At 32.2% G+C, this 57,671-nt stretch carries 57 protein-coding genes, 2 tRNA genes and 1 pseudogene (1 of these 60 running past the window's edge); 29 read left to right on the top strand and 31 right to left on the bottom strand.

The window, feature by feature from the left end; translation table 11 throughout:
* The 3 genes from P8H50_RS01760 to P8H50_RS01750 all read right to left on the bottom strand — a co-directional run.
* Nucleotides 1-739 carry the 5' portion of an ABC transporter ATP-binding protein gene (locus P8H50_RS01760; protein WP_300204973.1) on the bottom strand. 188 nt of this gene lie to the left of the window's left edge, so 739 of the gene's 927 nt are visible here — the first part of the coding sequence; the start codon lies at nucleotides 737-739; its stop codon lies beyond the left edge, outside the window.
* A gap of 393 nt (nucleotides 740-1,132) precedes the next feature.
* Nucleotides 1,133-2,251, bottom strand: coding sequence for a molecular chaperone DnaJ (gene dnaJ / locus P8H50_RS01755; RefSeq protein WP_300204972.1), 1,119 nt, complete (start codon nucleotides 2,249-2,251; stop codon nucleotides 1,133-1,135).
* Nucleotides 2,252-2,312: 61 nt separating this feature from the next.
* A complete protein-coding gene (locus P8H50_RS01750) occupies nucleotides 2,313-2,855 on the bottom strand; it encodes a nucleotide exchange factor GrpE (RefSeq protein ID WP_300204970.1) in 543 nt (180 codons plus the stop codon).
* A 213-nt stretch (nucleotides 2,856-3,068) separates the two neighbouring features.
* Here P8H50_RS01750 and P8H50_RS01745 point away from each other — a divergent pair, with 213 nt between their 5' ends.
* Nucleotides 3,069-3,710, top strand: coding sequence for a YceI family protein (locus P8H50_RS01745; RefSeq protein ID WP_300204968.1), 642 nt, complete (start codon nucleotides 3,069-3,071; stop codon nucleotides 3,708-3,710).
* A 155-nt stretch (nucleotides 3,711-3,865) separates the two neighbouring features.
* On the opposite strand, the gene P8H50_RS01740 is transcribed toward P8H50_RS01745, so the two are convergent.
* The 4 genes from P8H50_RS01740 to P8H50_RS01725 form a co-directional block, all read right to left on the bottom strand.
* Nucleotides 3,866-4,768, bottom strand: a complete 903-nt coding sequence (locus P8H50_RS01740) for a TIGR01777 family oxidoreductase (protein WP_300204966.1) — start codon at nucleotides 4,766-4,768, stop codon at nucleotides 3,866-3,868.
* A gap of 143 nt (nucleotides 4,769-4,911) precedes the next feature.
* Nucleotides 4,912-5,586: a tRNA (5-methylaminomethyl-2-thiouridine)(34)-methyltransferase MnmD gene (gene mnmD, locus P8H50_RS01735; protein WP_300204964.1), complete on the bottom strand. Its 675-nt coding sequence runs from the start codon at nucleotides 5,584-5,586 to the stop codon at nucleotides 4,912-4,914.
* Between the two features lie 6 nt (nucleotides 5,587-5,592).
* Nucleotides 5,593-6,036, bottom strand: coding sequence for a hypothetical protein (locus P8H50_RS01730; RefSeq protein WP_300204962.1), 444 nt, complete (start codon nucleotides 6,034-6,036; stop codon nucleotides 5,593-5,595).
* A 4-nt stretch (nucleotides 6,037-6,040) separates the two neighbouring features.
* Nucleotides 6,041-6,547 carry a DUF4920 domain-containing protein gene (locus P8H50_RS01725; protein WP_300204960.1) on the bottom strand — a complete coding sequence of 169 codons (507 nt, stop codon included), beginning with the start codon at nucleotides 6,545-6,547 and terminating at the stop codon, nucleotides 6,041-6,043.
* 119 nt (nucleotides 6,548-6,666) lie between these two features.
* On the opposite strand from P8H50_RS01725, the gene P8H50_RS01720 reads away from it, so the two are divergent.
* Complete coding sequence (locus tag P8H50_RS01720; protein WP_300204957.1) at nucleotides 6,667-7,734, top strand: branched-chain amino acid aminotransferase; 1,068 nt, start codon at nucleotides 6,667-6,669, stop codon at nucleotides 7,732-7,734.
* Between the two features lie 109 nt (nucleotides 7,735-7,843).
* On the opposite strand, the gene P8H50_RS01715 is transcribed toward P8H50_RS01720, so the two are convergent.
* Complete coding sequence (locus tag P8H50_RS01715; protein ID WP_300204955.1) at nucleotides 7,844-8,230, bottom strand: nucleoside triphosphate pyrophosphohydrolase family protein; 387 nt, start codon at nucleotides 8,228-8,230, stop codon at nucleotides 7,844-7,846.
* Between the two features lie 125 nt (nucleotides 8,231-8,355).
* Here P8H50_RS01715 and P8H50_RS01710 point away from each other — a divergent pair, with 125 nt between their 5' ends.
* The 5 genes from P8H50_RS01710 to P8H50_RS01690 all read left to right on the top strand — a co-directional run bounded on the left by P8H50_RS01710 (nucleotide 8,356) and on the right by P8H50_RS01690 (nucleotide 12,846).
* The gene (locus P8H50_RS01710; RefSeq protein WP_300204953.1) at nucleotides 8,356-8,541 is read left to right on the top strand and encodes a hypothetical protein; all 186 of its coding nucleotides are present in this window, start codon (nucleotides 8,356-8,358) and stop codon (nucleotides 8,539-8,541) included.
* A 78-nt stretch (nucleotides 8,542-8,619) separates the two neighbouring features.
* Nucleotides 8,620-9,642 (top strand): SRPBCC family protein, encoded by a 1,023-nt coding sequence (locus P8H50_RS01705; protein ID WP_300204952.1) that lies wholly within the window; start codon nucleotides 8,620-8,622, stop codon nucleotides 9,640-9,642.
* Between the two features lie 2 nt (nucleotides 9,643-9,644).
* Nucleotides 9,645-10,010, top strand: coding sequence for a fluoride efflux transporter CrcB (gene crcB, locus P8H50_RS01700; RefSeq protein ID WP_300204950.1), 366 nt, complete (start codon nucleotides 9,645-9,647; stop codon nucleotides 10,008-10,010).
* Between the two features lie 81 nt (nucleotides 10,011-10,091).
* Nucleotides 10,092-11,147 (top strand): hypothetical protein, encoded by a 1,056-nt coding sequence (locus P8H50_RS01695; RefSeq protein WP_300204948.1) that lies wholly within the window; start codon nucleotides 10,092-10,094, stop codon nucleotides 11,145-11,147.
* A gap of 13 nt (nucleotides 11,148-11,160) precedes the next feature.
* The gene (locus P8H50_RS01690) at nucleotides 11,161-12,846 is read left to right on the top strand and encodes a T9SS type A sorting domain-containing protein (RefSeq protein WP_300204946.1); all 1,686 of its coding nucleotides are present in this window, start codon (nucleotides 11,161-11,163) and stop codon (nucleotides 12,844-12,846) included.
* Between the two features lie 53 nt (nucleotides 12,847-12,899).
* Here the strand turns inward: P8H50_RS01690 and P8H50_RS01685 are convergent, their stop codons facing one another.
* The gene (locus P8H50_RS01685) at nucleotides 12,900-13,505 is read right to left on the bottom strand and encodes a DUF1684 domain-containing protein (protein WP_300204943.1); all 606 of its coding nucleotides are present in this window, start codon (nucleotides 13,503-13,505) and stop codon (nucleotides 12,900-12,902) included.
* A gap of 301 nt (nucleotides 13,506-13,806) precedes the next feature.
* On the opposite strand from P8H50_RS01685, the gene P8H50_RS01680 reads away from it, so the two are divergent.
* Together P8H50_RS01680 and P8H50_RS01675 are read left to right on the top strand one after the other, a co-directional pair.
* Nucleotides 13,807-15,012, top strand: coding sequence for an MFS transporter (locus P8H50_RS01680; RefSeq protein ID WP_300204941.1), 1,206 nt, complete (start codon nucleotides 13,807-13,809; stop codon nucleotides 15,010-15,012).
* Nucleotides 15,013-15,030: 18 nt separating this feature from the next.
* Nucleotides 15,031-15,639 carry a hypothetical protein gene (locus P8H50_RS01675; protein ID WP_300204939.1) on the top strand — a complete coding sequence of 203 codons (609 nt, stop codon included), beginning with the start codon at nucleotides 15,031-15,033 and terminating at the stop codon, nucleotides 15,637-15,639.
* Here P8H50_RS01675 and P8H50_RS01670 read toward each other — a convergent pair.
* From P8H50_RS01670 to P8H50_RS01660, 3 genes are all read right to left on the bottom strand, one after another.
* Complete coding sequence (locus tag P8H50_RS01670) at nucleotides 15,636-16,106, bottom strand: RES family NAD+ phosphorylase (RefSeq protein WP_300204937.1); 471 nt, start codon at nucleotides 16,104-16,106, stop codon at nucleotides 15,636-15,638. The two genes, P8H50_RS01675 and P8H50_RS01670, sit on opposite strands and share 4 nt — an antisense overlap.
* A 3-nt stretch (nucleotides 16,107-16,109) precedes the next feature.
* Complete coding sequence (locus tag P8H50_RS01665; protein WP_300204935.1) at nucleotides 16,110-16,613, bottom strand: antitoxin Xre-like helix-turn-helix domain-containing protein; 504 nt, start codon at nucleotides 16,611-16,613, stop codon at nucleotides 16,110-16,112.
* 176 nt (nucleotides 16,614-16,789) lie between these two features.
* The gene (locus tag P8H50_RS01660) at nucleotides 16,790-20,203 is read right to left on the bottom strand and encodes a methylmalonyl-CoA mutase family protein (RefSeq protein WP_300204933.1); all 3,414 of its coding nucleotides are present in this window, start codon (nucleotides 20,201-20,203) and stop codon (nucleotides 16,790-16,792) included.
* 284 nt (nucleotides 20,204-20,487) lie between these two features.
* On the opposite strand from P8H50_RS01660, the gene P8H50_RS01655 reads away from it, so the two are divergent.
* Together P8H50_RS01655 and P8H50_RS01650 are read left to right on the top strand one after the other, a co-directional pair.
* Nucleotides 20,488-21,138: a DUF4197 domain-containing protein gene (locus P8H50_RS01655; protein WP_300204931.1), complete on the top strand. Its 651-nt coding sequence runs from the start codon at nucleotides 20,488-20,490 to the stop codon at nucleotides 21,136-21,138.
* Between the two features lie 173 nt (nucleotides 21,139-21,311).
* A complete protein-coding gene (locus P8H50_RS01650) occupies nucleotides 21,312-21,509 on the top strand; it encodes a Lacal_2735 family protein (RefSeq protein ID WP_300204929.1) in 198 nt (65 codons plus the stop codon).
* Here the strand turns inward: P8H50_RS01650 and P8H50_RS01645 are convergent.
* The 5 genes from P8H50_RS01645 to P8H50_RS01625 all read right to left on the bottom strand — a co-directional run bounded on the left by P8H50_RS01645 (nucleotide 21,492) and on the right by P8H50_RS01625 (nucleotide 28,144).
* Nucleotides 21,492-22,283: an ABC transporter substrate-binding protein gene (locus P8H50_RS01645; RefSeq protein WP_300204927.1), complete on the bottom strand. Its 792-nt coding sequence runs from the start codon at nucleotides 22,281-22,283 to the stop codon at nucleotides 21,492-21,494. The two genes, P8H50_RS01650 and P8H50_RS01645, sit on opposite strands and share 18 nt — an antisense overlap.
* Before the next feature lie 37 nt (nucleotides 22,284-22,320).
* Nucleotides 22,321-23,136 (bottom strand): orotidine-5'-phosphate decarboxylase, encoded by an 816-nt coding sequence (gene pyrF, locus P8H50_RS01640; RefSeq protein WP_300204925.1) that lies wholly within the window; start codon nucleotides 23,134-23,136, stop codon nucleotides 22,321-22,323.
* 88 nt (nucleotides 23,137-23,224) lie between these two features.
* The gene (prfA, locus tag P8H50_RS01635; RefSeq protein ID WP_300204924.1) at nucleotides 23,225-24,301 is read right to left on the bottom strand and encodes a peptide chain release factor 1; all 1,077 of its coding nucleotides are present in this window, start codon (nucleotides 24,299-24,301) and stop codon (nucleotides 23,225-23,227) included.
* Nucleotides 24,302-24,699: 398 nt separating this feature from the next.
* Nucleotides 24,700-25,878 carry an AIR synthase related protein gene (locus tag P8H50_RS01630; protein WP_300204922.1) on the bottom strand — a complete coding sequence of 393 codons (1,179 nt, stop codon included), beginning with the start codon at nucleotides 25,876-25,878 and terminating at the stop codon, nucleotides 24,700-24,702.
* A 79-nt stretch (nucleotides 25,879-25,957) separates the two neighbouring features.
* Nucleotides 25,958-28,144: a glutamine synthetase III gene (locus tag P8H50_RS01625; protein WP_300204920.1), complete on the bottom strand. Its 2,187-nt coding sequence runs from the start codon at nucleotides 28,142-28,144 to the stop codon at nucleotides 25,958-25,960.
* Between the two features lie 188 nt (nucleotides 28,145-28,332).
* Here P8H50_RS01625 and P8H50_RS01620 point away from each other — a divergent pair, with 188 nt between their 5' ends.
* Complete coding sequence (locus P8H50_RS01620) at nucleotides 28,333-29,352, top strand: glutamine synthetase beta-grasp domain-containing protein (protein ID WP_300204918.1); 1,020 nt, start codon at nucleotides 28,333-28,335, stop codon at nucleotides 29,350-29,352.
* A gap of 71 nt (nucleotides 29,353-29,423) precedes the next feature.
* Here the strand turns inward: P8H50_RS01620 and P8H50_RS01615 are convergent, their stop codons facing one another.
* The gene (locus P8H50_RS01615) at nucleotides 29,424-30,941 is read right to left on the bottom strand and encodes an outer membrane protein transport protein (RefSeq protein ID WP_300204916.1); all 1,518 of its coding nucleotides are present in this window, start codon (nucleotides 30,939-30,941) and stop codon (nucleotides 29,424-29,426) included.
* Nucleotides 30,942-30,973: 32 nt separating this feature from the next.
* Complete coding sequence (locus P8H50_RS01610) at nucleotides 30,974-31,834, bottom strand: hypothetical protein (protein WP_300204914.1); 861 nt, start codon at nucleotides 31,832-31,834, stop codon at nucleotides 30,974-30,976.
* Between the two features lie 101 nt (nucleotides 31,835-31,935).
* On the opposite strand from P8H50_RS01610, the pseudogene proS reads away from it, so the two are divergent.
* The 4 genes and pseudogenes from proS (at nucleotide 31,936) to P8H50_RS01590 (ending at nucleotide 34,476) form a co-directional block, all read left to right on the top strand.
* A pseudogene (gene proS / locus P8H50_RS01605) lies at nucleotides 31,936-33,414 on the top strand (proline--tRNA ligase).
* Nucleotides 33,415-33,563: 149 nt separating this feature from the next.
* Nucleotides 33,564-33,635: transfer RNA gene (locus P8H50_RS01600), tRNA-Glu, on the top strand.
* A gap of 28 nt (nucleotides 33,636-33,663) precedes the next feature.
* Nucleotides 33,664-33,915 carry a 30S ribosomal protein S20 gene (rpsT, locus tag P8H50_RS01595; RefSeq protein ID WP_300204912.1) on the top strand — a complete coding sequence of 84 codons (252 nt, stop codon included), beginning with the start codon at nucleotides 33,664-33,666 and terminating at the stop codon, nucleotides 33,913-33,915.
* Nucleotides 33,916-34,107: 192 nt separating this feature from the next.
* Entirely contained in the window at nucleotides 34,108-34,476 is a 369-nt protein-coding gene (locus P8H50_RS01590; RefSeq protein WP_300204910.1) for a hypothetical protein, read from the top strand.
* 80 nt (nucleotides 34,477-34,556) lie between these two features.
* Here P8H50_RS01590 and rho read toward each other — a convergent pair whose 3' ends face one another.
* On the bottom strand, nucleotides 34,557-36,233 hold the full coding sequence (rho, locus tag P8H50_RS01585) for a transcription termination factor Rho (RefSeq protein WP_300204908.1): 1,677 nt from the start codon (nucleotides 36,231-36,233) through the stop codon (nucleotides 34,557-34,559).
* A gap of 204 nt (nucleotides 36,234-36,437) precedes the next feature.
* Between rho and P8H50_RS01580 the strand changes: the two genes are divergently transcribed.
* Both P8H50_RS01580 and P8H50_RS01575 read left to right on the top strand, forming a co-directional pair.
* Nucleotides 36,438-36,848 (top strand): DUF4293 domain-containing protein, encoded by a 411-nt coding sequence (locus P8H50_RS01580; RefSeq protein WP_300204906.1) that lies wholly within the window; start codon nucleotides 36,438-36,440, stop codon nucleotides 36,846-36,848.
* A 152-nt stretch (nucleotides 36,849-37,000) separates the two neighbouring features.
* Nucleotides 37,001-37,414 carry a hypothetical protein gene (locus tag P8H50_RS01575; protein ID WP_300204904.1) on the top strand — a complete coding sequence of 138 codons (414 nt, stop codon included), beginning with the start codon at nucleotides 37,001-37,003 and terminating at the stop codon, nucleotides 37,412-37,414.
* 65 nt (nucleotides 37,415-37,479) lie between these two features.
* Here P8H50_RS01575 and P8H50_RS01570 read toward each other — a convergent pair whose 3' ends face one another.
* Nucleotides 37,480-37,971: a metallophosphoesterase family protein gene (locus P8H50_RS01570; RefSeq protein ID WP_300204902.1), complete on the bottom strand. Its 492-nt coding sequence runs from the start codon at nucleotides 37,969-37,971 to the stop codon at nucleotides 37,480-37,482.
* A gap of 104 nt (nucleotides 37,972-38,075) precedes the next feature.
* Between P8H50_RS01570 and truA the strand changes: the two genes are divergently transcribed.
* Nucleotides 38,076-38,828, top strand: a complete 753-nt coding sequence (truA, locus tag P8H50_RS01565) for a tRNA pseudouridine(38-40) synthase TruA (protein WP_300204899.1) — start codon at nucleotides 38,076-38,078, stop codon at nucleotides 38,826-38,828.
* Nucleotides 38,821-40,587, top strand: coding sequence for an ABC transporter ATP-binding protein (locus tag P8H50_RS01560; protein ID WP_300204897.1), 1,767 nt, complete (start codon nucleotides 38,821-38,823; stop codon nucleotides 40,585-40,587). The genes truA and P8H50_RS01560 overlap by 8 nt, the downstream gene beginning before the upstream one ends.
* A gap of 28 nt (nucleotides 40,588-40,615) precedes the next feature.
* On the opposite strand, the gene P8H50_RS01555 is transcribed toward P8H50_RS01560, so the two are convergent.
* Genes P8H50_RS01555 through folP form a run of 4 tightly spaced genes read right to left on the bottom strand, consistent with a single transcriptional unit; the run spans nucleotide 40,616 to nucleotide 43,691 of the window.
* Nucleotides 40,616-41,344, bottom strand: coding sequence for a DUF3667 domain-containing protein (locus P8H50_RS01555; RefSeq protein ID WP_300204894.1), 729 nt, complete (start codon nucleotides 41,342-41,344; stop codon nucleotides 40,616-40,618).
* Between the two features lie 27 nt (nucleotides 41,345-41,371).
* Nucleotides 41,372-42,163, bottom strand: a complete 792-nt coding sequence (gene cdaA / locus P8H50_RS01550; protein WP_300204892.1) for a diadenylate cyclase CdaA — start codon at nucleotides 42,161-42,163, stop codon at nucleotides 41,372-41,374.
* Nucleotides 42,164-42,197: 34 nt separating this feature from the next.
* Entirely contained in the window at nucleotides 42,198-42,869 is a 672-nt protein-coding gene (locus P8H50_RS01545; RefSeq protein ID WP_300204889.1) for a hypothetical protein, read from the bottom strand.
* On the bottom strand, nucleotides 42,870-43,691 hold the full coding sequence (gene folP, locus P8H50_RS01540; protein WP_300204886.1) for a dihydropteroate synthase: 822 nt from the start codon (nucleotides 43,689-43,691) through the stop codon (nucleotides 42,870-42,872). It abuts the gene before it with no gap.
* Between the two features lie 105 nt (nucleotides 43,692-43,796).
* Between folP and P8H50_RS01535 the strand changes: the two genes are divergently transcribed.
* The 7 genes from P8H50_RS01535 to P8H50_RS01505 all read left to right on the top strand — a co-directional run bounded on the left by P8H50_RS01535 (nucleotide 43,797) and on the right by P8H50_RS01505 (nucleotide 49,313).
* On the top strand, nucleotides 43,797-44,345 hold the full coding sequence (locus P8H50_RS01535; protein ID WP_300204884.1) for a DUF1599 domain-containing protein: 549 nt from the start codon (nucleotides 43,797-43,799) through the stop codon (nucleotides 44,343-44,345).
* A gap of 4 nt (nucleotides 44,346-44,349) precedes the next feature.
* Entirely contained in the window at nucleotides 44,350-45,657 is a 1,308-nt protein-coding gene (locus P8H50_RS01530) for a BT_3928 family protein (RefSeq protein ID WP_300204882.1), read from the top strand.
* Nucleotide 45,658: 1 nt separating this feature from the next.
* Nucleotides 45,659-46,735 (top strand): ABC transporter permease, encoded by a 1,077-nt coding sequence (locus tag P8H50_RS01525; RefSeq protein WP_300205004.1) that lies wholly within the window; start codon nucleotides 45,659-45,661, stop codon nucleotides 46,733-46,735.
* A gap of 9 nt (nucleotides 46,736-46,744) precedes the next feature.
* The gene (locus tag P8H50_RS01520) at nucleotides 46,745-47,239 is read left to right on the top strand and encodes a TlpA disulfide reductase family protein (protein WP_300204880.1); all 495 of its coding nucleotides are present in this window, start codon (nucleotides 46,745-46,747) and stop codon (nucleotides 47,237-47,239) included.
* Between the two features lie 48 nt (nucleotides 47,240-47,287).
* On the top strand, nucleotides 47,288-48,037 hold the full coding sequence (gene tpiA / locus P8H50_RS01515) for a triose-phosphate isomerase (RefSeq protein ID WP_300204878.1): 750 nt from the start codon (nucleotides 47,288-47,290) through the stop codon (nucleotides 48,035-48,037).
* A gap of 140 nt (nucleotides 48,038-48,177) precedes the next feature.
* A complete protein-coding gene (gene prmA, locus P8H50_RS01510) occupies nucleotides 48,178-49,014 on the top strand; it encodes a 50S ribosomal protein L11 methyltransferase (RefSeq protein WP_300204876.1) in 837 nt (278 codons plus the stop codon).
* Between the two features lie 23 nt (nucleotides 49,015-49,037).
* Nucleotides 49,038-49,313 carry an ATP-dependent Clp protease adaptor ClpS gene (locus tag P8H50_RS01505; protein ID WP_300204874.1) on the top strand — a complete coding sequence of 92 codons (276 nt, stop codon included), beginning with the start codon at nucleotides 49,038-49,040 and terminating at the stop codon, nucleotides 49,311-49,313.
* Between the two features lie 67 nt (nucleotides 49,314-49,380).
* On the opposite strand, the gene P8H50_RS01500 is transcribed toward P8H50_RS01505, so the two are convergent.
* Together P8H50_RS01500 and P8H50_RS01495 are read right to left on the bottom strand one after the other, a co-directional pair.
* A tRNA-Arg gene (locus P8H50_RS01500) sits at nucleotides 49,381-49,454 on the bottom strand.
* A 67-nt stretch (nucleotides 49,455-49,521) separates the two neighbouring features.
* The gene (locus tag P8H50_RS01495; RefSeq protein WP_300204871.1) at nucleotides 49,522-49,674 is read right to left on the bottom strand and encodes an SsrA-binding protein; all 153 of its coding nucleotides are present in this window, start codon (nucleotides 49,672-49,674) and stop codon (nucleotides 49,522-49,524) included.
* 573 nt (nucleotides 49,675-50,247) lie between these two features.
* Here P8H50_RS01495 and P8H50_RS01490 point away from each other — a divergent pair.
* Both P8H50_RS01490 and P8H50_RS01485 read left to right on the top strand, forming a co-directional pair.
* Complete coding sequence (locus P8H50_RS01490; protein ID WP_300204868.1) at nucleotides 50,248-52,230, top strand: endonuclease; 1,983 nt, start codon at nucleotides 50,248-50,250, stop codon at nucleotides 52,228-52,230.
* Nucleotides 52,231-52,243: 13 nt separating this feature from the next.
* Nucleotides 52,244-53,182 carry a calcium/sodium antiporter gene (locus P8H50_RS01485; RefSeq protein WP_300204865.1) on the top strand — a complete coding sequence of 313 codons (939 nt, stop codon included), beginning with the start codon at nucleotides 52,244-52,246 and terminating at the stop codon, nucleotides 53,180-53,182.
* Between the two features lie 177 nt (nucleotides 53,183-53,359).
* On the opposite strand, the gene P8H50_RS01480 is transcribed toward P8H50_RS01485, so the two are convergent.
* From P8H50_RS01480 to P8H50_RS01465, 4 genes are all read right to left on the bottom strand, one after another.
* Entirely contained in the window at nucleotides 53,360-55,444 is a 2,085-nt protein-coding gene (locus P8H50_RS01480; RefSeq protein ID WP_300204863.1) for a T9SS type A sorting domain-containing protein, read from the bottom strand.
* Nucleotides 55,360-55,689, bottom strand: coding sequence for a hypothetical protein (locus P8H50_RS01475; protein ID WP_300204860.1), 330 nt, complete (start codon nucleotides 55,687-55,689; stop codon nucleotides 55,360-55,362). The genes P8H50_RS01480 and P8H50_RS01475 overlap by 85 nt, the downstream gene beginning before the upstream one ends.
* A gap of 66 nt (nucleotides 55,690-55,755) precedes the next feature.
* Entirely contained in the window at nucleotides 55,756-57,012 is a 1,257-nt protein-coding gene (locus P8H50_RS01470) for a fibronectin type III domain-containing protein (protein ID WP_300204858.1), read from the bottom strand.
* A 241-nt stretch (nucleotides 57,013-57,253) separates the two neighbouring features.
* Nucleotides 57,254-57,671 (bottom strand): T9SS type B sorting domain-containing protein (locus P8H50_RS01465; protein ID WP_300204855.1); only part of this gene is annotated, 418 nt, incomplete at its 5' end.

Here is a 57,671-nt window from a genome sequence, read left to right as displayed (position 1 = left end):
TTTCTGAGAGTAAACGTTCTAACATTGGAATATTATCTGTATTCATTCCTACTTCGAAAGTATTAGTTTTATATTGCCTTTTAATAGCATTTAAGTTACCATCTAAAATCTTGTTCGATTTATTAATTAATGCAATATGATCGCAAAGTTCCTCTACAGATTCCATTCTATGGGTCGAAAAAATAACAGTTGCTCCTTCTTCTCGAAGTCTTAAAATTTCGTTCTTTATAATGTCTGCATTTATTGGGTCGAAACCAGAAAAAGGCTCATCGAAAATCAATAATTTTGGTTCATGTAAAACGGTTACTACAAATTGAATTTTTTGTGCCATTCCTTTGGACAGCTCTTGTATTTTTTTGTTCCACCAATCTCCAATTTCTAACCTTTCGAACCACATTAATAAACGTTTTTTAGCTTCAGCTTTATCTAAACCTTTTAATTGAGCTAGGTACAATGCTTGTTCACCAACTTTCATGGTTTTATATAAACCACGTTCTTCTGGTAAGTAGCCAATATTTTGAATATGTTGTCTTTGTAAAGGTTCACCATCTAAAAACACCTTACCAGTATCTGGCATTGTTATTTGATTGATAATACGTATTAAAGTAGTTTTACCTGCTCCATTAGGCCCAAGAAGTCCAAATATGCTTCCTTTTTCTACAGCAATAGAAACGTTGTTAAGCGCTGTAAAATCTCCAAATGTTTTAGAAACTGATTGTGCTTCTAATAGTTTACTCATAGATGAATCTGTTAGTTGTGTAAATATAGAAAATGTTAGTATGTAAGCGCTGCTGTTTAGATTTAATTTAACGCTGTTTAGGTGAAATAATGCCTATTAAAGTTAAAAGGAGATTTCAACCGTTAATGGATTAAAAATTACTTTTTCATTCTTGTTTGTGTTTTGAACTTATAAAAACAAAACCTTATTAAAAACAAAACCCACCCTTTACGCAAATAAAGGATGGGAAAAAATTGCTATGAAAAAGAAAAATTACCATTGGCGCAAACCAATGATAAATCAAATATACTATTTTTTGTTTAACTATTGCTTTTTTGATTAAATAAGTTAGTTTTTTAACATAAAAAAAATCTGAAAGTGTGTTTCAGATTTTTATTTTAAGCTCTACTAGTGTTAAGAAAACATGTCTTTTACCTTCTCAAAAAAAGACTTGTCGCTATGTTCTGGCTTGGGAGAAAAATGTTCGTCATCTTTCATTTTTTCAAAAAACTCTTTTTGTTCTTTGCTTAATGTTTTTGGTGTCCATACATTAACATGTACCAATAAATCGCCTTTACCATAACCATTAATGCTAGGAATACCTTTTCCGCGTAAGCGTAAAATTTTACCAGACTGTAAACCTGCTTCTATTTTAATACGTACTTTTCCGGTAACTGTATCTATTTCTTTAGAAGCGCCTAATATGGCATCTGGCAAACTTACATACAAATCGTAATGCAAATTATCACCTTCACGTTGTAAAGTTGGATGATTTTGCTCTTCTATAGCAACAAGTAAGTCTCCCGCAATTCCATTTCCTGGTGCATCATTTCCTTTACCAGAAACCTTAAGTTGCATACCATCTACAACTCCTGCTGGTATTTTTACAGCAATAGCTTCTTCTCTTACTATTAATCCTTGGCTATCTGCTCCTGCTGGTTTTTTATCTATAGTTTGTCCTGCTCCAGAGCACGTAGGACATGGACTTGCCGTTTGCATTCTACCCAATATGGTATTTGTAACTCTAGTTACTTGACCAGAACCATTACATGTGCTACAACTTTTATAGGTTGTTCCTTCTGCTTGAACTTTACGTTTTACTTTAATTTTTTTCTCAACACCATTAGCAATTTCTTCTAGTGTTAATTTTACACGAATACGTAAATTACTACCTTTTACACGACGTTGTTGTTGCTGTCCTCCAAATCCAGAGAAACCACCTCCACCAAAACCGCCTCCAAAGATATCTCCAAATTGGCTGAATATATCGTCCATATTCATTCCACCACCACCAAAGCCACCACCTCCTTCGAAGGCTTGGTGTCCAAATTGGTCATAACGTGCTTTTTTATTTTCGTCGCTTAATATTTCGTAGGCTTCTGCTGCTTCTTTAAATTTAGCTTCTGCATTAGCATCGTCTGGATTTTTATCTGGATGAAACTCAATTGCTTTTTTTCTGTAAGCTTTTTTTATTTCGGCAGTAGTAGCATTTTTGCTAACACCAAGTATGTCGTAATAATCTTTTTTTGCCATATTATTTATTTAGTTTTAAGCTATCAACTCTTGCCTTTTAGCTTGCAAAGCTGTATTTAATTTATTGTCCAATAACTACCTTAGGAAAACGAATTACTGTATCGCCTAGCGTATATCCTTTTTCTACAACATCAATAATTTTTCCTTTTAGGTCTTTACTTGGAGCAGGAACTTGAGTTATAGCTTGATGAATCTCAGAATCGAATACGTCTCCTTTTTTAACTTCTACAGCTGCTAAACCTTTTTGACTTAAGGTAGTAAGTAATTTTTGATATATTAAAACAACACCTTTTCTAAGTTCTTCGGCTTCTTTATCATCTTCAATATGCATTAATGCACGCTCAAAATCGTCTAAAATAGGTAACATTGACACCATGACATCTTTACTCGCTGTTTTAAATAACTCGATGCGTTCTTTAGACGTTCTTTTTTTATAATTTTCGAATTCGGCAAACAATCTTAAAAACTTATCTTTTTCTTGTCCTAATTCTTGTCTAAGACTGTCTTCAACAGATAATGCTTCAACTTCAGCATTTTCTTCGACTGTTGCAGCATCTACTAGTTCTTCTGCTATATCTTCTTTTGTATCTTTTGTTTTGCTCATTTGTGTACTTTTTTAATACCTAATTCAATTGGCAAAAGTACTGCCATTATTATAAAAATGTCAAAATGTCATTATCTTTTTTTTTAATTTTTGCTGCAATACCTTTAAAAGAAAATCTAATGAAATAGTTTTATTAAATTTTTAAGAAAAGTTTAAGTATTTTCCATGTAATATTTATTTACATTTGCTGCTCAAACCAATAAAATAATTAAAATGAAAAAACAAGTATTAAATATCTTTACAGTATTAGCTTTAGGTTTAGCTGTAGTTGGTTGTAAAAACGAAAAACAAGCGGAAACTTCTGAAGCAAAAGAAGTTGCAGAAGTAGCTGTTGAGGCAAAGTACAAAGCTATTGCTGAAGAATCTATGATCATGTGGGAAGCTAACAAAATTGTTGGTGGACACTCTGGAACAATCAACCTATCTAATGGTGTGATTGAGACAAAAGGAAATGCATTAGTTGGTGGAAATTTTATTTTTGATATTGCTACGCTAGCAAATACAGATATTGAAGATGCTGAACAAAAAGCAAAATTAGAAGGCCATTTAAAGGCTGATGACTTTTTTGATGTTGAAAAATTCCCAAATGCTTCTTTCGAAATTACTAGTGTTGAAGGAGATAACGTAAGTGGAAACTTGATGATGAAAGGCATTAAAAAGAATATTACTATTCCTGTGAAAGTTGGTATGAATGAAGATATGATGACTATTACTAGTGATGTTTTTACAATTGATAGAACAGAATGGGATATTAAATACAACTCTGGAAAATTTGTTGATCCTGCAAAATTAGGAGACTACATGATTAAAGATGATGTAGAGTTAAAAATCTCTGTAACTGCTAAGAAAGCCTAGTTAGATTTTTCTATATAATTTTATAAAGCCATATCGAAAGATGTGGCTTTTTTGGTTTTGGGGATATTTTACTTTGTAAAAAAAAGCTAGTTTCGTTTACAAAAGATATTCAACAGTGAAGCGTTTTCATATCTCAGAACTTAAAAGAAACTAACCTACACCAACTCCTCCAAAGCTGCATCCAAATTAACATACTTAAACTCAAAACCAGAATCTTCAATTTTTTTAGAGCTTACGCGTTGGCTTTCAAAAAGTATAATATGCATTTCGCCTAAAACTAATTGCATTGCAAACTTTGGAATATTTGGTAAAAATAAAGGTCTTTTCATTTTTTTTGCTATAACTTTAGTTATTGTATTATTTGTTGCTGGATTTGGAGCAACACCATTATAAATACCTTCTAAATTATGTTGTAAAACATGCATAAAAATTCCTGCTAAATCGTTTAAGTGCACCCAAGACATCCATTGTTTTCCGCTTCCCATTACTGCTCCAGCTCCAAATTTTATTGGTTTCGCTAATTCTGGAAAAGCACCTCCTTTATTAGAAAATACTATACCAATTCTAACTTTAGACACTATAATATTTAGCGTTTTAAAAGTGTCTACAACTTGCTCCCAAGCTTCTACAACTTGCCCAAGAAAAGATGTGCTTATTTCTTTTTCGTCCTCAGAATAGTAATTCGTGAGAGAATCTGGATAATAACCAATAGCACTTGCAGAGATAATTTGCTTTATGGTATTAGAATTGTTCTTTACAGTGTCATGAAGTAAAGCTGTAGTTTCTAATCTACTATTTATTATAGCTTGTTTGTGTGCTTTTGTCCAACGTTTAGAAATACTTGCACCAACTAAATGTATTATAGTATCTACATCTTTTATGCAATTAACATCTATTTTAGATTGAGAAGGATTCCAATAGAAACCTTGATAATTAGAATTGTTTTCGATTTTAGACTTACTGGTTGTTAAGTAATTTACTGCAATACCTTTTGCATGACAGTTTTTTACAATTTCACTTCCTATTAATCCTGTTGCGCCTGTTATGAGTACTCGCATTTCTTTTTCTATAAAAATACGACTTAGTATTTACTTTGTTAAATATTTAAAATGGATTTAACAATAATAATGAACTTTCAGGTTTTAACTTTATGTATTCTCTATACAATTCCTCATACTTCGAAATCAATCGAAATAACACATCATGATTTTACAGCTCTAAGCATGTGTCTTTTTCCTGGTGGACCTTCTACTTTTGTGACTGTAAATCCTACCGAAAGCATTGCACGTCTGGCATGACCTTGCGCACAATAGGTAACTAAAATACCACCTATTTTCATAGCATTATACATGTTTTTAAAAATGGCTTCTGTCCATAATTCTGGTTGCACTCGTGGTCCAAAAGCATCAAAATAAATAACATCGAATTGGTTTTCGGCTACTATTTCAGAAAACTGTTTTTGTTGTTTTTTTAACTGGAAATTTTTAGAAATTGAAGTATTTTCTTCCCAATTACAAATATGAATTTTATTAAATAACTCTTGATGCTTTAATGCTTCGGTATAGTTTAATGCTTTTAATTCTTCTCTTGAAACTGGAAAGCCTTCTACTCCAACATAATGACAATTTAAGTTTTGTGTTTGGGCTTCAATAGCTGTTAAAAAGGCATTTAAACCTGTACCAAAGCCAATTTCTAAAATAGAAATTTGTGAGAGGTTTACATAAGCTTCAGAAGCACAAAAAAAAGCTAAGCCATGTTTTAAATAAACATGCTTAGCTTCTTGTATTGCACCATGAGTAGAATGGTATTGTTCGTTCCACTCTGGAATATGGATGGTTTTAGAACCATCGCTTGTTATTATTATTTCACGTTTCAAAAAAAACTATTTAATTAATAGTTTCTTAATTCTTGGTATTGGTCCTGTACATTCTGTTTGGTGACAAGAAATACAAATACCAACTGCGTTATTAAAACGATCTTTAACTGGCATTGCAGATTCTGAATTAAAAACATCTTGTTCTGCTACAATGTAAAGCTTTGAAAAAGCTTCAAATTTCGCATTTCTTTTTTTAAAATCTGAAAGTTGTGCTGTGTTAATTTTTAAAAAATCTGTAGGAAATACTTCAGGTGTATTTCCTGCAAGTATTTCGTTTTTAATTTTAAGATTTTCGGCATACATTTCATTCATAAGTGTTGCCATTTCAGAAGGTTGGTACATGACGTACACTTTCTTTCCTGCAACGTTCTCTTCAATATTTTCGTTCTTTTCTTTAGAATTACAACTAAAGATAAAAGCGAAACAAAAAATGTAAACTAAATATTTCATGTGTTTATTCTTCTACTAATAAAACACCATCTGCTTCAAAAGAATATGTTTTTTTAGATTCTGTTATTGCTGCAATTTCTTCTGCTGTTTTACCTGCATCTTCTGCATAATGGCGTAACTCTTCTACAGGAACTTCATTTACATATGCTTTTCCGTTAATTATAACTTCTTGTCCTGCAATGTTTTTAGGCATAAAAAAACCGTAATCTTTAAACTTAACCATTACTTGTTCTCCATTGTCTAAATCTAACTTCATCCAGCATCCTTTTGCTTGACAAACTTCGGCAACTTTAGCAGTCATTTTACTGTCTATACTATCGCCAACTTTCATTGCTTTATAATGTTCTGCCATAGATTTTGCTGCGATAGCATCATCTGCAATAATTTCTTTACCAAAAGATTTATAGTTTAAAGCCATCTCTTCAGTCGTTTCAACAATCTCTGTTTTTTGCTCTTCTTTACAAGCCATAAAGCTTAAAACCATAAACAACACTAGAATATAATTTTTCATGTTTTTTGTTTAATAATTAATATATTTATCTTTTAACAAAGATAGTATTTTAAGATGAATTTTAGATTTCTTAACGCTTAAATTTGTATTTTTGCAAAATATAATGAAGCATTAATTTCATGGGAAACATAACAAAAGAACAAATAGAAATCACTAAAGTAAACACCTCTAAAATCGAAAGTATAGATTTTAACAATCTTGCTTTTGGTCAAGTGTTTTCAGATCACATGTTAACATGCGATTATATTGATGGCAAATGGCAAATGCCAAAAATAGAGCCTTTTGCTTCTATTAGTTTAATGCCATCTGCAAAAATATTTCATTATGGTCAATCTATTTTTGAAGGTATGAAAGCTTACAAAGATAGTAATGATGATGTGTTTTTGTTTAGACCAATGGAAAATGTAAAACGTCTTAACATCTCTGCTAAACGTTTGGCTATTCCAGAAATTCCTGAAGATTATTTTATGGAAGGTTTAAAAGCGCTTCTTGACTTAGAGAAAGATTGGATTCCTACCAAAGAAGGAAGTTCTCTATACCTTAGACCTTTTGTTTTTTCTACTGGTGAAGGATTTCATGCCTCGCCTTCAAATGCCTATAAATTTATTTTGGCTTGCGCTCCTTCTGGTCCTTATTTTTCTGGAAAAGTAAAAGTTTTAATAGAAGAGACCTATTCTCGTTCTGCAAATGGTGGTGTTGGTTATGCAAAAGCTGGAGGTAATTATGCTGGGCAGTTTTACCCAACACAATTGGCAAAAGACAAAGGCTACCAACAGGTAATTTGGACAGACGATACATCTCACGAATATATTGAAGAAGCTGGAGCTATGAATGTTTTTGTTCGTATTAACGACACCTTGTTAACCTCTCCAATTAGCGAGAGAATTCTTGATGGCGTAACAAGAAAGAGTATTCTAGATATTGCAAAAGCGGAAGGCATAAATACAGAAGTAAGAAAAGTAAAAGTAAGTGAACTTGTAGAAGCTGCTAAAAATGGCAGTTTAAAAGAAATATTTGGAGCAGGAACAGCAGCAGTAATTTCTCCAATTTCTGGATTTGGGTTTAGAGGTGAAGATTACGAAATTCCTGAGATAGATAACGCTTATGCTACAAAACTTAAAAATAGAATTGTAAAAATACAAACGAATAAAACAGACGATCCTTTTGGCTGGAGAGTAAAGGTATAATATACTTTTGATAGATAGATATAAAAATCAGCCTTTGGCTGATTTTTTTTTATTTCTATTTATTCGAGTAATCACTGCAAACGAAACACTGATTATTGTTAGCCAAATACTACTTTTCTATTATCTCTTTAATATTTGGTTTAAAATAGTTTGGGCCTTTTAAAACCTTACCATCTTCTCTGTAAATGGGTTGCCCATCTTCGCCCAATTTACTCATGTTACTGCGTTGAATTTCGTTAAAGACTTCTTCAATTTTGTCCTGCATACCATGCTCTATAATAGTACCACATAAAATATAAAGCATGTCGCCTAGAGCATCTGCAACCTCTACTAAATCATTATCATTTGCAGCTTCAAGGTATTCTTCATTTTCTTCTTTCATTAAATTATAGCGCAATGTGTTTTTAGAATGCCCTAAATTTGCTTTTGGAGATTCTAAATGTCCAATTTTAAATGCTGTATGAAATGCTTTTACTGCTTCTATTTTATTTTTCATATGTTTTGTAATTGTAAATTGTATTATATATTCGTAAAGTTAAATTAATAATAATAAAAGCAGGAATCTTTAATTGAAATCGTTTTTACTGCAAGTATTCATTATTTTTGTATAAAAATACTACTATGTTTAGTACAGGACAATTAATTTTTGCCATTTGTTTTGCTATTGCCTTCATTACAGCTTTAGTGTACACTTACAGAAAAGACTTAAAGTTGCATAGACAATACTATAAAGGCTCTATTTGGATTTTGATTGCTTTTATTAGTTTTATTGGGCTTATTGCAGCTATAAAATTTATTTTTAAGTAAAAATTTTAATCAACTGATTAAAACGTGTTATTGTTTAAATTTTGTAAATTTGGATAGCTTCTTCTTGATTTTATACTTATGAAAGCCTTAAAATATATTTTCTTTCTCATACTAATTGCTATTATAGCTTTAGCAATATACATTGCTGTCCAACCCAATACCTTTTCTGTTAGCAGAACGCGAACAATTAATGCACCAACAGCTGTTATTTACAATAACGTAAATGATTACAAAAATTGGGCTTCATGGTCTTCTTGGGTAGAAAAAGATCCAGAAATAAAAATAACATTACCAAAATTAACAAAAGGAGAAGGTGCTAGTTATTCTTGGGAAGACAAGAATGGTTTTGGCAAAATGGAAACCATTGAAACCAATACCAATAAATCTATAAACCAAGTTATGCAAATTGGAGAGTACCCAAAATCTTATGTTTTATGGACATTTAAACCAAACGATGACGGCTCTACAGATGTAACTTGGACAATTGAAGGCAAAGATTTACCATTCGATTTCAAAGCTTACAATATAGTTATGGGAGGAATGGAAAAACAAATTGGTCCAGATTACGAACGTAGTTTAGAGAAATTAGATAGTATTGTAATTTCAGATATGCAAAAATATAGTATTGTAGTAGACAAAGAAACAACACAACATAGTGGTGGTTTTTATATTTACAACACTGCAGCAACTTCGTTTGATGGGTTTAAACCCAAAATGGCAGCCATGCTTCAAGAGGTTATAGCATATGCAACAAATAACAATATCACAATGGCTGGAGCACCTTTTATTTTATATCATAAATGGGATGAAGCAAATAATACCATTATGTTTTCTTGTTCTATACCAACTACTGCGCGTGTTATAACTACAGGAGAATCTATTTTAACAGGACAACTAGAGCCTTTTAAGGCAGTAAAAACTACACTTAATGGTGATTACAATAATCTAAAAGAAGCTTGGGACAAAACGATGAAGGCTATTGCAGATAGTGGATTAGAACAAGACGAAAATGGTGCATATATAGAATCTTATCTTAATTCTCCAATTAATACTCCCAATCCTGCAGATTTAAAAACAGAAATTTACATAGCAGTAAAATAAATATGAAAAACGTACTCCTTGTTTTTATTGGTGGAGGTTTTGGAAGTGTTTTACGCTACATCCTTAGTAGATGGCTAAACAATGCAGAAAACGGAATTCCTTACGGGACTTTTGCTGCCAACATTATAGGAAGTTTACTTATTGGTATTATTTTAGGTTTAGCTTTAAAGCACAATACACTAACCCAAAGCCATACGTTGCTTTTAGCAACTGGTTTCTGTGGAGGCTTTACAACGTTTTCAACATTTGCATACGAGAACCAAGTTTTTTTAAAAGCTGGTGATTTTACAAGTTTTGCTATCTATACAGTAGCAAGTTTTGTGGTTGGTTTTCTTGCTGTTTTCCTTGGGATTTTTATGGTAAAATAAAAATATACGACGTTCTACGTATAGTATAACTCTCAAGTAATTAAGAATTTTGATTTTATTAATCATAAAAACTTAATTATCATGAAAAAATTTATTTTAGGTATTGCCTTACTTGTTGTAAGCTTTACAAATGCACAAAACACATTAATTGTAGATCGAAATGTTTTTATAGACGATTCGCCTTCACAAGTCTATACAACATTTGCATCAGCAATTGCTGGAGCATCTAATGGAGATACAATTCTAATACAACCTTCAAGTGGTTCTTATGGAAACATAACCATAAACAAATCTGTTACTGTTCTGGGTATGGGTTATGCACCAGAACTTAATAATGGTGAATCAACAACTACTGGAAATATTATTGTGAGTGCCAGTAATGTTAAAATTTCAGGAATTAATGTTGTTGGTACGATTTCAGCAGGAAATAGTGTTACAGATTTGTTAGTAGAAGATAACTTTATTTCAAGTGGTGTTTACGCTTCTTCTGGAGGTAATGCAGATATTACATTTAGAGGTAATGTTATTAGAAATCTAATAGTCTTAAATGGAACGCCTACTAATAGTACAAACATAACTATTACAAATAACCTTATTCAAAATTTAGCACAGAATGCACTACAATATTTTAATGATACCACAATTTTTAATAATAATGTAATAATTGGAGATCAAGCATTTTCAGCTTATACTTTATTTTTCGCACCAAATAATCTGGTATGTCAAAATAATATTTGGCTATTTACTAGTAACGCAATGACTCAAGTGGACCAAAATGGAGGAAACCCAATAATACACAACAATTCTTTAACCTACCATTATGGAACACCAACTATTACAGCTTTAAATGGCACAGGTAATTTAGATAATCAAAATCCATTTTTTGCAAATATTCCTGCAAACAATCCATATTGGGCTGCAGATAATGACTATAATTTAGGCGCAAGTTCTGCTGGAAATGATGCTGGAACAGATGGAAATGATGTTGGTATTTATAATGGCTATTACGATTTTGATATGAGAGGTTACCCAACAGAATTACCGTATTTAACCGAAATGACAATAAGTAATAATATGGTTCCAGCAGGTTCTAACTTAAATGTAAACTTAAAGGCAAACGCTAATAAAACTAACTAAAAACATCAAAATTATGAAAGCTTTATATACCTTTTTAATAGGCTGCTTTTGTGTTGGTGTAACGTTAGCTCAATCGGACATTTCTAGTTTAGAATATTTTTTTGATACAGATCCTGGCATTGGAAATGGAGTATCTATTGATATTGATCCAGATGTAGAATTGTTAAATCAAAACTTTAATATTCCAACTACTGGATTATCTCAAGGAACACATAGATTATTTATGAGAGTTGTAAATGTAACTGGCTTAACAACTATGTACACTTATAAGACCTTCAGGATTTACGATGTTCCAACAATAAATCTAGACGATATTGTTGAAGCCGAATATTATTTCAATACAGATCCTGGTTTGGGAAATGGGACTAATATAGATGTTGCAGATGTAGCTTCTTTAAATGAAACCTTTAGCATTCCAACCACCAGTTTACCTATTGGCACACATCGTCTGTTTTTACGTGTGAAAAATAGTAATAACCAATGGAGTATGTATGACTATAAAACCTTTAGAATCCAAGATGTGCCAGATACTAATTTAGCAGATATTACAGATGCTGAATACTATTTTAATACAGATCCTGGCATAGGTAATGGTACAAACATTGATGTTGCTGATGTGGATTTATTAAATGAAAATTTCAGTATTCCAATAACAAGCTTACCTATTGGCACACATCGCATGTTTTTACGTGTAAAAAACAGCAACAACAAATGGAGTATGTACGACTACAAAACCTTTAGAGTTTCAGATGTACCAACAACAAATCTATCAGATATTGTGGAGGCTGAATACTATTTTAATACAGATCCTGGCATAGGTAATGATACAAACATTGATGTTGCTGATGTAGCCTCTTTAGATGAAAACTTTAGTATACCTACTAGTAGTTTACCTATTGGTACACACAGAATGTTTTTACGTGTAAAAAACAGTAACAACAAATGGAGTATGTACGACCATAAAACCTTTAGAGTTTCGGATGTGCCAACTACGAATCTGTCAGATATTGTGGAGGCTGAGTATTATTTTAACACAGATCCTGGTTTGGGCAATGGAACAATTATAGATGTTGCTGATGTTGCTTCTTTAGATGAAAACTTTAGTATTCCAACCACAAGTTTACCTATTGGTACACATCGTATGTTTTTACGTGTTAAAAACAGTGATAATACTTGGAGCATGTATGATAATAAAACTTTTAGAGTATCAGATATTCCTTTAACTAATTCAGCTTCTATAATAACTGCCGAATATTTTATAGATATCGATCCTGGTTTTGGGAATGCTTCAGCGCTTTCTGTTTCTGGAGATGATTTAAATGAAAACCTCGTAATTCCAACTCCTGGAAATATCGCTCAAGGTGACCATTATCTGCATATTCGTGTACAAAATGCAGATGGCACTTGGTCTTTATACGATAGGAAATTATTTGAAATTGACGGAACATTAGGTGTTGAAACAGAAACACTTTCTGAAGTTAACATTTATCCAATTCCTACTTCAGATTATATAAATATTAAAACACCTAATAATATTCAAATAAAAGCGATCACTCTAATAGATATTAATGGAAAAATAGTAATGCAATTACAAAATCAGTTTGAAAAAGTAAACATATCTAATCTACAACAAGGTATGTATTTATTGCAAATACAAACAGATATTGGAAAATTATCTAAACGTATTATTAAAAATTAAGTTAGTTTTTAGGGACTAAATAATTATGGCGTCTAATACTCTTGTTAGGCGCTTTAATGTTTAGTAAACATCTTAACACCAGCTTCAATTCTTAAATCTAAAGAATTCTCAAGAGGTACTACTGGACAAGAATATCTTGGATTGTAGGCACAGTAAGGATTATAAGCTTCATTAAAATTTAAAACCATAGTGCTGCCTTCTGGTAAACTAGTATCTAAATAGCGTCCACCACCATAACTGTCTTCGCCATTGGTTTCGTCTATAAAAGGTAGAAACAGATGGTCTTTAAAGCCTTCTTTTTTTACGAGTTCAATATCTTGGTAGATATTTAATTTACAAGCTTTGTTTTTTAGCACAAAAGTTAGTTCTCCATACTTAACATACATTGGTTTTCTTTCTGTAGTCGTGGGCATTTCGAAAGGTGCTTCGTTAGGAGTTCTTTTAAAATTTGCGGTAACTACGTAAGTAGAATCAAATTTAAAAAATTCTAGAGCACTAAATGTTTTTCTGTCTTTTTCTGTTAAAGGCGATGTTGCAGCATCTTTAAATTTAGCATTCTGTTCTTTTTGGTATGCTGTGTCTCCCAAAAGCGGTTTTTTATCTTGTGCACAACCTAAAATCATTGTAAACAGAAAAGAAAGTAACATGATTTTTCTCATAATAAAATTGACTTTTTTCTTTTCAAAAGTACAACTTAAAATTTTTTTGTTTAGTTTTATACTATCAAAAATTAAAAATGAATACAGTCATTACATATTTTAAGCAACAGACCTCTTGTAGAAATACAATGTGGGCTTATTATATTTTATGATGATTTAAATATCAATTTATACAATATTAAAAGTCCAACTCTGCAGTTGGACTTTTTATTTGGCGATAATCGCCATTAAATAACATACTTATTTAAAAACCATGTTTAAAAATCCAACTTGAATGAAATAACACCAAACCAAACAAACCATGAAAAAACTTTACACTAATTACATCGATTCCTTTTCTGGTCTCTCTACAGAAATATGGTGGCTTGCATTAATTACTTTAATTAATCGTGCAGGTACAATGGTTATTCCTTTTTTATCAATATACTTAACCGAAGATTTAGAAATCTCAATGGGTAATGTAGGTTGGATTATGTCTTGTTTTGGTTTAGGTTCTTTAGTTGGCACATGGCTTGGCGGCAAATTAACAGATAGTATTGGCTATTACAAAATAATGGTATTTAGCCTTCTAGCAACTGGCTTTCTTTTTATTGGATTACAATATCTCACAACCTTTAAATCGCTTTGTTTAGGTATTTTTTTCACCATGTGTGTGGCAGATATGTTTAGACCTGCATCTTTTGTAGCTATGAGTGCTTATAGTAAATCAGAAAATAAAACACGTAGTGTTACACTTATTCGTTTAGCAATTAATCTAGGTTTTTCTGCTGGACCTGCTATTGGTGGATTAATAATTATGCATCTTAACTACTCAGGTTTATTTTGGGTAGATGGTATCACTTGTATCTTAGCTACACTTGTTTTACTTATTGTATTACATCCAAAAAAAGCAAAAATACAAGATGAGATAAAAATCGAAAAACCTGAGTCTGCCTATAAAGACACTCCTTTTCTAATATTTTTTATGGCCATGATTCTTTTTGCTATAGTGTTCTTCCAATATTTTTCTGTTATGCCTATTTACTACAGAGAAACACATGAATTAACAGAATTACAAATTGGATTACTACTTGGTGGTAATGGATTGTTTATTTTTCTTTTTGAAATGCCTCTAATTAAATGGTTAGAACGCACAAAAAACACGAAAGTAAGCTTAATACTTTTTGGTGCCTTTTTAGTTGGATTAAGCTTGATTGTTCTAAATATTACACATTGGTCTGGAATATTAATTATTGGAATGTTATTAATGACAATAGGAGAAATGATTGCGTTCCCATTTGCTCATGGTTTTGCTTTAGATCGTGCAAAACGTGGTAATCAAGGCGAGTTTATGGCTATGTATGCTATAGCATTTTCGATAGGAAGTATTTTTGGCCATAACGCTGGCTTGCAATTAGCAGAGCGCTTAGGTTTCGATAACACTTGGTCAATTATGACCGGATTAGCTGTTTTATGTGTACTTTTATTATTTATATTGAAGGTATATATGAAGAAGAATTTACGCTAATTAATTTTAATAATTGAAATGAAAAATATTCTAGTTTATTTAATAGTCATTTTTATTTTCTTTAACTGTTCTTCATCAAAAAATAAGGATGATAATTCTACAAATAAACTTGATAAGAATAGGTATGTTAATAATATAAATAGCACATATAATAGTGCTTATAAGAAATCTATTGAGGAGTTTTATGGCTATTTTGATACCGAAGACTTAAAATTAATTAAAGAAAAACTTCAAGAAAAATCAAAACATAAAATAGATTTTAGTAAAACTATATTTATAAAATATTTACAGTCTGGCGATAACTGTATAATTGAAAAAATAGGTGACTATGCTACTGTACTTAAAAATATAAAATCCCAGAATAGCAAATTATCTGAATTACATAACGTAGAAAGTTTTTTAATTTTCTCTCCCACTTTCTTCCAAAGTTATTATCTAAATGAGCAAAAAGATTGGATTCTTGATAAAGGTTTTTTTAAAAATATAATCTTTAAAAAAAACAAAAACTGTTCTTCATTTTTAGCAATTAAACCTAATGGGAATTATTATTTATATTATGGTGAAGACTCATTTTCGGAAGCAAACGCAGCCTTAATGAAAAAGAAATGGAGAAGAATAAAAAATTAAAGACCTGTAGATAAGACTAAACGGCTATCAATATCCAAATCTGCAACCTTAATAATTTTAAGTTTGGCTATATCTTTATGTCTAGGATTTATTAGAATATTACTTGCCATTGGCAAAATAGCACATGGTACTTTTAAAGCTAATTTCTTATTAGTTTTAATAAATTCCGTTCCTAATGTAATCGTGCTACTTTTTGGCGGATTGTCTCTCCAATTTTCATCTAAGTTTTTCAATTTTAACCTAGTATCAATTAAAGCATCTGGTATTTCGATTTCAATATAACCAAAATCGTTAGTTAAGTGTTTAAAATCCATATGTACTAAAACCTCAAGAAGACTAGTAGATAAGCTATCGGAAAAGTAAAGCATAGCCATACCCTTTTTATTCCATCGTCCACCAAACAATCGAGAACCTTCTCCAGACAAATCTTTTAGATATTGTTTTTTTGCTATCCTAAAGACTCTCATACTTTAAGAATAAACACCAAATTCTATACGACCTAAAACATCTAAAATTAAAGTAGTACCAAAGCTTGTGTCTAGCAAACTAATAGGTTTATTATAATTTAATACGCGAATATCGCTGTGTAACCAAGAGGTAAAGTTTTCTAGTGTTCCAAGAACCTCAATACCACGAGAAACCACTTGTGCAATCTCTAAAATTTGCTCTGTACTGTATACATTTAATAAATCGGTATCGCTTTTACGCTGTAGTGTACGATGCGACACATGAATTAAATCGCTCATGTGTTCCATTGAAATACCTAACAGTTTACTTAAGGTTAAAACTGCCGATTTTGGCAAACCTTTTCTTGTAATTTGAATAAGATCGAAATCGCTATTAATATCTTGAGAAAGACTAGAGCTACCACCTAAAACGCTTATAATTCTATCGTATTTATTATCTAAACCGTAGAATGCTTCTGGCGCGTTTACTAAATTTTGAATACCACTATCTTGTTTGTATTGTTTCATAATAACGACACTTTACGTAAATATACTACTTTTTGTCGTGTTTAAAAAGCTTTAAACCAACTATTACTATATAAATGGTAATTCAAAAAGATTAAAATGTTATAAGAAACAAATCGCTTATCCAGAATTACAGTCGGAATAAGCGATTCATATAACTTTTATAAAATAAAATTTATCTACATGTTACGTCTATACTGTCCTCCTACTTCAAATAAAGAAGCAGTAATTTCTCCCAACGAGCATACTTTACAAACCTCCATTAAGGCTTCAAAAATGTTTTCGTTATTAATGGCTTTTTGTTGCAGTGCTTTCAACATGGCTTTAGTATCGTTTGCTTTATGAAGATGCTCTAAAGTTTTAATTTGAAATTGCTTTTCTTCTTCGGTTGCTCTAATCACTTCTTTAGGAATAACTGTTGGAGAACCTTTAGAACTTAAAAAGGTATTGACACCAATTATTGGAAAATCACCATTATGTTTTAAAGTTTCATAATACAAGCTTTCTTCCTGGATTTTAGAACGTTGATACATGGTTTCCATAGCACCTAAAACACCTACACGTTCCGTAATACGATCAAATTCTTGTAATACAGCATCTTCTACTAAATCTGTTAATTCTTCAATAATAAAAGAACCTTGAATAGGATTTTCGTTTTTAGCTAATCCTAATTCTTTATTTATAATTAACTGTATTGCCATAGCGCGACGTACAGATTCTTCTGTAGGTGTTGTAATCGCTTCATCGTAGGCATTGGTATGCAAAGAATTACAATTATCGTAAATAGCATACAAGGCTTGAAGTGTTGTACGAATATCGTTAAAATCGATTTCTTGAGCATGTAAACTTCTCCCTGAAGTTTGAATATGATATTTCAACATTTGTGCTCTTGCATTTGCACCATATTTATGCTTTAAAGCTTTAGACCATATTTTACGAGCCACACGACCAATTACAGAATATTCTGGATCGATACCATTAGAAAAAAAGAACGATAAGTTTGGTCCAAACTTATTAATATCCATGCCTCGACTTAAATAGTATTCCACGTAAGTGAAACCATTAGATAAAGTTAAAGCTAATTGCGTAATTGGATTTGCTCCTGCTTCAGCAATATGGTATCCAGAAATTGAAACCGAATAAAAATTACGAACATTATTTTCTATAAAATATTCTTGCACGTCACCCATTAATCTTAAGGCAAATTCTGTAGAAAAAATACACGTGTTTTGTGCTTGATCTTCTTTTAAAATATCTGCTTGAACCGTTCCTCTAACTTGCGCGATAGTATTCTTTTTAATTTCGGCATACACATCTGTTGGTAAAACCTGATCACCTGTAACTCCTAAAAGCATTAAACCTAAACCATTGTTACCTTCTGGTAAATCACCATTATAACTTGGTCTTTCTTTATCTTTATAGAGTTTCGCAATTTTAGATTTTACTTCTTTTTCTAATCCGTTTTCTTTAATGTAGATTTCACATTGCTGGTCTATGGCAGCATTCATAAAAAAGCCTAACAACATAGGCGCAGGACCATTAATAGTCATACTTACAGAGGTCATTGCACTTGCTAAATCGAAACCAGAATACAGTTTTTTGGCATCGTCTAAACAGCAAATGGAAACGCCTGCATTTCCTATTTTTCCGTAAATATCTGGTCGTAAATCTGGATCGTTACCATAAAGTGTGACACTATCGAAAGCAGTAGACAAACGTTTTGCTGGCAATCCTGCACTTACGTAATGAAAACGTCTGTTAGTACGTTCTGGACCACCTTCTCCTGCAAACATTCTTGCAGGATCTTCTCCTGTTCTTTTAAAAGGATACAATCCTGAAGTGTACGGGAATTCTCCTGGCACATTTTCTTGTAAACACCACTTTAAAATATCTCCCCAAGCTTGGTATTTTGGTAACGCTACTTTTGGAATATCTGTTTGTGATAAGGATTTGGTATGTGTTTCTATTTTAATTTCTTTGTCTCTTACTTTAAAAGTATAGATTGGATTTTTATATTTATCTACTGTTTCTGCCCAACCCGTAATAACTTCCCAATTATATGGATCTAAGTTTAATTTTACACGGTCGAATTCTGAAACTAATAATCTAACAAAATCCTTGTTTTCAACATTAGCTTTAACAGTGTCTGATGCAATACCTGCTTTATCTAATTCTGGAGTTGCATCTAAAACAGATTCTAATGTTTTATAGATTCCGTATAATTTTTGAGCGACCTCTACTTGAGTTGATGCCGTTTTATCGTATGAACGATTGCTTTCGGCAATTTCAGAAAGGTAACGTGTTCTGTTAGGTGGAATAACAAAAATCTTTTCACTCATTTCTGCAGAAATTTCGAAAGTAGATTTTAAATCGCTATCTGCTTTATCAACTAATTTATCCATTATTGCTTTATAAAGCGTATTCATGCCTGGATCGTTAAATTGAGAGGCTATTGTACCATAAACTGGTAATTGATCTTGTGGTATATCCCAAAGGTTATTGTTGCGCATGTACTGTTTTTTCACATCGCGCAAAGCATCTAAAGAACCGCGTTTATCGAATTTATTAATAGCAACCAAATCTGCAAAATCAAGCATATCGATTTTTTCTAACTGTGTTGCTGCACCAAATTCTGGAGTCATAACATATAAAGCAACATCACTGTGCTCTATAATTTCTGTATCACTTTGTCCTATTCCTGAGGTTTCAAGAATTATTAAATCGTATTCCGCAGCTTTTAAAACCTCAATAGCTTCATTTACATATTTTGATAATGCTAAATTACTTTGGCGTGTTGCTAGACTTCGCATGTAAACTCGTGATGAGTTTATGGCATTCATACGTATTCTATCTCCCAAAAGTGCGCCTCCTGTTTTACGTTTTGATGGATCTACAGACACTAAGCCAATAGTTTTGTCTGGAAAATCTATTAAAAACCTACGCACCAACTCATCTACTAAAGATGATTTTCCTGCACCTCCAGTTCCTGTAATACCTAAAACTGGTGTTTTAGAAGTTGTGTTTTTTAAATGAATGGCTTCTAAAGCACCTTTTGCTACTTCTGGAAAGTTTTCGGCTGAAGAAATAACTCTCGCTATCGCTTTTGCATTTTTTGTAGGAAGCAGTTCTACTTCGTTACTTAATTGATCTCCAATAGCAAAATCTGATTGTTGAACTAAATCATTAATCATGCCTTGTAAACCCATTTCACGACCATCGTCTGGCGAGTAAATTCGTGAAATACCATAAGCCATTAACTCTTTTATTTCTGAAGGTAAAATAACACCTCCTCCTCCACCGAAGATTTTAATATGTCCTGCTCCACGTTCCTTTAGTAAATCGTGCATGTATTTAAAATACTCGTTGTGGCCACCTTGATAAGAAGTTAAACAAATGGCATTTGCATCTTCTTGAATGGCTGTATTTACAACCTCGTCTACACTTCTATCATGACCTAAGTGTATTACCTCAACTCCTGTGGATTGTATAATACGACGCATGATATTTATTGATGCATCGTGACCATCGAACAATGCTGCTGCTGTTACTATTCTAACTTTATATTTTGGCTTGTAAGGTGTTGCTTGTATCATTCGGAAAATATATTCGGTTTTGAGGTTGCAATTTACGGAATATTCAAAAAAAATCACGAATTTTTAATTATTGTTTAACGCTTGCGAAAGTGATGGAGGCATTGTTGAAGCTCCTCGCAGAGAGCGACTGCCGAGAGCACGGTATTTTGTTAAAATTGTGAAGCTTGCGAAACGATTTTAACAAAGTATTTGCCCAAATAATTACTACCTTTACTATCTAAAACATATACAATGAAAAGATTTATAGCTTTATTTTTAATATTTAACTAACGGCTTGTGCAGAATTGCAACAAGTTGTAAACCAATTACCACAAGGAAATGGTGGTGTTTCGGCTTTAGATATTGGTAATGGCTTGAGACAGGCTTTAGATTTTGGTATTGATAAACAAGTAAGTAAATTAACACAAAAAGATGGTTTCTACAATAACCAATTGGTTAAAATTTTACTTCCTGAAGAGTTGCAAAAAGTAGATAAAGCTCTAAGAGATATAGGTTTAGGAAGTTTGGCAGATGATGGTATAAAAGTACTAAATCGTGCTGCTGAAGATGCTGTTAGCCAAGCTACACCAATATTTGTAGATGCTGTAAAAGGCATTACTTTTAATGATGCTAAAAATATTTTATTGGGTAATAAAGATGCTGCTACACAATACTTGAGTGGCAAAACAGAAAGTGCACTTTATGCTAAATTTAATACTGTTATTAAAGATAGTTTTGCAAAAGTTGGTGCAGACCAGATTTGGGCAAACTTAATTAATAAGTACAATGCCTTACCTTTTACTAGTAATGTAAACCCAGATTTAACAGATTATGTGACTACAGAAGCTTTAAAAGGTGTCTATAAAATGATTGCTGTTGAGGAGTTAGAAATTAGAGAGAACGTAAGTTCAAGAACCACTGGTTTACTTCAAAAAGTTTTTGCTCTACAAGATTAAGCTAAATATTTAATGCTGTAAGTTATTTATCTCAGCCAACAAAAAATACATATAAAAGCCTTCGAGTAATAACATTCAAAGGCTTTTTTCTTGTTTAAGAGTCACCTTTTAGACTTAACTTGCTAATTACCAATAATTAATGTAAATTTAGTTCGGCAATTTTAAAATTAACCATGAGCAAAAATCATTTACTAAAGTCTCACCAAGAGAAATTAAACAATCGTTATTTACTTTTAATAGAACAGGCTTATAATTTAAGACAAACAGATCATGCGCTTAGTGACGATTCTGAATTTAAAGCGATGAAGGTTTTACATAAAATAAATAAGATTAAGTTTTTATCTCGAGAGCAGTCACAGCCTATTTCTTAGTGTTTTAAAGTAATCAAAAGCTTTTATAAGCCTAGATCCATACCACGAAAAATATTCTCCATCTACAAATATCGTTTTTGCATGATGAGACACTCGACCTATCTCAAACGCATGCTTATCTTTAAACGGATAAGGTTCACTAGATAACAACACTAATTCTGGATCGCCTTGTGCTCTTATTTTATTTAATTCTACTTCTGGATAACGCTTTAGGTTTTTATAAATATTTTCGAATTTATTTAATTCTAAAAGATGATTTATAAATGTGCCATTTCCAGCTGCCATCCATGGTTTTCGCCAAATAAAATAAGCTGTTTTTAAAACTTGCTTGTCTTCTATAAAGACTTTAAAATCTTTAAAATTGAAATTTATTTTATCTGAAATTTTTGTTGCGTTTGTTCTCTTATTAAAGATTTCACCATATTGATTTATTAACTCTAGACAGTCTTCTATTGTTACAATATCTGAAACATGTGTTGCGCATATCGCTTGGCAAGCGGCAACTATTTCCTTGGTGTTTTCTTCTTTATTGCAAAGAATAATATCTGGATTTAAGGCTTTTATTTTTTCAATCTTTATGTTCTTTGTGCCACCAACTATATCTTTGGTGCTTTTAAAATGAAATGGATGTACGCAAAATTTGGTGATACCTATTATGGAATCTTCTAAACCTAAATCGTAAAGTAATTCGGTTTGAGAAGGCACTAAACTTACAATTCTTTTTGGAGCTGTATTAATGATTAATGTTCTACCTATTTGGTCTTTTAATTGCATTTATGAGATTTCATTAGTCAATTTCACAACAATGATATTATACTTTTAAAATAGCTTCCATTTGTTGTTGTAACTCTTTCGCTTTAATTGCTGCAGCTTGAGCAAAATCATCTTGATTTGAAGCGTAAATAATACCTCTTGAAGAGTTAATAAGTAAACCAACAGTATCGCTCATTCCATATTTGCATACGTCTTGTAGGTTTCCACCTTGAGCACCAACTCCAGGAACTAACAAGAAACTGTTTGGAATTATTTTTCTTATGTCTGCAAAATACTCTGCTTTTGTTGCACCAACAACGTACATTAAATTTTCTGAGTTTTCCCAGTTTTTGGAAGTCTCTAAAACCTGCTTGTATAATTCTTTGTCGTCAACTTTTTTTGTTTGAAAATCGAAAGCGCCTTCGTTAGAGGTTAATGCTAGCATTATAGTATGCTTATCTTTAAAAGCTAAAAAAGGTTCTACAGAATCTTTTCCCATATATGGAGCAACTGTAACACTATCGAACGCTAAATCTTCGAAAAAAGCCTTAGCATACATGGTACTTGTATTGCCAATATCGCCTCGTTTTGCATCTGCAATGGTAAAAATCTCGGGATGTTTTTTATTTAAATACTGAATTGTTTTTTCTAAAGATTTCCATCCTTTAATTCCGTATGCTTCGTAAAATGCTGTGTTTGGCTTGTAGGCTACACATAAATGATGCGTAGCATCGATAATAGCTTTATTAAAAGCGAAGATTGGGTCTTCTAATTCTAATAAATGTTTGGGTATTTTATTTAAATCGACATCTAATCCAATACACAGAAAAGAGTTCTTTTTTTTAATTTGCGCTGTTAGTTGTTGTGTTGTCATTTACTTAAAATATAGATTCTGTATTTAGAACAGAATGACAAATAATTTCAATTTATGTTATAAAAAAAGCCTCAATAAGAGGCTTTTTTTATATGGTATCACTATTCGCCTTTAACTTTTCAGTATTATCGGCAAGTTGTAATTCGTCTATTATTTTTTGAATATCACCATTTACAATATTTTGCAAATCGTATAGTGTTAATCCTATTCTATGGTCTGTTACACGACCTTGCGAATAGTTATACGTTCTAATTTTGGCACTTCTATCTCCAGAAGTTACCATTGTACCTCTTAGCGCAGCATCTTCTTCATTTTTCTTAGCCAGCTCTAAATCGTATAAACGCGAACGCAATACTTTAAAGGCTTTTTCTTTATTTTTATGTTGCGATTTTTGATCTTGACATTGTGCCACTAATCCTGTTGGAATGTGTGTTAAACGCACAGCAGAATACGTTGTGTTTACAGATTGTCCTCCTGGTCCTGATGAACAGAAAAAATCGACTCTTACTTCTTTTGGGTTAATTTCTACATCAAACTCTTCGGCTTCAGGAAATACCATAACAGTTGCAGCACTAGTATGTACACGACCTTGAGTTTCTGTTTGTGGTACACGTTGTACGCGGTGTACGCCTGCTTCAAATTTTAATGTACCATAAACATCGTCTCCAGATACTTCAAACTGAATTTCTTTAAAACCTCCATTTGTACCTTCACTATAATCTACAGTGTCTACTTTCCAACCTCTACCTTCGCAATACTTAGTATACATTCTAAATAAATCTCCAGCAAAAATACTAGCTTCGTCTCCTCCTGTTCCTGCACGTAATTCTACTACTGCATTTTTGGCATCTGTAGGATCTTTAGGTATTAATAATACTTTTATTTCTTCGTCTAAAAGCGGAATGCCTTCTTTTGCTTCATCATATTGCATTTTAGCCATCTCTACCATTTCTGGATCACTTCCATCAGCAATTATCGCCTCAGCTTCAGCTAAATTATTGGTAAGCTCTAAGTATTGTTCACGTTTATCCATTAACAAACGTAAATCTTTATATTCTCTATTTAGCTCAACGTAACGCTTTTGATCTGAAATAATATCTGGTTGAATGATTAAATCACTAACCTCATCAAATCGCTGTTTTACTATTTGTAATTTCTCTAACATCTATCTCTAAAAATTGTGACACAAAAATACGATAATTTATGAATTAGCAATGGTTTATAATGTGTTTCAGTCTTTGAAAAATATTAAATAAAAATTTACGTTATAAACAATATGCTAAACAGATTTCGCGCTATACTGTTCTACTATAAACCAATTTCTATTTGGTCTTTTATTGTTACACTATTAATTACAATTTATAGTCCTGAAATTATTAGCGCTTTATTAACAAAACTATTTTTAACGGCTTTATTTTGGCTCATGATTAACGATAGAAGTATTAGGAAAAAGCTAAAATTCTATAAAATGGTTGGATTTTTTAATTTAAAATTAGTGACCATGCTTTACATAATAGATTGCTTTGTAACCTGTAGTTTCCTATTACTAATAAAAGGTTTTATTTAATAATTAAAAACACCAAACTCACTATCTATAGTTAGCCTTTTATCTTCTGAAGTTTCTACTCTTCCAACTATTTGAGCATTTACATTAAAAGATTTAGATATAGAAATAATATCTTCTGCAATTTCTGAAGCGACATACAATTCCATTCTATGTCCACAATTAAATACCTGATACATTTCTTTCCAGTCTGTTTTAGATTGCTCTTGTATTAATTTGAATAAAGGCGGAATTGGAAATAAATTATCTTTTATAATGTGTAAATTATCTATAAAATGAAGAATTTTGGTTTGGGCTCCTCCAGAGCAATGGACCATTCCATGTATGGCATCTGAATTAAACTTTGATAAAATTTCTTTTATAATTGGCGCATAAGTTCTTGTAGGTGACAACACTAACTTTCCTGCATCTATAGGACTATTTTCTACAGTATCTGTTAATTTTACTTGTCCGGAATAGACTAATTCTTCTGGTACTGCAGCATCAAAACTCTCAGGATACTTTTTAGCTAAATAATTATTAAAGACATCGTGTCGCGCAGAAGTTAAGCCATTACTTCCCATACCTCCATTATAGTCTTTCTCGTAAGTGGCTTGACCAAAACTTTCTAAACCAACTATAACGTCGCCTGCTTTTATGTTTGCATTGTCAATAACGTCACTTCGCTTCATTCTTGCTGTAACTGTAGAGTCTACTATAATAGTTCGTACTAGATCGCCAACATCTGCAGTTTCTCCTCCTGTAGAATGAATGGTCACTCCAAAAGTTTTTAAATCTTCAATAAGTTCTTCTGTTCCATTAATTATTGCAGAGAGTACTTCTCCAGTAATTAGATTTTTATTTCTTCCAATAGTAGAAGACAACATAATATTATCTGTTGCTCCAACACATAGCAGGTCGTCGATATTCATAATTAAAGCATCTTGAGCGATGCCTTTCCATACTGAAATGTCTCCTGTTTCTTTCCAGTACATGTAAGCTAAAGCACTTTTTGTTCCTGCACCATCTGCATGCATGATTAAACAATAATCGTCGTCATTAGTTAAATAATCTGGTACTATTTTACAAAATGCTTTTGGAAACAAGCCTTTGTCTATATTTTTTATAGCATTATGTACATCTTCTTTAGATGCTGAAACACCTCTTTGACTATAACGTTTACTTATTTCCGAACTCATAATAATATATTAAAACACAAAGATAGTTTTATTAGTAGTTATACCAAATGAACTTTAAAATAACCCAGTAGACAAGTGGTTATTTAGTAAAAAGCAATTCTCTATATTTAGTTAGTGGCCAAAGCTCATCATCTACCAATAATTCTAGTTTATCACAATGGTATCTAATATCAGAAAATAATGGTTTTACTTGATCACAGTACGAAAGCGCTCTTTTCTCTGAATCTTTATCTTTATTTGCTTTTTTACGCGCTTCTGTCATTTTAGTAACATTAGAGTTTATAGATTCTATATGCAAAGAGATTTCTTCAATTAAGTTTAGTTGCTCTTTAGCAAGCTTTTTAAAATCATTTCCATAGATTTCTTTAAGACCTTTAACATTCTTAATTAGTATATTTTGATACTTTACAGCAGTAGGCACAATATGGTTACGTGCTATATCTCCTAAAACACGGCTTTCTATTTGTATTCGAAGTACATATTCTTCTACTTCAATTTCATAACGTGCTTCAGACTCTACTTTATTCATCACGCCTAAATTATTAAAAAGCTCTAATGTTTTCTTTGACACCTTAGCCTTTAGTGCTTCTGGAGTAGTTTTATGATTACTTAAACCTCTTTTCTTCGCCTCTTTCTCCCAAGCTTCTCCATAACCATTGCCTTCAAACAAAATAGTTTTAGATTTTTTAATATATTCTCTTAAAACATTAAAAATGGCATCATCTTTTTTCATGTCCTTTTTCTCAATTAAAGCATCTACCTCTGCTTTAAAATCTATTAACTGCTTGGCAACAATACTATTTAAAACAGTCATTGGGTTTGCACAGTTTGCTGTAGATCCAACGGCTCTAAACTCAAATTTATTTCCTGTAAAAGCAAAAGGAGAGGTTCTGTTTCTGTCTGTATTATCTAACAATACATCAGGAATTTTACCTACAACGTTTAACTTAAGGTCTGTTTTTTCTTCTGGAGACAGTTTACCAGTCGTTACATTCTCTAATTCATTTAAAGTTCGCGTTAAATGCTCTCCTATAAATACTGAAATAATAGCAGGTGGCGCCTCATTAGCACCTAAACGATGATCGTTACTCGCTGAGGCTATTGCTGCACGAAGCAACTCTTCATATTCATGAACTGCTTTTATTGTATTGATAAAAAAGGTTAAAAATTGAAGATTACTCATTGGCGTTTTACCTGGCCCTAACAAATTAACTCCTGTATCTGTACTTAAACTCCAATTGTTGTGTTTACCAGAACCGTTAACTCCTGCAAATGGTTTTTCATGAAATAAAACTTTAAAGTTATGTCTATCTGAAATTTTCTCCATAACATCCATTAATAAGGAGTTATGGTCTACCGCCAGATTAGCTTCGTCATAAATAGGAGCTAATTCAAATTGGTTTGGTGCCACTTCATTATGCCTAGTTTTAACTGGTATACCTAACAACATGCACTCTGTTTCTAAATCTCGCATGTAAGCCATAGCTCGATTTGGAATAGTACCAAAATAATGGTCATCTAATTGTTGTCCTTTTGCTGGTGAATGACCTAATAATGTACGACCAGTTTGTACAATATCTGGTCTTGACATTGCCAAATCACGATCTATTAAAAAGTACTCCTGCTCCCAACCCAAAGATGCGTTTACCTTTTTAACGTTTTTATCAAAATATTTACAAACCGCAACTGCTGCACTATCTACTGCTTGCAGTGCTCTTAAAAGCGGAGTTTTATAGTCCAAAGCTTCTCCTGTATAAGACACAAATACAGTTGGTACACATAAAGTTGTACCATATATAAAGGCTGGAGAGGTAGGATCCCAAGCTGTGTAACCACGAGCTTCAAAAGTATTTCTTATTCCACCATTTGGAAAACTAGATGCATCAGGTTCTTGCTGTACCAATTGTCCTCCTTCAAATTTTTCTATTGCCAAACCATTACCAATAGTTTCGAAAAAAGCATCATGTTTTTCTGCTGTAGCACCTGTCAAAGGTTGAAACCAATGTGTGTAGTGTGTTGCACCTTTTGAGATTGCCCACTCTTTCATTCCTGAAGAAATATGATCTGCTATTACTCGGTCAATTTTTTTTCCATATTGGATAGCATCCGTAACACTATTAAAAGCATCTTTAGTTAAATATTGGCGCATGGTTGCTTCATTAAATACGTTAGCTCCAAAAATTTCGGAACGACGTTGTTTCTCTTTAATAACAACAGGTTTGTGTTTTAAGGATTGTTTAATAGCATGAAATCGTAATGTTGACATATCTATAAATTTTAAATAATTTAATTGCGAATTTACAAATTTTTAGCTTTAAAAATATTATACCCATAAAAAAATAGGGTTATTAACAACCTCTTGATAAATATTTAATATAGACCCTTGTTTTTTTATGGGTAATTTCAATTTTATTATATATTTGCTATAATTATAACCAAAATGTATTTTTTATCATGAGTAAATCTAAATTAGAGTATATCTGGCTGGATGGCTACTATCCAACACAAAACATGAGAAGTAAGACTAAAGTAGAAAATGACTTTAGCGGTAAATTAGAAGATTGTCCAATCTGGTCTTTTGACGGAAGCTCTACAAAGCAAGCTTCTGGAGGATCATCTGACTGTCTTTTAAAACCTGTTGCTATATATCCTGATCCAGCAAGAAGAGACGGTTATTTGGTTATGACAGAAGTTTTAAATGCAGATGGAACACCTCACAAATCTAACGGAAGAGCTACCATAGAGGATGAAGATGACGATTTTTGGTTTGGTTTTGAGCAAGAATATTTTATAATGGATACTAAAACACAATTACCTTTAGGATTCCCTATTGGAGGTTATCCTGCACCACAAGGGATGTACTACTGTTCTGTTGGTGGAAAAAACACACATGGTAGAAATTTAGTTGAAGAGCACGCAGATTTATGTATTGATGCTGGATTAAATTTTGAAGGTATCAACCAAGAGGTTGCTTCTGGACAATGGGAATTTCAACTTTTTGCTAAAGGTGCTAAAAAAGCTGGAGACGAAATCTGGATAGCACGTTACTTACTTGACAGGTTAACTGAAGATTATGGATACTATATAGAATATCACCCAAAACCATTAGGAAAAGATATGGACTGGAATGGTTCTGGTATGCACGCTAACTTCTCTAACACAGTATTACGTACATGTGGATCTAGAGAAACTTATGAAAAAATTTGTGAAGCTTTTAGACCTGTAGTAAAAGAACATATTGCAGTTTATGGAGAGTTTAACGATCAACGTTTAACTGGAGATCATGAAACTGCTTCTATAAACGACTTTAGCTACGGAGTATCTGACAGAGGTGCTTCAATACGTATCCCAATCATTACAGTAGAAAAAGGATGGAAAGGTTGGTTAGAAGATCGCAGACCAGCTTCAAATGGTGATCCATATAAAATTGCAGGACGAATTATTAAAACAGTAAAATCTGCTAATATTAGTTAAACAATTAATTAAGTTACACAAAAAGCGTTTGAAAATTTTCAAACGCTTTTTTTAAACTTTTATTTAAAAGATTATAACTGAAATCCTAATGTTAAGGTAATATTAGAATTATTAGTATCAATTGCTACTGCATCAGTTAAACCTGTATTATATAATTGGTGATTTCTAGATTGGTTAAAAGCATCGTAAGTTAAATCTAATTTAGTGTTACCAAAACTGTAACCTAAACCAAGAGAATAACCATTTAAATCGCCTAAAGTTTCACCATCTTTATAAGGACTTTCCTCAAAACGATAACCACCTCTAAAGCTAAATTGATTAACCTTATACTCACCACCTATTTTATAAGTAGCTGCTGCTGTTAACACATCAGATATTATATTATTTTGAGCTCTAAAGTAAGCATCAGATGTTGGTTTAAATTTTGTTCTACTGTAATCTCTTCTTGAATAATCAAAGCTTAGTAATCCCTTTTTTCCAAAAACATAAGCAATACTACCAGTTATTCTTCCTGGTGTTTGTAAATTATAATCAGGAAATAAATTAATTATTTGTGGATTTACAATTTGTAATACATTTTCTCCACCATCTACTCTTATAGTTTCAACAAACTGTGAAGTTTCTTCTGTAATTGTCATCCAGGTTGGAGAATCATAAGTAAATCCTACTCTAAAAGCGTCTGACAACTTATAAATAGTTCCTAACTGAAATGAAAAACCAGATCCTGTTGTTGTAATATTATTCTCAAAACCTACTTGATTTACAATAGAACCAATATTATTATTCCTTTCATACAGGAAAGTGGAACGCTCATAATTAACAAAATGAGAGTTTAAATTTAATCCTAAATATAAATCATCCCCATATTGTGCTCCTACGTTAAATGCTATTTTTCCCTTATAACCAGTTGCCACATAACTGTAATCTTGATCAAAATTTCCCGATGCTATATTTGAAGTATAACTAGTATTATCGTCATCAAAACTGCCTGGTTCTAGAATAAAAGAGTCATAACCTAAATAAGCTTGTTGGTGAACATAACCATAGGCATTTCCTATCCCAGCGTATGCATCAGAACTATTTTCTCCAGGCAAAGCTGATATTTGATCTAGTCTTAATCCTTGAGCATTATTTAAGAAATACTGATCTATTGATGTTGTATTAACACCTCTTGATTGCCAAGCATCATCATAATTCTTAGTATTATCATAAGCAACACTTAACGCGAATTTTTTCCAGGAAGAATTTTCATTTCTATTTCTAAAAACAAAAACTCCTCCTGCTTGATTTAAAGATAGATTAGAATCTGATGAGGAATTTATTCCTCCAAAGTAGGAAGTTTCATTACCTACATCATTATTGTTTAATGAAATTGAAGCAAAACTACTAGTAAAAATAGCAGATCCTGCAGGATTAATACTAATTGCGCTCAAATCTCCTCCAAGCGCACCAAATGCTCCACTTAGTGCTCTATATCGAGCAGAACCAATAACTTCTCCATTACTATATCTTAAAGCATCATTTACATCTTGAGCATTAATTGTAAACGTAGATATAATACCTACGAACAAAATCATTATTTTTCTCATATCTATTCTTTTTCTGTTTTTTAAATTTTCATCTAACCTCTTCTTCTACCTCCTGATGAAGACCTAGACGAACCAAAAGATGACCTAGAGCTTCTTGTTGATGATGCTCTTGGAGCAGATGTTCTCGTTCTTGGCGTAGTTGACCTTACTCTTGGCGTAGAACTATTACTTCTTGTTCTTGGAGTGGTTGACCTTACTCTTGGTGTAGCACTATTGTTTCTTGTTCGTGGAGTAGTTGTCCTAACTCTTGGTGTAGAACTATTGTTTCTTGTTCGTGGCGAAACTGATGTTCTTGTTCTTGTAGAATTAGTTCTTGTTCTTGAAGTTGTTTGAGGGCTTCTGCCTAAAACAGAATTCCTACCATAAACCGCTCCTCTTCTTGTTGAATTATAAGCTAACCTGTTATTCCATGCATATCCATTATTCCATCCCCAATTATTCCAACCAAATCCATTGTTCCAACCAAATCCATTGTTCCAACCCCAATTATTCCAACCCCAATTATTCCAACCAAATCCGTTATTGTAAACGTTTATAGAAACATCTCTACTATTTTCTCCCCAAGAGCCATAACCTGAAGAAACATTATCAATTCTATTCTCTTCATCAGAATAATTACCTTCATACGAATCTATATCTACAAAAACTTCTTCACTATCACTAGAATTCATTTGTAAAGATTTCTCACTAAAGAAATCTTTATAGTAATTACTATCATCTTGTGCTTTAACACTTTCATCTAAAACAACTTCTTGTTCATCATAGTCATCACTATAAACGCCATCACTGTCTTGCCCAACATATTGATAAGACCCACAAGAAGTAAGTACAGAGACTAATAAAACTAATACACATGCTGTTAATTTATTTAATAAGTATTTTTTTAATTGCATAACTGTTTATTTTTTATTGTTGAACATAACAAAAATAGTTAGTTTTGTCAAACTATTTCTTTTTTTAACATAATCACAATATTTGTGCCAAAACCCTATATATGAGCAAAAAACTCACTACACGAGTAGAAGACTATTCTAAATGGTATAACGAACTAGTCGTAAAGGCTGATCTAGCTGAAAATTCTGCAGTTAGAGGTTGTATGGTTATAAAACCATATGGCTATGCTATTTGGGAAAAAATGCAAGCAGAATTAGATAGAATGTTTTAGGAAACAGGTCATCAGAATGCATATTTTCCTCTTTTTGTGCCGAAAAGTTTATTCGAAGCTGAAGAAAAAAACGCTGAAGGTTTTGCAAAAGAGTGTGCGGTTGTGACACATTATAGGTTACAAAACGACCCTGATAATCCAGGAAAACTCCGTGTCGATCCTGAGGCAAAGTTAGAAGAAGAACTTGTTGTAAGACCCACGAGTGAAGCTATTATATGGAATACATATAAAGGCTGGATACAATCCTACAGAGACCTACCTCTGCTAATAAATCAGTGGGCAAACGTTGTTCGCTGGGAAATGCGAACACGTTTATTTTTAAGAACTGCAGAATTTCTTTGGCAAGAAGGCCATACAGCTCACGCAACAAAAACAGAAGCGCTAGCTGAAGCCGAAACCATGAATAATGTGTATGCTACATTTGCAGAAAACTTCATGGCAATTCCAGTTATTCAAGGCTTAAAATCTGAAAGTGAGCGTTTTGCTGGAGCAGATGAAACTTACTGTATTGAAGCATTAATGCAAGACGGAAAAGCACTTCAAGCTGGAACGTCTCATTTTTTAGGACAAAATTTCGCAAAAGCTTTTGATGTTAAATTTACTAACAAAGAAGGTAAACAAGATTATGTTTGGGCAACTTCATGGGGAGTTTCAACTCGATTAATGGGAGCTTTAATAATGACACATAGTGACGACCAAGGACTTGTTCTTCCTCCAAATCTGGCACCAAATCAAGTTGTTGTTGTACCTATATACAAAACTGAAGAACAACTTGAAGAAATAACTAAAATTGTAAACAACATTTTAAAAGACTTAAGATCTAAAGGCATTACAGTCAAATACGATAACAGAACAACGCATCGTCCAGGAGCAAAATTTGCCCAACACGAATTACAAGGAGTCCCTTTACGAATAGCTATTGGATTGAGAGATCTAGAAAATGGAACTGTTGAATTAGCTCGTAGAGATACATTAACAAAAGAAACCGTAGCAATTAATTCTTTAACAGAAAAGGTCGAAGGTTTAATGACCGAAATTCAAGAATCATTATACAATAAAGCCTTAAAATTCAGAGACTCCCATATTACAGAAGTAGACAATTTTGAAGATTTCAAAGCTATATTAAAAAACAAAGGTGGTTTTATATCTGCACATTGGGATGGTACTGTAGAAACAGAAGAAAAAATAAAAGAAATAACTAAAGCTACTATAAGATGCCTTCCTTTAGAAGGTGAACTTGAAGATGGATTTTGTGTTTATTCTAAAAAACCTTCAAACCGTAGAGTATTATTTGCGAAAGCATACTAAATAAACTTTTTTTAAAAAAAGTTTATTTAACTATTGCAAGAGTAGAAAATAGTTGTATTTTTGCATCCGCAATGGAAACGTTGTAAAGTTATTTGAAAAGTTTTGCATAAATAAAAATATAATTTATATTTGCACACTCTAAAATAAATGGCCCGTTCGTCTATCGGCTAGGACGCATGGTTTTCATCCATGTAAGAGGGGTTCGATTCCCCTACGGGCTACAATTTTTTAATAAAAAAAAATAAACAAATGGCAAATCATAAGTCAGCATTAAAAAGAATTAGAAGTAACGAATCTAAGCGTTTAAGAAATAAATATCAGCACAAAACAACTCGTAATGCTATAAAGAAATTACGTGAGTTAACTGACAAGAAAGAGGCTGAAGTTTTATTGCCTTCAGTAGTTTCTATGCTTGACAGATTAGCTAAGAAAAATGTTATACATGCAAATAAAGCAGCAAATTTAAAATCTGGTCTAGCCAAGCATGTTGCTTCCATCTAGTTAGATTTACTATAAATTTAAAAAAAGCCTATCGAACAATCGATAGGCTTTTTTTGTTTTCTAAAGACTAAACCAAATAATAAAACTCATTCATTTATTAATTAAAAAATTAATAAAAAAAGGATTGAACTTGATTCCAAAAAAATTAAATTTGTAAAAATTATAAAGAAATTAATCATTTAAACTTCTATATTGAAAAACACTAAAGCAATTACTTTAACAAATAAGATCCTTAACGATCTTGATACAACAGGAATCAATAATGAAACTCTAATAGACGATATTAAGAAATTAAGAACCTATGCCATTGAAGAAGAAATACCTTTATTAGTTAAAGTACTTAGATACACATGTGAACATATTGAGGAAAACAACTCTTTTCTTATTCCAATGCTTAATGATGAGCCAATTGAAGAAAGTGAGGAGATTGGTATTGAAGACACCAATCAGGTTTCTCCTTTAGAAAGTCTTAAATATCTAATTGCTCTATCTAAAAATTTAGAGAACAAAGGAAATATTGCAGACTTAAAGGAATACAAAGCCTTATTAATTGCTTATTAATATTTAATAATACATATAGAAAATAAAAAAGCCTTGATTTAAATATCAAGGCTTTTTTATTTATTTATATAAATACATCTTTAACCATTCATTGAGATTAAAAACTCTTCGTTATTTCTAGTTTGCTTAAAGCGTTCGTTTATAAATTCCATTGCTTCAACCGGATTCATATCTGCAAGATATTTACGCATTACCCACATTCTTTGAATAGTTGTTGCATCTAATAAAATATCATCACGACGGGTACTTGACGATGTTAGATCAATTGCTGGGAATATACGACGATTAGAAATCTTACGATCTAATTGAAGTTCCATATTACCTGTTCCTTTGAATTCTTCAAAAATAACTTCGTCCATCTTAGAACCCGTTTCTGTTAAAGCTGTTGCAATAATAGTAAGAGAACCTCCATTTTCAATGTTACGTGCCGCACCAAAGAAACGCTTTGGTTTATGCAAAGCATTAGCATCTACACCACCAGAAAGAATTTTTCCTGAGGCTGGCTGAACAGAATTATAAGCTCTTGCCAAACGTGTTATAGAATCTAGTAGTATAACTACATCATGTCCACATTCTACGAGGCGCTTTGCCTTTTCTAATACAATATTTGCTATTTTAACGTGCTCATGCGCTTCTTTATCGAAAGTTGACGCAATAACCTCACCTCTAACATTACGTTGCATATCTGTTACCTCTTCAGGACGCTCATCGATTAGTAAAATCATTTGATATACTTCTGGATGGTTAGCAGCAATTGCGTTTGCAACATCCTTAAGCAACATGGTTTTACCTGTTTTTGGTTGCGATACAATCATGCCACGTTGTCCTTTTCCAATCGGAGCAAACAAATCCATGATACGTGTTGAAATTGTACTTTGTCTTTCAGCAATATTAAATTTCTCTTGAGGAAATAATGGTGTTAAGTGCTCGAAAGATACGCGATCTCTGACCACATCTGGACTTTGCCCATTAATCTTGTTAACTCTAATTAACGGAAAATATTTCTCACCTTCTTTAGGAGGCCTTACATTTCCTAATACTGTATCTCCAACCTTTAATCCAAATAAACGAATTTGTGATTGTGACACGTAAATATCATCTGGAGAGGATAGGTAATTATAATCAGATGAGCGTAAAAAACCATACCCATCTTGCATAACATCTAAAACACCTTCGCTTTCTATTATAGCATCAAATTCAAAATCTGGTTCGCGATAACGGTTTCGGGTATCGCTATTACCATGTGTATTCCCGTTTTTTCCTTGATTTCTATTCTGGTTATTATTTTGACTCTTTTTGGTGCTTGCCTGACGACTTGGAGCATTATCCTTTTTGTCGTCTTTTTTATTTTGATGATTATGAACAGGCTTTTTGTGCTGTGGCTTTGGCTGCTGAGGCTTAGCTGGAGCTTTTGCTTGTTTATTATTTTCTTTTTCTTCTTTAGAATCTTTATTTCCTTCCTCTTTAAAAGCTATGGTCTCTTGTTTTACATTTTGTTTGGGCTTAGATTCTTCATTAGATCTTGGCTTTGGCTTGTTTGACACTGAGCGCTGTAAACGTTCTCTCTTTGGTTTTGGAGTCGCAGGTACATCTGCTTTTACCACTTCTACAGCTTTTGGATTTGCAGCTTGCTTATCTAAGATTTGATAAACTAAGTCTAATTTTTTTAACGAACGAAACTTTGAAATGCTAAGTTTTTTTGCCATTTCCTGTAGCTCAGGAAGTTTCATTTCTTTTAATTGTGAGATTTCAAACATGAATTGTTTAATTGAATATTTTTAGAAAAATATGTTGTTGATAATTTCCGAAGAAAAATATAATATGATTTTGAAGAATTAACGTATTGCTAATGTGTATGTTGCAATGCGCACATGCAATTATACAACTTTATTTTAAGTTTTTAGTTAAAATTTCCAAAAGAAGTTATATTTTTGATGCTTAAATTATTCGATTAAAAATAAATGATACAACGTATTCAATCTGTATATTTACTGCTATCCGCTGGAATATCTGCTGGATTGATTTTTGTGTTTCATTTGTGGATAACAAACGAGGATATTAAAATCTTCGCTATCGATGAGCTTGCGTATTTTGGACTGTTTTTAGGTTCTGCGGCTTTATCTTTGTTATCTGTATTTATGTATAAAAATAGGAAGTTACAATTTGTATTGGGACGACTTAACATCATATTAAACTTTATTTTACTAGGATTTTTTGCCTATCAATCTCTAAATATATCTGGAGAAGCTTTGGTTTCTGAGAAAGGTATTGGGATTTTTCTTCCAATTCTGTCTATTGTTTTGCTGGCTTTGGCTAATAAAGCAATTAAAAAGGATGAAGATCTCGTAAAATCTGTAGATAGATTGCGATAAACCTAACATCTTAGTAGTATTAGTGCGTGAGCCCAAGGTGAAGATCTTGGGTTTTTTTGTGCGAATTAACTTTCTAAATATTTGGATAAGACAATAAAAAAGTGTAGGATATAGTATTATTAATTATAAAATTTATTAAAATTATGGAATTTATGAAAAGGAGATTGATTGTTTTGCTATTATTAGTATTTACATTATCAATATCCTGTGAAAGTGAAAAAACAAACGCTCAAAATTCAGAACCAACTTTATCTGAGGCAGAAAAAAGCAATATTATTAACAGGTTAGAAACTGTTTTTAGTGCTCAAGCTAAAAAACCCGTAAAGTTTACCAAGTCTAAACTTATTAAAATAGATGGAATATCTTATTTAAGATTATGGCATGAAGACAAGGTAACAACAACTCTTTTAAACACTCAAAACAAGAGAACATTGGTTGATGCAGGTGTTTCTTGTACATCAACAGCTTGTGCTAATAGTCCAACTGGCTGCATTCCGGATTCAGAAACTGGATGCTCTGAATGTACTGAAGATCCAGAAGATTGCACAAGAACAATATCTGGATAATATTATAGTCTAATACTTAATAAAAAAAACCGAAGTTTTTGCAACTTCGGCTTTTCTATTTAATGTCATTTAGAGAACTCAATAACCTCCAAATTTTCAATCTTTTTACCATCTATTGTAAAACGAAGCATAGTTCGCACCTTATGAAACCCATGTTTGCCAACTGCGCCAGGATTCATATGGATTAAATTTAGTTTTTTATCTGGCATAACTTTTAAAATGTGTGAATGTCCACAAATAAAAATTCTGGGCGGATTTTTATATATCTCCTCTCGCACTCTAACATTGTATTTATTTGGGTAACCACCAATATGTGTAATCCATACATCTACACCTTCACACATAAAACGATTATTCTCAGGAAACTCCATACGTATTTTATCGCCATCTATATTACCATAAACAGCTCGCAAAGGTTTTAGCTTAGAAATGGCATCTGTCACTTTTAAATCTCCTATATCTCCTGCGTGCCAAACCTCATCAGCTTGTTTTATGTGTTTTAATATAGCATCATCAATGTGGCTATGAGTATCAGAGAGTAGAAGTATTTTTTTCATTTATGCTGAACTTGTTTCAGTATCTTTTTTCTTATTATTTAGCATTTCTTTAGGAACAAAAACAATTATCTTTGTCACTTTAAAAAACAAAAGTACAAGTTTCTTTGCGATATTTTATAGAACTCTCATATAACGGAAAAGCATATCATGGTTGGCAAATTCAACCTAACGCCATCTCTGTACAAGAAGTTTTAGAAAAAGGCCTTTCTACTTTATTAAAAGAACCAATTGCTACAATGGGAGCAGGAAGAACAGATGCTGGTGTTCATGCCACGCAATTATTTGCCCATTTTGATACTGAAGCACTATTTGATATCAAAACGTTAATTTATAAGCTTAATTCTTTTTTGCCTGAAGACATTGCCATTAAAAGCATCTTTAAAGTAAAAGCTAATTCTCATGCTCGTTTTCATGCAACTAGTAGACAATATCTTTATAGAATTGCTTTAGAAAAAAACCCATTTAATAAGGAGCAAGCCTTTTTATTAAAGCCTAAATTAAACATAGACAAGCTAAAAGCAGCCACCAAAATCTTATTAGACTATAAAGATTTTCAATGCTTTTCTAAAAGTAATACAGACGTAAAAACGTATCATTGTAATATAATGAAAGCTGAATGGAGCCTTGTTGAAAACGAACTTCATTTTATAATAAAAGCAGACCGCTTTTTAAGAAATATGGTTCGTGCTATTGTAGGCACATTAATTAATATTGGTATTGGTAAAATTGAGGTAGAAACGCTTCACGATATTATTAAATCTAAAAACCGAAGCGAAGCTGGATTTTCTGTTCCTGCACATGCATTATATTTAACAAAAATTGAATATCCAGATTCTATAAAATTAAAAATTGAGTAAGACTAAAGAAAATATATTTGACATCTCCTTATTTAAACGCCTGTTTGAATATACAAAACCGTATAAAACTGTTTTTTATGGCGTACTCATTTCTGTTTTAATTATTGCTGGTTTAAGTATTGCCACACCTAAATTACTGCAAATAGCAATAGACGACAATATTAAAGCATTACAAGAAGAAGGTTTTTTGTATTTAATAATATTAATGATTGTTCTGCTTTTACTCCAAACTGTCTTTCAGTTTTTCTTTCAGTTTTATGCAGCTTGGTTAGGACAAAATATTGTACAAGATGTTCGTGTGCTTCTATTTAACCATATGTTAAAGTTCAAAATGAAGTATTATGATAATTCTTCGGTAGGAACATTAATAACGCGTGCTGTAACAGACATGGAACGTATTGCAGATATTTTTGGCCAAGGACTTTTTATGATTATGAGAGACTTAATGGTTATGCTTGTTATTTCTGTATTCATGATCTACACAAACTTTAAATTAAGTGTAATAGTTTTTGTAACCATGCCAATAGTTATGTATGCCACTAAGATTTTTCAGCGCTACATGAAAAAAGCTTTTGAGGAAGTAAGAACAGAAGTTTCTAACCTAAATTCCTTTGTACAAGAGCGTGTAACAGGAATGAAGATTCTACAACTATTTACAAGAGAAAATACAGAGTATAAAAATTTTAAAGTTATAAACGAACGCCATAAAAAAGGTTGGTTAAAAACTATTTTATACAACTCTATTTTCTTTCCAATTGCAGATTTTCTTTCAGCTATCACCTCTGGATTAGTTGTCTATTTCGGTGGTTTAATGGTCGTAGTTTCTGGTACAGCAAGCGAAGGAGACTTATTTATGTTCATTATGATGATTCCGCAGTTATTTAGACCCTTAAGACAAATTGCAGATAAATTTAACACGTTACAAATGGGAATGGTTGCTGCTAAACGTGTGCTTAAAGTGATTGATACTACTTCACAAATAGATGACACAGGAACTATTGAAGCTTCTCACTTTAAAGGTGCTATTGCTTTTAAAAACGTACACTTTAGCTATGTAGAAAATGAAGAAGTTTTAAAAGGTATTTCTTTAGATGTAAAAGCGGGAGAAACAATTGCTATTGTAGGCTCAACTGGAGCAGGAAAATCTACAATTATTAATTTATTAAACAGGTTTTATGAAATTAATAGTGGTATTATTTCTATTGATAATGTAGATATTAAAACAGTTACATTAGCGTCACTAAGAAGTCAAATTGCTGTTGTGCTTCAAGATGTATTTTTATTTGCAGACACCATAATGGCAAATATTACGCTTAATCATCCAGATATTACCGAAAATCAAGTCATACAAGCAGCAAAAGATATTGGGATTCATGAGTTTATTTCTAGTTTACCTAATGGTTATCATTACAATGTAAAGGAACGTGGTGCCATGTTAAGCTCAGGACAAAGACAACTTATTTCGTTTTTAAGAGCATATGTTACTAATCCTAGTATTTTAATTTTAGATGAAGCTACTTCTTCTGTAGATTCTTACTCAGAGCAACTTATACAAAACGCTACAGATAAAATAACCAAAGGCAGAACATCTATTGTTATTGCTCACAGATTAGCTACCATTAAACAAGCAGATAAAATTATTGTTATGGATGCAGGTGAAATTGTTGAGCAAGGAACACACAACGAATTGCTTAAAAAGAAAAATGGCTATTATAGAAATCTTTACGAAGTACAGTTTTTAAAGGCAGATGTTGCTTAATATTTAGTTTTAAATAAATTCAAAACTATTAAGTTAAACCTTTAACAAGCAACATAGATAAAAATCCCATAATAATTATAGCAAAGAAAACACAACTTAAAAGTAATATAAATAAGATTGTTTTCCATAGTATTCTTTTTAAGCTTAAACTAAGAATTCTTTTAAAAACATAAGCGGTGTAAAATACTTGTAATACCAACATTACTACTGAGGCTGTACTAAATTGCACTCCAATAGCAAGACAAGAAACAATAATAATTGAACTTAAAATAGAAAAATGAGCTGCAGTATACATGTTTAATACTAAGTGCTCAGTAAAATTATATTTTTTAATATTATAAAAAGTAAGCTTCGATAATAAGGCATAAAAAGGTACAATTAACATAAAGACTATAGATTGAAATTCTTGCATGAAATTCATATAACCTTCCATCGCTTTTTCATCTCCAGACCTTGCAAAAGAGCTCATATCGACTAATTCAGGATAAAACTTATTTTGAAAATAGATTTGAAAACCACTTAATGTAATCGCAATTGCAAAATAACTAATTACATTAACATACTTTTTACGCGTACCATTTATATAACTTCCAATGACTTCTTCGGGTTTTGTAAATAAGTGTAAAAATGTTCTTAGAAATTGATTATCGTAGTTTAAATAGCGATACGCAAAATCTTCAAAAAGATTACGCATCGTTAACCTGTTCTTAATCACTTTTGCTCCACAGCCATTACAGAAGTTGATTTGTTGTGGCAAAAGACGTTTACAATTTTTACAAACCATTTAAATTAAATCTTCTTTAATAATCTCTATTAACTCTGTTGAATCTTTAAAATCTACAAACGTTCCGTTTTTAAAACAAGAAATCTGCCCTGTTTCCTCACTAACAGTTATGGCAATAGCATCTGTTTTTTCTGTAATTCCTACTGCTGCCCTATGTCTTAACCCAAAACGTTGAGGAATAGTTTTTTCGTTATTAACTGGAAGTATAACACGTGTAGCTTTAACTATGTTATTCTCAATAATTATGGCACCATCATGAAGCGGACTGTTTTTAAAGAAAATGCTTTCTATAATAGGTTGTGTTACTTTAATATTCATTTCGTCTCCTGTAGTTACCAAAAAATCTAGATTATTTTCGCGCTCTAATACTATTAATGCACCAGTTTTGGTTGTAGACATTTTATTACAAGCGGCAATAATAACATCTATATCTGTAGAAGATGCAGAGACACCATCCATTTTCAAGAACTTTACATGCTTTAAAAAGCTACGTTTACTTGCAAAGTTTGTAGAACCAATCATTAACAAGAATTTTCTAACTTCTTGCTGAAAAACTACTATTAATGCAATAAAACCAACACTTATAAAACCACCAAGGATTTTGGTAAGTAATACCATTTGTAAGGCTTCTACTATTAAATAGATAAAGTAAATAAACACAATACCTAGAAAAATATTAATAGCAACCGTTCCTCTAACTAACCTATAAACATAGTATAAAAGTAAAGCAACTAAGAAAACATCTATATAATCTTTAATACCAAAGTTTAAAATGTTGTTGAAAATTTCCAATTGAAAAATATTTATTTAAGATTGACTAAATATATTAATTAATGATATATTCGTGATTATTAATTGTAGTATTCTCTAAATTTAATTGAGATAATTTATATTTTAATGTAATGTAATCTTGAAAAGAGAGTATTTCATTAAATGATAATTTAACGTTAACTTTCTCATTGTTAACAGGAAGAGATTCTTTTAAATTAGTTTCAAAATCATTAATATTGGTTTCAAAATCATCTTTATCAAGTGGATAGACAATAATTTTATTAAGATTTAAAACTACAATGAAAATTGTATTCTCTGGTTCAATTTTTCCATCTTTATCTTCTCTTTCATAATCATATACCACATCTGTAAAATCAACAAACCCTAAATTTTTAATACTAGTAGCATTACAAGTAAAATAATTACGAACGTTTTTATTTTTATGGTCTGAGTTTCTTTTTTTCTCTTGCAACTTAATAATAGATGGTATTACTTGTTTTAGCGTTAAACGTTTATCTACATTTACTAACCAATTGGTAGAAATTATCAAATTGTTTTTATTTAACTCTAAACTGTCTGGTTTCGTCTCATCGTAAAACAAATAGGCTGGAGAGACGTCTGTTATTTCTGTAATTTTAGTATTTTGAATCTCTGGTAATAATACAGATTTTTCTTTTCCGCAAGCGCATAAAACCAAAAGACAAAAAGCTATTAATAATTTTTTCATTTATTTAAATTGATTAAAAAGTGTGACACATTCTACAGCTTCTTTAACATCGTGAACACGTAAAATTTTAGCTCCTTTCTGCAAAGCAACCATGTTTAATGCAGTAGTTCCATTTAAAGCTTTATCTGCAGTAGTGTTTAATGTTTTGTAAATCATAGATTTTCTGGAAACTCCAACTAACAAAGGCATATCTGCAATATTAAATCCTTCTAATTGGTTTAATAATTCGAAATTTTGTTCTAGTGTTTTTGCAAATCCAAATCCTGGATCAATAATTAGATCTTTTATTCCTAAAGCTCTTGCAGAGGCTATTCTTTCAGAGAAATAAAAAAGTACCTCTTTTAAAATATTGTTATAGTTAGCGTGCTCTTGCATGGTTTGTGGTGTACCTAGCATGTGCATCATAATATATGGCACTTGAAGCTTTGCAATGGTTTCTAACATAGTATTATCTAAATGTCCTGCAGAAATATCATTTATCAATGCTGCTCCATTATCAACACATTGTTTTGCTACTTCTGCTCTAAACGTATCTACAGAAATAATACTATTTGGAAACTGCTTTACTAGTAATTTTAGTGTTGGAAGTATACGCAAGAGCTCTTCTTCTTGAGACACTTCATCTGCATTTGGTTTAGAACTATAAGCACCAACATCTATAAATGTGGCACCATCATCCAACATTTTTTGTACTTGATTAATGATTTTTGATTCGTCTTTATAAAACCCACCATCGTAAAAAGAATCTGGAGTAACATTAAGAACACCCATTACTTTTGGTGTTGATAAATCTACAAGTTTGCCTTTACAGTTAATAGTCATAGATACCTTTAAATTTATTGTTTGTACCACATTTAAAAAGTATAAACGTGAAACCTTGAATTTTAAATAATTTTATGCGAAATTTACGGAAAATTGAATCAAAAGATGCAAAATACTTCAAAACAATACGATGCTGTTATAGAAACATGCCGCAGCCTGTTTATTAATAAAATGAGTGACTATGGAAGTGCTTGGCGAATATTGCGTTTACCATCGCTTACAGATCAAATTTTTATTAAAGCACAACGTATTAGAAGTCTACAACAAAATGAGGTTAGAAAGGTTGATGAAGGTGAAAAAAGCGAATTTATAGGTATTATAAATTATTGTATTATGGCACTTATTCAATTAGAAAAAGGTGTAGTAGAGCAACCAGATTTAACAACAAAAGAAGCTACTGTTTTGTATGATAAAAAAGTAAATATTACAAAACAATTAATGCTAGACAAAAACCATGATTATGGTGAAGCTTGGCGAGATATGCGCGTAAGTTCTTTAACAGATTTAATTTTACAAAAACTATTAAGAGTTAAGCAAATTGAGGATAATGCCGGAAAAACAATAGTAAGCGAAGGTATAGATGCTAATTATCAAGACATGATAAATTACGCCATCTTTGCTATGATACACTTATCGAATACAAATTCTAAATAATATTATGAAATACTTAGTACACATTTGCAGAATACTCGTAGGAGGTTTATTTATTTTTTCAGGACTAATAAAACTTAACGATCCATTAGGTTTCTCTTATAAGCTACAAGAATACTTTAGCGAAGAAGTTTTAAACCTACCTTTTTTAGATGGTTATGCACTAGGAATCTCTGTATTTGTTGTAGTTTTAGAAGTTGTTCTGGGCGTGTTTTTATTAATTGGTTACAAAAAGAAGTTTACAGTTTGGTTGTTATTAGCTATGATTGTGTTTTTTACATTCCTGACCTTTTATGCTGCTTATTTTGAAGTTGTTAAAGATTGTGGCTGCTTTGGAGATTTCTTAAAATTAAAGCCTTGGGAGAGTTTTAATAAAGATTTAATTCTCTTGATTCTAATACTTGTTTTAGTAGTTGGCATGAAACACATTAAGCCTATTTTTAGCAAATTCCCAACTACCATCTTAGCATTATTAGGTTTTATAGGTAGTTTATGGTTTGGTTACCATGTATTAATGCATTTACCTACTTGGGATTTTAGAGCCTATGCAGTTGGCAAAAACATTGCTGATGGCATGGTGGTTCCAGAAGATGCACCAAAAGCCATACAAGAATTTACTTGGACTTTTAATGTAGGTGGTGAAAATGTGGATTTTGTAACCGATGGAGGTTACCCAACTGTAGATGGAGAATATGTTGGTGTAGAAACAAAAATTATTGAAGAAGGCTACGATCCTCCTGTAAAAGATTTTTCTATTGAAACAGATGACGAAGACTTTACTACTCAATTTTTAGCAGAAGACCACCTTGTTATGGTTGTAGCTTACAGCTTAGAAAAAGCAAACGAAGACGGTTTAAAAAACATTAAAAAGGTAACAGATAAAGCGATAGAAAATGGATATACAGTTATTGGTTTAAGTGCTTCTGGAAGCGAAGCGAAGCAATATGCAAAAGAAACTTATGGTTTTAATTTCGACTTCTATCTGTGCGACGAGAAAGCATTAAAAACTGTAGTGCGTTCTAATCCAGGCATCTTAAAACTAGAAAAAGGAACTGTTATACAAAAAGAGCATTTTAATGATGCTGAAGATTTAGACATACCAGTTGTTGAGCGTAAGCCTAAACCTGTTATTATAGAAAATAATGCTTATTTTATTAATGATGAAGAAGTAAGCAAAGCAGAAACCGATGCTTTAGACCCAAAGACAATTGAAAGTATAAATGTTATAAAAGAAGGATCAGAATTAGACATTCTTAATTCTGCAACATCAAGTAAGTATACAGGATTAGTAAAAATAACTTTAAAAGAAGAATAATCTGCTTAGCTACTTCCTAAATAAAACATTATATGCACTACTTACATTATTTGGAGTAGTCACAGTTATATTTTTTTTATTTAATATTCTTCCAGGAGATCCTGCACAAATGATGCTAGGTCAAAACGAAGACAGCGAGCAATTAGCTATCGTTAAAAAAAAATACGGGTTCGATAAATCTATTGGTAAACAATACTTGTACTATTTAAACGACCTCTCTCCTATTTCTTTTCATTCTAATACCAAAGAGGATTACACTTATTTAACAGAAAATAAATACACTGCAAGTAAGCTGTTTACAATTGGTAACACATCAACTTTATTGAAATTACCCTATTTAAGAGAATCGTTTACCAAACAAGGTAAAAAAGTAAGTACAGTTTTGGCAGAAACTCTACCAAATACATTTGTTTTAGCAATTTCAGCCATAGGTATTGCCTTACTTTTGGGTGTTGGTTTAGGCGTAGTTTCTGCACTAAAAAAAGATACTTTTTTAGACAAAGCAATACAAATACTTAGCACTATTGGTATGAGTATACCTTCTTTTTTTAGTGCTATTTTGTTTGCTTGGTTTTTTGGATTTGTGCTGCATAAATACACCAATTTAGAAATGACAGGTAGTCTTTATGAACTAGACGATTTTGGAAAAAACGTAAATATTAAATGGAAAAATTTAATTCTTCCAGCGCTAGTTCTGGGAATTAGACCATTGACAGTAGTTATTCAACTCATGCGAAATTCATTACTAGAAGTCTTTAACCAAGACTACATTAGAACAGCAAGAGCAAAAGGCCTTAGCGAATTTCAAATTATTAAAAAACACGCCATAAAAAATGCATTAAATCCAGTAGTTACAGCTATTTCTGGGTGGTTTGCTTCAATGCTTGCAGGAGCTGTTTTTGTAGAATATATTTTTGGGTGGAACGGACTAGGAAAAGAAATAGTAAACGCATTAAACACATTAGATTTGCCAGTAATTATGGGTTCGGTGTTAATTATTGCCTTACTCTTTATAATAATTAATATTTTTGTAGATATTATCTATGCGTGGTTAGATCCTAAAGTAACATTGGAATAAAAATATATTATGAGAAAAGCCTTTATACTTTTATTATTGTTCATTTGGGTTTCATCATGTAAAGCTCAAGACGAACCAACAGAATTTTCTCAGGAAGCTTTAGCAGATTCCTTTACAGACCAAGACGGAAATAGCATCACATTTTCTCAAATACTAGAAACCTATAAAGGCAAGCAAATAGTTATAGATATCTGGGCATCATGGTGTAAAGATTGCATTCTTAGCATGCCAAAACTAAAGCAACTACAACAAAACAATAAAGATACAGTCTTTCTATTCCTTTCCTTAGACAAAAGTAATAAAGCATGGAAAAAAGGAATAGAAAAATATAAAGTAAAAGGAGAACATTATTACATGAAATCTGGATGGAAAGGCGATTTTGCCACTTTTTTAGATTTAGATTGGATACCACGATACATGGTAGTAGATAAAACAAGTAAAATTATGGTATTTAGAGCCATAAAAGTAGACGATAACAAATTAGAGACAGCATTAAAAATATAAATTTATACAAACTACTTTTCAATTTAGAAAAGACACATAATTAAAATCATGAGAAAAAACATAGTCGCAGGAAATTGGAAAATGAATAACGATTTACCTCAAACCGAAGCATTAATTACAGATTTACTAAAACAAACAAAAACATCAAATGCAGAAGTTATGATTGCGCCAACAGCAGTAAATCTTTACCAAGCATTTAATGCGACAAGAGCCTCAAATATAGAAGTTATAGCACAAAACATGCACTTTGCAGACAATGGAGCATACACAGGCGAAATTAGTGCAGCAATGCTAAAAAGCGTAGGAGTAAATACTGTCATTCTAGGACACAGCGAGCGTCGTGCCTATTTTAACGAAACAGATGAACTTTTAGCTAAAAAAGTAGATGCAGCATTAAAAAACGACCTAAGAGTCATCTTTTGTTTTGGTGAAGAATTAGCAGATAGAAAAGCAGGAAACGAAGAAAAAGTAGTAGAAAGCCAGATTAAAAATGCACTTTTTCATTTAGAAGCTTCTGCTTTTAAAAATATAGTTTTAGCCTACGAGCCAGTTTGGGCTATTGGCACAGGTGAAACTGCAAGTCCAGAGCAAGCACAAGACATGCACAAGTATATTCGTAAAACATTAAATAACAAATACGGAAGCCAAGTAGCTAACGACATGACCATACTTTATGGTGGAAGTGTAAAACCCAATAACGCAAAAGAAATCTTTAGTAAACCAGATGTAGATGGTGGATTAATTGGTGGAGCAGCTTTAAATGCAGAAGATTTTTACGCCATAATAAATGCTTTTTAAATCTGTAATTTTGGCGTTACCTTTATCCTGAGTTAAGTTCAGGATAAAGGTCGCGCTTTCACTACTCGCTCTCTTCGAGGAGCTCAAACAAACCGTTCAATCGCTAACGCACACATCTATTAAAAACAAAGGCAATCACGATGTCAAATACTATTTATATAGGTTATTACTTTACTGTAAAACCATTACAACCAGCAACCGAAATACTAATTGCAGAACTAGGTTATGCAGGATTCGAAAGCTTTGTAGAAACCGAAACTGGAGTAACAGCCTACATTCAAAAAGAAGAATGGAAAGGCAACATTTTAAAAGACATCTATGTTTTGTCCAGCGATGAATTCGAAATCTCCTATACATTCGATGAAATAGAACAAGTAAACTGGAATAGTGAATGGGAAAAAAACTTCAATCCTATAATTGTAGATAAGCTTTGTTCTGTCCGAGCACCCTTTCACAATAAACCAAACACTAAATACGATATTATTATCGAGCCAAAAATGAGTTTTGGCACAGGCCATCATGAAACCACACACATGATGATTCAACATATAATGGCTAACGATTTTAAAGGGAAATCTGTACTAGATATGGGTTGCGGTACAGCCGTTTTAGCCATTTTAGCCGAAATGAAAGGTGCAAACCCAATAGATGCAATAGATATAGACAATTGGTGCTATTTAAACAGTATAGAAAATACTGAACGCAATAACTGTAAAAATATAACCGTTTACGAAGGTGATGCTACCATATTAACAAATAAAAAATACGATATCATTATAGCTAATATTAATAGAAACATCCTTTTAAACGATATTAAAACATACTCAAAATGTCTTAACAAAAATGGCGCTCTTTTTTTAAGCGGATTCTATAAAGAAGATATTCCAATTATTGAAAAAGAATGTAACACAAACGGTTTAAAATTAAAAAATAAGTTAAATCGTAATAATTGGGTTGCATTGCATTTCGAAAATTAATATTTTAGTACAAAATACTGTAAATGAGTACCAAAGAGAAAATACAAGAGCAACAAGACGTAGACACGTTAGAAAAGCCAAACAACGAGATTGTTGTTTATAACGACGAGATTAACACCTTCGATCACGTTATAGAAACACTTATAAAAGCCTGCGACCATACTCCAGAACAAGCCGAACAATGCACTATATTAGTGCATTATAAAGGTAAATGTACAGTAAAAACTGGTGCTCTTGAAGACTTAAAACCAAGATGTTCTAAAATTTTAGAAGCAGGAATTAATGCTGAAATTATTTAGAGATTACTATTTAAAACTTTAAAAATTAGAAATAAAAAAAACCACTTCTATTGAAGTGGTTTTTTTGTGACCTCGACTGGATTCAAACCAGTAACCTCTTGAGCCGTAATCAAGTGCGCTATTCAGTTGCGCCACGAGGCCAATTTGTGGGTGCAAATATATCTTTTTTTATATAATGGGCAAACTAAATTTTGAAAAATTAAAGTCTTTAATCTAGTGCATTCTTAGTTATGTATACTTTCCAACCAAAAATAGCCATCTGTAACTTAGTGGCTTTACTTAAATCAAGCTTCTTCTTTGTATAACTTGGTAAAATAAGCTTATTAAGTTTTGCTAGTATTTTAAATGCTTGTTTTTTCACGTTCTACATATATACATACAAATTAGTCTTTTATCTTTAAATGCTTCAAAATTATACTTTTAATTAATGTTTGCCAAATGCTGTACTCTTTAAAAATAGTAAAACTTATTCTAGACTAAGTTTTACATTTTGTGATTACAGAAATATCGATAGTATAACATCGATAATAATTTTGGCAAGTGTTAGCATAATATTTAAGTTTTAAAAGGTTAATAATAACAAGCAATTTCATGATTGTTCGCTCAATATATATTTTTTGCTATTTATCTACCAAATAAAAACACAAGAATCAATACAATTAACTTTACTTTTATAATTAAAGAAACATTATTAATTATAACATGAAATTTTATTACTTAATAAGTGTTTTAATATGTAACATATATACTAGTATTAGTTTTAAATAATAACATTTGTAGAGCCTTTTTATGACTTAATATTAAAAACAAGGTGACTTTGATTAAAAAAAACATAAAACTTCATGTTTTCGTTATTTTTATTTTTAAAATTAATTAATTGTCCAATGAAAATTTGATTGAGTTATAGTCGTATATTTGCAAAAAAAAACATTAGATGAAAATTAAATCAACATTAGTAATAATAGTATTCTTTTTTATTTCTGTTTGCTTTTCGCAAACTGTAGTTATTAACGAATTAGATTCTGACACTCCTAGTATAGATGATAAAGAGTTTATTGAGTTATTATCCAACATACCAAATTTTTCATTAGATGGCTATGTATTAGTTTTTTTTAATGGTTCTACTGATGGTGCAGACTCTAGTTATTTAACAATAGATTTAAGTGGTTATACAACAGATGTTAATGGTTTGCTTCTTATTGGAAGTAATGCTGTAGTCCCTACTCCACAATTATTAATTGCCCCAAATCTTATCCAAAATGGACCAGATGCAGTTGCACTATTTACAGGTACTGCCGAAGATTTCCCAGAAGGTACTTTAGCAACTACTACAAATTTAGTAGATGCTTTAGCTTATGAAACTGGAAGCGCTGAAGCTCAATCACTTTGGGCACTTTTAGGCTTATCTGGTCAAGTAATTGAAGGGCCAAATAATAATACAGACTCTATACAACGTTTTGATGATGGTTTAGGAAATCCAGACAGCATTTCATATCTAGCAACGATACCTACTCCAAGAGCATTAAACGATGGGAGTGGGATTATTTTAAATGGGATTTTAACAACTGTCTCACAAGCCCAATATGATGAAGGCATGGCTTTTGACATTACATTTACAAGTGAACAGAATGTAACTTCAGATTTAAATATAAATTTCTCATTAAACAATCAAGGATTTAATACCTCAGATTATACAGGCAATACATCTGTTATTATTCCAAGTGGTTTTAACACCGTAAGTACTACAATAACTTTAATTGATGATATTTTAGACGAAGGTGATGAAGTTTTAAAAATTTCAATTTCCACTTTACCTACAGAATATTTAAGGTTAAATAACAATTTAGAAATTAGAGTTGTCGATAACGATTTTACAATGGCACCTTTTGGCACACCTTTATATCCTACAACAGGCATTGTTGCTAGTACACAACCAACAGGATATTATGATAGTATAAACGGATTATCTAACACTACTCCTACCACATTAGAACAAGGGCTGCAAAATATTATTGCGAATCCTGCAATAGTTAGAGCACAAACCTATGCAGATGTAATTGATATTTTAGAGGAAGCAGACCAAAACCCAGCTAACTCAAATGAAGTTTGGTTGCTTTACACAGAGCAAGGTCGTGCAAAGCTAGACATTCAAACAACTTCAAACAATGCCGGAACATGGAATAGAGAGCATACTTTTCCGCGTTCTTTAGCTGGCTATAATAGTATTGATTTAGACGAAATTAGAGATGGAAAAGATGTGTTCTGGATAACAAAAGCAGATTCTCTAAGACACGGTAATAGCGATGCTCACGCACTAAGAGCTGCCGATGGTCCTGAAAACAGCTCAAGAAACAACCAGCATTACGGACAATACAATGGTCCTTCTGGAACTGCTGGAAGTTTTAAAGGAGACGTAGCACGAAGTGTTTTATATATGCAGATAAGATATAATGGTTTAAGTATTGAAAACGGTTTTCCATCTACACAAGGACAAATGGGAGATTTAGTAACACTTTTAGATTGGCACAGAAACGATCCTCCAGACGACTTTGAAATGAATAGAAACAATATTGTTTACGAATGGCAATTTAATAGAAATCCTTTTATTGATATGCCTGAATTAGTTGAGTATATTTGGGGAAATCAAGCAGGTATGGTTTGGGATAACAGTTTAAGTGTTTCAGATTTTTCGGTTGAAACCATAAAAATTTATCCTAATCCAATTAATGATCAGCTTTTTATTTCTGGTAAAAACAATGAATATAATGTTGTTATATTTTCGTCAGATGGACGAAAATTACAATCAAAAACACTTAAAAATAACTCGCCTTTTAATTTAGATTTAGCTACTGGTCTATATTATGCAAGAATTTCTTCAGAAGGCAAAACTGAAACAAAAAAGTTTTTAGTTAGATAATAAATAGTATTTTATGAGTATACTTTGGGTAATCTTAGGTTTAGTACTTTTAGTAGTAGGAGGCGATTTTTTAGTTAAAGCATCTATAGCTTTATCTTTTAAACTAAATATATCAAAAATGGTGATTGGTATGACTGTTGTTTCTTTCGCTACCTCTGCTCCAGAATTATTAGTAAGCTTACAAGCTGCATTAAACGAAGCTCCAGCAATTGCAATTAACAATGTTGTAGGCTCTAATATTGCAAATATAGGCTTGGTTCTGGGCGTTACTGCTTTGATTGGACCTATAGCTGTAGATAAATCTTTTTACAAGCTTAATTGGCCTGCAATGCTTTTCTTTTCTTTTGTACTTTACTACTTTCTTGTAAACGACAATATATTATCAAGTTTAGAAGGAATGATATTATTTTGCTGTTTAGTGATATTCATAATTGTTCTAATTAAAACATCTAAATCAGACTCCGATTCTAGTGATGTTAGTGATGTTTTAGCAACAGTGGCAAATTATAAAATTTTAATATGGTTACTTATTGGTGCAGTAGCCTTATATTTTGGTTCTGTCTGGTTAGTTGATGGCGCAAAAAGTTTAGCAGAATCTCTGGGAGTTAGTGATGCAGTTATAACGGTTACTGTTATAGCTATAGGTACCAGTGTTCCTGAATTAGCAGCTTCTATAATTGCTGCTGCAAAACAAGAAAAAGCGCTTTCATTAGGCAATTTAATTGGATCAAATATTTTTAATATTGGTTCTGTGCTAGGTTTAACTTCTATTATTAAATCTATACCAGTAACAGATGCAAAAATATTAAATAATGACATTTTTTGGATGCTAGGTTTTGCAGCTATTCTTTTAGTTCTAATTTTAATACCTAAAGTAATGCAAATAAGCAGATACAAAGGCCTATTATTGGTTATATGCTATAGTTTATTTTTGTATTTATCTTTTAAATAGTGTTTTTTTTTAAAATTTTAAAAGAGGTTAAACTAATAATTACTATTTTAAATTATTATGAACGAAACTCCTGTTTTTTTTCTTATTAATCTCAAAGTATTAATAATAAAATATTAAAAAAATAAAGCCTTTCAAATTAAAGAAAGGCTTTATACTTATTATATAGTGACTTATTAATTAGTCTTTAATAACTCTTACTGTTTCTATAGTTTGTCCAATAGTTACTTGTACAAAGTAAGCTCCAGATTGTAAGTTAGACATATCAACAACATTAGATACAGCATTTGGTGCAGTTCTAATAACTTGTTGACCTAACATATTAAATACTGCAACATTAGAAATCTCTTTTTGAGCATTTAATGTTAATGTATTATTAACTCGGTTTGGATAGTAAGTAAACAATGCAGAAGTTTCAACTTCTACAGTAGATAACGTTCCACAAGTAACCGTAGCCTCCCAACCTTCTCTGGTAACAGAACCATCTGAAGTAAATACAAATGTTAAAGCACCTGAAGGATCTGTAGATGAAATAGATTGACCTTGTAAATCCCCTGTTCCCACTGCTGGAGCATCATCTCTATCCCAACACCAAATTGTTCCACCTCCTGGAGGATCAATAGTTCCAAATGTGGCATCTGGTCCATTGTAGATTGTTAAACCATCATAACAAGCAGCAGCACCATTATTCTCTGTACTAAAAGCTGTAAAAATAACACTTACAGCATCTCCTGGAGAATCTGGAGTAATAGTATACGAACTGTTTTTATTAATAGAATAATCTCCACTTGCTCCACCTGAATCTTTGAATATTCCATTAGTACAAGTAGGAGGTACAGCTACATAAGGTGTAGCGAATGCAAATGGTCCTGCCCAAGCAGAAGTTCCATCTACACCACAATCTGCCTGTACGTAAAATTCGTAACTATTGTCACCTACTAAACCAGTAGCAGCATATGGATTCGCAACACCAGAAGCTGTTGCTGTTCCTGTAACAACACCACCAGCAGTTATATCTACTAATTCGATATTCCATACAGTAGCTGCGCCATTCTCAGTCCAGCCTAAATCAGCAGTTGTTTCAGTAATAGTTGTAGCTGTCAAGGCACTAGGTGCAGGACAAGTTTCTAAAGTTGTAAAGTTGAAAGATCCAGCCCAAGCAGAAAAAGTTCCTCCACCACAATCAGCTCTTACGTAAAATGCGTAATCGTTATTTTGTGTAAGTCCAGTTGCAGTATAAGGGTTTGTAACGCCAGCGTTAGTTGGTGTACCTGTAGGTACTCCAGCTGCAGTTACATCTACAATCTCTACATCCCAAGCAGTTGCTGTTCCATTTTCTGTCCAACCTAAATCTGCAGTTGTATCTGTAATTGTTGTTGCAGTTAAAGCATTTGGTAATGGACAAGCTGGCAATTCTGTAAACGATACATTGTCAATAGCAATATCGCCTTCAAAAGTACCTGCACTCGTTGCTCTGAATGTAACAGATATCGTTTGTTCTGTATAAGCAGCTAAATCTACAACTGCCAATTCCCATGGTGTTGTAGCTGATGCTTGTTGCTCTCCAGATAATGTCCAAACGTTAGTTGTACCATTAACGAAAACATCTAGTGTTCCAATTTGTCCACCAAACATATGGTAGTTAAAGGTTAAAGCAGGAGCGGTAAGCGCTGTTAAATCTACTAATGGAGATAGTAAATCTGTTGTATTACCAATTGCTCCAGCAGAAGCTTCTGTATAAAAATAGTTTCCTGTTGTAATTGATGGATCTGGTCCTGTTCCTGCAGAACCAGCATCTGTTCCTGGTGCAGATTCCCAATAATATGCTCCACCTGAACCTGTCCAACAGTTTTGATTGTCAAATGCTGCTACTGCAGTTGTAAATGTTTCAAAATCTTCTGTATATGGTGCAACTGTTGCAATACAAGCAGTTGTAAAGGCAAATGGTCCAGCCCATGTAGAGGTTCCATTAGCAGCACAATCGGCTCTTACATAAAACTCATAATTATTATTATCAGCTAGACCAGAAGCACTGTATGGATTTGCCACTCCAGTAGCCGTTGCTGTTCCTGTTGCAGTTCCTCCACCTGTAATGTCTACGATTTCAACATCCCAAAGTGTTTCTGAGCCGCCAGCTGTCCATCCTAAATCGGCAGAATTTGTAAGTATCGTTGTTGCCGTTAATGCAGTAGGTGCTGGGCAAGCCACAGTTGTAGTGAATGCAAATGGTCCAACCCATGCAGAAGTCTCCCGTCCATACCACAATCTGCTTGCACATAATACTCGTAATTAGTTGTAGTGTCTAATCCTATTAGATTAAATGGATTTGAAACACCACTAGATGTAGCTGTACCAGTTACAGATCCACCTCCTGTAATATCTACTAATTCAATATTCCATGCTGTTGCTGTGCCATTTTCCGTCCATCCTAAATCAGCAGAGAAACCATCAATATTGGTTGCTGTTAAAACACCTGGTTGTGAACATGAAGGTAATTCTGTAAAAGACACATTATCAATAGAAATATCTCCTTCAAATGTCCCTGCACTTGTTCCTCTAAATGTAACAGAAATTGTTTATCCAGCATATGCAGCCAAATCCACTATAGCTAATTCCCAAGGCGTAGTAGCAGAAGCCTGTTGTTCTCCAGTTAGAGACCAAATATTTGTTGTTCCATTTACTAAAACATCTAGAGTACCTATTTGACCACCAAACATGTGATAATTAAAAGTTAATGCTGGAGTAGTAAGCGCTGTTAAATCTACTAATGGAGATACTAAATCTGTTGTATTACCAGAAACTCCACCTGAAGCCTCTGTGTAAAAATAGTTTCCTGTAGTAATTGATGGATCTGGTCCTGTTCCTGCAGAACCAGCATCTGTTCCTGGTGCAGATTCCCAGTAATATGCACCTCCGGTTCCTGTCCAGCAATTTTCAGAGACAAAAGCTGCTGCACCAGTTGTAAATGTTTCAAAGTTTTCAGTGTATGGTGCTGCAATTGGAGCACAAGCGGTTCTAAACATAAAAGGTCCAATTAAAGCTGATGTACCATCAACACCGCAATTTGCTCTTACATAATAGTCATATTCTGTATTTTCCATAAGACCTGTTAGTATATATGGATTTGTAACACCCGATGCTGTTGGCACTCCTGTTGGTGGCGTTCCTGTAGTAAGGACTTCAATATCCCATGCAGTTGCAGATCCGCTTTCTGTCCATGCTAAATCTGCTGTTGTGTCTGTAATGTTTGAAGCAGTTAACATTAATGGATCCGGACATGATGGTGGTGTTGCAGAGGTAATTGTCGGAGAATCAAAACAAAATCCCCATTCGAAACCTGGTCCACCTACTAAATCATCAAAATAAATTCTATATCTAAATCCTGATAATTGAGTTGCTGTAAATCCTGCTATGTTAAGCACATCTGTAGTGTATGCTTCAGTAGTCCCTGAACAAAAATCATTTGTAGGTGCTCCTGCAGTATCTGCATTAATTGGTCCATAAAATATATTCCAAGAACTAGCATCGGCATCCCAATATTCAAACTGTAATATATCATCATTGTTATAATTATAAACAAAATTTCCAGAAATTGTAATCCAAGTTTCTCCAGCTGCATGAGCAGCAGTAAGATTAATTATTGGAGATTCTGCAGCAATTTCATCGTCATTACCATTTCCTGCATCGTCATCATCAAAAGCAAAATTTGTTGTAATAGTTGGATCTGATTCAAAAGCAAGAGGATCTGTATTATAAATTCCTGTAACCGTCCATGTAGCATTGGGCCACATTGCATTTTGATTTAATGTTTGCGCATAAAGACTAAAAGTCATTATCATGCAAAACATAAAAAATAAAGTAGTTTTTTTTATTTTGAAAGATTATTAGATTAATAATTTAAGATTTTTTTTTATTTAAAACAATTCTATATGAAACTAACACTTTCTTTTTCAATTGAATAAAAATTAAAATTCTAAAATTCAAACCTAGTTCAACCTTAATTATGATATTAAAAAAACGCCTGGACTAAAGTTCAGGCGTTTTTTTGTTATTATTAATATAGCTTTTCTGGTTTTATCTTTTTAGTGTAAAATGCGCTCTTATGGTTTTCTTTTCATCAGTAGTTGGTTCTCTGTATTCTACCGTAAACCAATAGTCGCTTGTTGGCATTGGGTTACCATTGTAGGTTCCATCCCACCCTGCGCCTGTTGGGCTTAATTGCTTTAAGAGTTTGCCATAACGATCAAATATATATATTACCGCGTCTGGTTGGTTACCAATACCATAAATGTTCCATGTATCGTGGTAACCATCACCATTTGGTGTAAAGTATAATGGATAATCCATAACCATAATGCTTGTAGTGGTTTCACCACAGCCTACAGTGTCTCTTACTGTTATGCTATGTTGTCCTGCTTCTACATTGGTAAAGGTATACATGCTATCGTTTGGTGTGTTGATCTGCCAAGCACCTCCATCGATACTAAATTCG

Origin of the sequence: Lacinutrix sp. (assembly GCF_029238095.1) — a bacterium.
GTDB lineage: Bacteria > Bacteroidota > Bacteroidia > Flavobacteriales > Flavobacteriaceae > Lacinutrix.
The sequence above is the reverse complement of the archived record's forward strand: the minus strand, read 5'-3'. Positions and strand labels throughout refer to the sequence as shown.

Bases quoted from the DNA above. Each gene is read 5' to 3' on its own strand.
- P8H50_RS01710 (WP_300204953.1), top strand. From the start codon at position 8,356: ATGTTTAGTACAGGACAATTAATTTTTGCCATTTGTTTTGCTATTGCC.
- P8H50_RS01670 (WP_300204937.1), bottom strand. From the start codon at position 16,106: ATGAGAGTCTTTAGGATAGCAAAAAAACAATATCTAAAAGATTTGTCT.
- P8H50_RS01680 (WP_300204941.1), top strand. From the start codon at position 13,807: ATGAAAAAACTTTACACTAATTACATCGATTCCTTTTCTGGTCTCTCT.
- P8H50_RS01675 (WP_300204939.1), top strand. From the start codon at position 15,031: ATGAAAAATATTCTAGTTTATTTAATAGTCATTTTTATTTTCTTTAAC.
- P8H50_RS01695 (WP_300204948.1), top strand. From the start codon at position 10,092: ATGAAAAAATTTATTTTAGGTATTGCCTTACTTGTTGTAAGCTTTACA.
- P8H50_RS01690 (WP_300204946.1), top strand. From the start codon at position 11,161: ATGAAAGCTTTATATACCTTTTTAATAGGCTGCTTTTGTGTTGGTGTA.
- P8H50_RS01725 (WP_300204960.1), bottom strand. From the start codon at position 6,547: ATGAAAAATTATATTCTAGTGTTGTTTATGGTTTTAAGCTTTATGGCT.
- P8H50_RS01660 (WP_300204933.1), bottom strand. From the start codon at position 20,203: ATGATACAAGCAACACCTTACAAGCCAAAATATAAAGTTAGAATAGTA.
- P8H50_RS01620 (WP_300204918.1), top strand. From the start codon at position 28,333: ATGAGTAAATCTAAATTAGAGTATATCTGGCTGGATGGCTACTATCCA.
- P8H50_RS01750 (WP_300204970.1), bottom strand. From the start codon at position 2,855: ATGAGCAAAACAAAAGATACAAAAGAAGATATAGCAGAAGAACTAGTA.
- P8H50_RS01740 (WP_300204966.1), bottom strand. From the start codon at position 4,768: ATGCGAGTACTCATAACAGGCGCAACAGGATTAATAGGAAGTGAAATT.
- crcB (WP_300204950.1), top strand. From the start codon at position 9,645: ATGAAAAACGTACTCCTTGTTTTTATTGGTGGAGGTTTTGGAAGTGTT.
- P8H50_RS01520 (WP_300204880.1), top strand. From the start codon at position 46,745: ATGAGAAAAGCCTTTATACTTTTATTATTGTTCATTTGGGTTTCATCA.
- pyrF (WP_300204925.1), bottom strand. From the start codon at position 23,136: ATGACAACACAACAACTAACAGCGCAAATTAAAAAAAAGAACTCTTTT.
- P8H50_RS01665 (WP_300204935.1), bottom strand. From the start codon at position 16,613: ATGAAACAATACAAACAAGATAGTGGTATTCAAAATTTAGTAAACGCG.
- prfA (WP_300204924.1), bottom strand. From the start codon at position 24,301: ATGTTAGAGAAATTACAAATAGTAAAACAGCGATTTGATGAGGTTAGT.
- rho (WP_300204908.1), bottom strand. From the start codon at position 36,233: ATGTTTGAAATCTCACAATTAAAAGAAATGAAACTTCCTGAGCTACAG.
- P8H50_RS01545 (WP_300204889.1), bottom strand. From the start codon at position 42,869: ATGAAAAAATTATTAATAGCTTTTTGTCTTTTGGTTTTATGCGCTTGC.
- P8H50_RS01645 (WP_300204927.1), bottom strand. From the start codon at position 22,283: ATGCAATTAAAAGACCAAATAGGTAGAACATTAATCATTAATACAGCT.
- rpsT (WP_300204912.1), top strand. From the start codon at position 33,664: ATGGCAAATCATAAGTCAGCATTAAAAAGAATTAGAAGTAACGAATCT.
- P8H50_RS01535 (WP_300204884.1), top strand. From the start codon at position 43,797: ATGCAAAATACTTCAAAACAATACGATGCTGTTATAGAAACATGCCGC.
- P8H50_RS01575 (WP_300204904.1), top strand. From the start codon at position 37,001: ATGAAAAGGAGATTGATTGTTTTGCTATTATTAGTATTTACATTATCA.
- P8H50_RS01615 (WP_300204916.1), bottom strand. From the start codon at position 30,941: ATGAGAAAAATAATGATTTTGTTCGTAGGTATTATATCTACGTTTACA.
- P8H50_RS01490 (WP_300204868.1), top strand. From the start codon at position 50,248: ATGAAAATTAAATCAACATTAGTAATAATAGTATTCTTTTTTATTTCT.
- P8H50_RS01580 (WP_300204906.1), top strand. From the start codon at position 36,438: ATGATACAACGTATTCAATCTGTATATTTACTGCTATCCGCTGGAATA.
- P8H50_RS01530 (WP_300204882.1), top strand. From the start codon at position 44,350: ATGAAATACTTAGTACACATTTGCAGAATACTCGTAGGAGGTTTATTT.
- folP (WP_300204886.1), bottom strand. From the start codon at position 43,691: ATGACTATTAACTGTAAAGGCAAACTTGTAGATTTATCAACACCAAAA.
- P8H50_RS01650 (WP_300204929.1), top strand. From the start codon at position 21,312: ATGAGCAAAAATCATTTACTAAAGTCTCACCAAGAGAAATTAAACAAT.
- P8H50_RS01705 (WP_300204952.1), top strand. From the start codon at position 8,620: ATGAAAGCCTTAAAATATATTTTCTTTCTCATACTAATTGCTATTATA.
- P8H50_RS01485 (WP_300204865.1), top strand. From the start codon at position 52,244: ATGAGTATACTTTGGGTAATCTTAGGTTTAGTACTTTTAGTAGTAGGA.
- P8H50_RS01715 (WP_300204955.1), bottom strand. From the start codon at position 8,230: ATGAAAAATAAAATAGAAGCAGTAAAAGCATTTCATACAGCATTTAAA.
- P8H50_RS01720 (WP_300204957.1), top strand. From the start codon at position 6,667: ATGGGAAACATAACAAAAGAACAAATAGAAATCACTAAAGTAAACACC.
- P8H50_RS01610 (WP_300204914.1), bottom strand. From the start codon at position 31,834: ATGCAATTAAAAAAATACTTATTAAATAAATTAACAGCATGTGTATTA.
- P8H50_RS01470 (WP_300204858.1), bottom strand. From the start codon at position 57,012: ATGACTTTTAGTCTTTATGCGCAAACATTAAATCAAAATGCAATGTGG.
- tpiA (WP_300204878.1), top strand. From the start codon at position 47,288: ATGAGAAAAAACATAGTCGCAGGAAATTGGAAAATGAATAACGATTTA.
- P8H50_RS01745 (WP_300204968.1), top strand. From the start codon at position 3,069: ATGAAAAAACAAGTATTAAATATCTTTACAGTATTAGCTTTAGGTTTA.
- P8H50_RS01630 (WP_300204922.1), bottom strand. From the start codon at position 25,878: ATGAGTTCGGAAATAAGTAAACGTTATAGTCAAAGAGGTGTTTCAGCA.
- prmA (WP_300204876.1), top strand. From the start codon at position 48,178: ATGTCAAATACTATTTATATAGGTTATTACTTTACTGTAAAACCATTA.
- P8H50_RS01730 (WP_300204962.1), bottom strand. From the start codon at position 6,036: ATGAAATATTTAGTTTACATTTTTTGTTTCGCTTTTATCTTTAGTTGT.
- P8H50_RS01625 (WP_300204920.1), bottom strand. From the start codon at position 28,144: ATGTCAACATTACGATTTCATGCTATTAAACAATCCTTAAAACACAAA.
- P8H50_RS01685 (WP_300204943.1), bottom strand. From the start codon at position 13,505: ATGAGAAAAATCATGTTACTTTCTTTTCTGTTTACAATGATTTTAGGT.
- P8H50_RS01570 (WP_300204902.1), bottom strand. From the start codon at position 37,971: ATGAAAAAAATACTTCTACTCTCTGATACTCATAGCCACATTGATGAT.
- P8H50_RS01505 (WP_300204874.1), top strand. From the start codon at position 49,038: ATGAGTACCAAAGAGAAAATACAAGAGCAACAAGACGTAGACACGTTA.
- dnaJ (WP_300204972.1), bottom strand. From the start codon at position 2,251: ATGGCAAAAAAAGATTATTACGACATACTTGGTGTTAGCAAAAATGCT.